Origin of the sequence: Plantibacter sp. T3, from assembly GCF_902506515.1 — a bacterium.
GTDB lineage: Bacteria > Actinomycetota > Actinomycetes > Actinomycetales > Microbacteriaceae > Plantibacter > Plantibacter auratus.
The window spans coordinates 3,006,563-3,064,013 of sequence record NZ_LR733286.1 but is presented as its reverse complement, the minus strand read 5'-3'; the positions used below and the strand labels follow the sequence as shown (position 1 = coordinate 3,064,013).

The following is a 57,451-nucleotide window of genomic DNA, read 5'->3' as shown; positions in this document are numbered from 1 at the left end:
TCTCACCGAGGTCGAGGCCTATCTCGGGGTCGGCGAGGATCCCGGATCCCATGCGCACCGTGGTCCGACCCCGCGCACGAGTCCGATGTTCGGTCCGCCCGGACATCTGTACGCATACTTCAGCTACGGCATGCACGTCTGCATCAACGTCGTGTGCTCACCGGTCGGCACGGCGTCGGCCGTCCTCCTGCGCGCCGGCGAGGTCGTCGCGGGGCTGGAGCTCGCGCGGATGCGACGCGGTGAACGGGTGCCGGATCGCAACCTGGCCAGAGGACCGGCGCGGCTCACCGTGGCGCTCGGGATCGCGCTCGACCAGTCGGGTGACGATCTCGCCGAGCCGCCCTTCGACCTGCTCCTGCCCGAGCGCCCGCTCGCCTCGGCGACCGGTCCGCGGACGGGCGTCAGCGGGGTCGGTGGGGGAGCCGCCTACCCGTGGCGGTTCGTGCTGCCGGGGGAGACGACCGTCTCGCCCTACCGCCGGTCGCCCAGGGCCGTGGACTGACCCGCCGACTCAGCCTCGCGCGAGCAGCAGGATCGACGCCACCCCGGCAGCCCAGAGGAGGCTGGCGAGCGAGCCGATGATGAACCGCTCGCGAGCCTCGGCCGAGTCGAGTTCGGTGAAGCGTCCGACACCCTTCACCGCGACGATGACCGCGATCGCCTCCGGATAGCCGGAGAACAACGCGGCGACGAGGGCGAGCCGTTCCAGGATCCCGATCGCGGTCCCGCCGCGCAGCACTTCGATCGGACGTCCGACGACCTGCGAGGCGCTCGGGTTCCGGTGCTCCACGAGGATGCCGCCGTGGATCCCGGGGGCGACGCTGCCCTTCGTCGCGAGGGCGAGGACGAAGGAGGCGACCGGACCACCGCCGGCGACCGCGACGGCGAGGACGAAGACGCCGAGGAGCACGAGTGCCGGACCGGTCGGCGGAACCGAGGGGACGAGCGCGACCAGGAGGGCCCCGATCACCATGAGGGCAGCCGCCACGACCATGAGACGATCCGCGAGACGCGCGCTCAGCACCCGGGCCAGCAGGAGGAAGACGAGCGCGCTTCCGAGGAGGCCGATGACGGTCGGCCAGGTGATGGGCGTGAGCGTGACGAGGTTCATCGCTCGTCCTTTCGGTCGTCGGGGTGGTGCACGGAGGCGTCCTGGTCGAGCTTCGCGAGGAGGCGGATGAGCGCGGTGGTCGCCGCGGCTTCGGCTCGGACTCCGGCGGCCGCGACCCGGCGACTGACCGAACTCTCGGTGATGCCGAGTCGTGCCGCTGCCTCGGACTGGGTCACGCCGGCCGCGAGCAGGTCGGCGACCTCCCATCCGCCGGCGGTCCGCCGGTCGCGGAGGTGGAGGAGGAGCACGATGAGCGCTTCGACGTCGGCGCCGCCCTGCTGGTCGGCCGCCTCGAGCGCGAACCGGAAGGGCGCGCGCTTGGCCCGCGTGACGGCCTCCCGCGCGGCGTAGAAGGCCTGACCGGTCGCGGCTCGGGTCGAATCGGGGAGCGGACGCCGGACGTCGCCTTGTCCGATGCCCACGCTCCAGCCGCGATCCCGGAGGAGGTGGAGTGCGATGCCGAGTGCGACCTCGGCGTCCTCGGTGGCGAGCTGGAACTCGTCGCCCGCCGTGCGTTCGGCCTGGAGGAGCAGGCGGTCCGGGAACCGGTCGTTGATCGACTCGATGACACCGGCGGCGCGATCAGGGCCGGTCCGGCTCGCGATCTGATCGACGGTCAGCACGTACACGGCTCTCCTCTCGGCGGTGGCTCGGTTCGATCACCCTAGTCGCAACATGCAGGTATTTCCACAACTCTGACGAATGAGAGGAATTCCTGCACGTCGTGGTCGCCGCGATCGCGCCGGTGCCGATGCGCCCGATCCAGCAGCCGATGCCGCGCTGATAGCCTTGCAAGCGTGTCGAACCTCGCTCTTCCTGACCAGCGCAACGATCCGACCTTCGAGGACGTCTGGGACGAACTCGTCTGGCGCGGGCTCGTCCACGTGTCGACGGATCAGCAGGAGCTGAAGCGTCTGCTCGGTGGAGCGCCGATCACCTACTACTGCGGGTTCGACCCGACGGCTGCGAGCCTCCACCTGGGCAACCTGGTCCAGCTGCTCGTCATGCGTCGGCTGCAGCTGGCCGGACACCGCCCGCTCGGGCTCGTCGGCGGTTCGACCGGCCTCATCGGCGACCCACGACCGACCGCCGAGCGCACGCTGAACACGCCGGACACCGTCGCCGAGTGGGTGCAATCGCTCCGCGCGCAGATCGAACGCTTCCTCAGCTTCGACGGCGACAACGCCGCGCGCATGGTCAACAACCTCGACTGGACCGCACCGCTCTCCGCGATCGACTTCCTCCGGGAGATCGGCAAGCACTACCGCGTCGGCACGATGCTGAAGAAGGACGCGGTCAGTGCCCGCCTCAACTCGGAGGCGGGGATCAGCTACACCGAGTTCAGTTACCAGATCCTCCAGGGGATGGACTACCTCGAGCTGTACCGCGAATACGGCTGCGTCCTGCAGACCGGCGGGAGCGACCAGTGGGGCAACCTCACGAGCGGCACCGACCTCATCCACCGGGTCGAGCGGGCCACTGTCCACGCGATCGGGACCCCGCTGATCACGAACTCGGACGGCACGAAGTTCGGGAAGAGCGAAGGCAACGCGGTCTGGCTCGATCCGAGCATGACGAGCCCGTACGCGTTCTACCAGTTCTGGGTCAACACCGACGATGCGGACGTCATCGCCCGGCTGAAGGTGTTCACGTTCCTCGATCGGGTGGAGATCGAGCGATTGGCGGCCGCGACCGAGTCGGAACCGTTCAAGCGTGAGGCGCAGAAGACCCTCGCCTACGCCGTCACCGCGCTCGTCCACGGGGTCGCCGCGACGGATGCGGCCATCGCCGCGTCGGCTGCGCTCTTCGGTCAGGGCGATCTGGACGCACTCGACGCACTCGACGCGGACACGCTGCGGTCGGCCGTCACGGAGCTGCCGAACGCGCGGGTGGCCGCGGAGACGCTCGTCATCCAGGCGCTCGTCGACACGGAGCTGTGCTCGAGCCTCGGTGAGGCTCGACGCGCGGTCGCCCAGGGAGGCGTCTCGGTGAACAACCGCAAGATCGACGACGTCGACGCGACCCTGGACGACCGGTTCCTCACGGGCGGGGTGGCCGTGCTGCGCCGCGGCAAGCGCACCCTCGCCGGGCTGTTCCTCGACGGAGCGCCCGCCTGATCCGCCGACGACGGCATCGTCGTCGTCATCGAACCTGAAGGGGATGCTCCGAGTGCAGCTCTGCGAGGCGTGCGGGACCGAGATCGTCGACCGTCGCGACGGTGTGTGCCCGAGTTGTGGGGCCATGCTGCCGCTGCGCACGGGCGAGCTGTCGACGGTGGAGACCCTGGCCGAGGCCGAGGCCGAGGCGGCAGAGCCGGAGCCGGTGGACGAATCGGCGGACGAGCCCGAGTCGGAGTCGACGGACGACCGGCCCACGCCGGCCGACGACGGCGACCTCGTCGAGACCGATGCACCCCACGTCGAGACCGGTGCCCCCGCGGGTGAAGCCGATCGACTGCCGTCGCCGGACGTGGACACCACTGAGCCCACGCCCGCCAATACCGCGACGTCGATCCCGGCGATCGCCGTGCCGACACCGGTTCCAGATGCTGAGTCCACCAACCCGGCCCCGGCGTCGGCTCTGCATGCGGCGACAGCCGTTGCGGCCGGGCCGGCTTCGGCAAGCGCCGCGGGGGAGGCACCGGGGGAACAGACCGCGACCGCGACCGCGCCCCGCGCCCTCTGGCACCCTGATTCGTTGCCCACCACGGCCAAGCGGACCCCCTCGCGCCGACGATGGTTCCTCCTCGGCGGACTCGCACTCGCCGTGGTCGCTGCGATCGTCGCGGTCGTGCTCATCGTGGTCGCGGCCGTTCCCCACCGCGTCGAGGGGCTCGCGCTCCTCCGCGACCTCCCGACGAAGCCGACCGTCGGAACATGGGAACTCGCGCATCCGCTGGACGACGAGGTGGCCGCGGGCGACGAGCTCTACCTCAACGGGTACACCGCGAGCCCCAACACTGCGCTGCTCGTGTGGTCGACCGACCGGCCACTGGATCAGACGGCCCTCGACGACGCTCCGGGCGAGACGGTGGTCTCCCTGGTGAACACGGCGAACGGCCACACGCTCTGGGACCGTCGCGTCACCGAGCTCTCTCCGGAGTTCGACCGCTTCGACGCACCGGTGGTCGTCTCCCCACCGGATGCGGCCGCGATCGTGCTGAGCCAGGGTGACCTCATGGTCGCCGTGAGCCGTCGCGACGGGCACGTGGTCTCCACCTCGCAAGAGCACTCGAGTGTCGAGGGGATCGGCTTCGCCGACTTCGCCGCGCCGGCGGCGTTCGTCCCGGGGCTCGAGGGTGACTTGCTCATCTCGTCGACCACGGCCGACGGCACCGGGACGGTCGGCCGCTACCGGTCGACGGACCTGACCGACCCGGTCTGGGAGGTCAGCGGTGACGCCGGCGAGCGGGCGACCACCGCGGGCGACAAGCTCTTCTACGACGGTGCGGTCTACTCGCTCGACGACGGATCGACCATCGACTGGCAGGGCGACCTCTCCTGGTACTACCAGCAGGTGGGCGGCGATCTCGTCGCGATCGACTACTCCGGCAACGACACCACGATCCGCGGGGTGGACGACCGCACCGGCGCCGAGCGCTGGAAGGCGACCGGGGCGCTGCCGGTGGTGCTCGACGCGAGCGGGCTGTTGGTCGTCGCCGACCAGTCGGGGGAGCGGGTCCGCCGCCTCGACCCGCGATCCGGCGAGGTCGAGTGGCGCAGCGGACTGACGAGCACCTGGGACGGCGCCTACACCGTGGGCGACACGATCATGCTCGGTGACGGCGAAGGCGAATACACCGGGGTCGGCGCTCGCGACGGTGAGATCCGATACGAGGAGCAGGACGCCGAGGGCAGCCTCGTCGGATACAGCGATCGGACCCTCCTGCTCACGCTCGACGGCACGCTGGTCGGGATCGACGCGACCACGGGCGAGCGCAGTTGGTCGGTCGACTCCGCCGGAGACGAGTACTCGTTCACCGCCTGGGGCGGAAGCCCACTCGCCGTCGCGACGGTCGTCGCGGCCGGTTCCGGCTCAGCGGCCGTCCTCGGCATCGGTGACACCGATCGCGACTGAAGCGCGTGGATCCGGGCGACACGCCCGGGATGCAGCGATGATTTGCCAGCCCCTGGCGGTCTGCGTAGAGTAATCACTCGTCACCCCAAAGGTGCGGGAAGCGGAAGAGCTTCCCGGCCTCAAGTGGGACTGATACCCAGCCAAAAGCCGAGCATCTCCACGTGAGTCAAACTCACACTTGAGATCGTCTCACTTCAAGACTAGGTTGGAACTTCCCAGCTCTCGGGTCATCGAAGCGGTGAGGATCAGACGGACTCCTGTCCACTCAGATCAGCTCCTGGTTCGACTTGACAAGAACCGAAGAAGTGGTAAGTTAGAGAAGTTGCCCTGCAGGGCGGTCGTGATGGCCAAAGGCAGGAGCATCCGATCCTTGAGAACTCAACAGCGTGCACAATGTCAAATGCCAAAAACCTCGTGCAATTGATGCCTTCCTTTTCGGTTGGTTGATGTTGTAAGAGATTCCTTTGGAAAACATTTAAACAAAACAAAGCAAGTCAGTAATGATTTGTTCTGTCAGTTTCAAACTTGCATCGTGTTCACCTATTCCGGTGGCATGGTGCGCGAAATGATGCTTTGTCGAAAGACGTGTGGGTTCGAGTCCCACCACCGGTACCGCGAACGAGTGGGAAAGCCCTCCGGGCGCACTCAACATGCTTTGTCGAAAGACGTGTGGGTTCGAGTCCCACCACCGGTACCGCGAACGAGTGGGAAAGCCCTCCGGGCGCACTCAACATGCTTTGTCGAAAGACGTGTGGGTTCGAGTCCCACCACCGGTACNTGAGTGGTTCTCGATGTACGGTCGAGAACCCGCAAACAACACCACTGTGTTCGCACAGCGTGTTGGTTTGCTTGTTCACTTTGATACATCAATAGTGTTTCGGCGGCCATAGCGAGAGGGAAACGCCCGGTCACATTCCGAACCCGGAAGCTAAGACTCTTTGCGCCGATGGTACTGCAGGGGGGACCCTGTGGGAGAGTAGGACACCGCCGGACTTCTTCGTTGAAATGGCCACCCAAGGTTCTTGGGTGGCCATTTTGCGTTAACACGCTTTGTGCGTGGAGTCGTCGTTTCACGGGTACCGTGGGACAAGAATTCAACAGTAGGTTGACGCCGGGTGACGGCGTCCGAGCACCGTGGAGATCATCGTGAGTGACCAGTCAGCAGACCAGCCCGACAAGGGTGAGCGACGTCCTCCGAGATCTTCCGGTGACAACCGTGGGAACGGTGGTGCTCCACGGCGCGATGATCGTGCTCGCGGCACCGACCGCCCGCAGCGATCCGATGCGCCCAGGAGCGATCGTCCACGCACGGATCGTCCGCAGCGATCCGACCGTCCATCACGCAGTGGTGACCGTCCGTCATCGGGGGATCGTCCGCAGCGTTCGGATCGTCCTGCCTGGCAGAAGGACCGCCCGGCGTCCGGCGACCGACCGCAGCGCTCGGACCGTCCCGCCTGGCAGCAGGATCGTCCGTCGTCGGGGGATCGTCCGCAGCGGTCCGACCGTCCCGCACGCAGTGGTGACCGTCCGTCCTCCGGAGATCGTCAGGACCGCGGAAACCGGACCGACCGTGGACACTCCTCTGAGCGTGGTGGCCGTCCCGACCGCGGGCGCGACAGCGGTGGACGCGAGCTGTGGACGCGCGATGGCGCTCCGGCCCGCGGCGACCGCGACGCGTTCCGACGCGAGCGCGAGCTGACCGAGGAAGAGCGCATCGCGTTCGAGCTCAAGTCGATCCGTCCGCGTCACGACGACCCGGAGATCCCTGACGACGTCACGCCGCAGGACCTCGACAAGGGTGCGCGGAACGAGCTGAAGACCCTGAGCAAGGAGAACGCCGACGGCGTCGCGCAGCACTTGGCGATGGCGGCGCGACTGATCGACAGCGATCCTGCGTTGGCCCACCTCCACGCGATGTCCGCCGCCCGTCGGGCCGGCCGGATCGCGATGGTCCGCGAGACCCTCGCCATCACCGCGTACGAGACCGGCGACTACGCCCTCGCGCTTCGCGAGCTGCGGACCTATCGCCGTATCTCCGGCAAGGACGACCAGCTGCCGCTCATGGTGGACAGTGAACGCGGCGTCGGCCGTCCGGAGCGTGCCTTGGAACTCGGACGGTCCGTCGATCGCTCGACCCTCGACGTGCCGGTCCGCGTCGCCCTCGCGATCGCGATGTCGGGTGCCCGGCTCGACCTCGGGCAGACCGAGGACGCGCTGCTCGAGCTCCAGATCCCACAGCTCGACCCGAAGCGTGCGTTCTCCTACAGCCCGGCGCTGTTCAACGCGTACGCCGAGACCCTCGAGGTGCTCGGTCGCGAGGAGGAGGCGGCCGTCTGGCACGACCGGGCGATGATCGCTTCCGAAGCGCTTGAGCAGTCCGCTGCGGACGACGAGGGCGAGACGATGGTGGTCGTGGAGGAGTTCCTCGAGTTCGACGACGAACCCGAGTCACCCACAGCTGTCGCCCCCGAATCCGACGATCAGCCTGGGGAGGAGCCGTCCGGTGAGTCCGCTGCTGACGAGAAGGCCTAAGCCCGTGACCCCGCTCGACGGCGTCGACGTGGTCCTCGCGGATCTGGACGGCGTGGTGTACGCCGGCCCGAACCCGATCCCGCACGCGGTGGAGTCGCTGAACCTGGCGGCAGAGCACGTTCGCGTCGGATACATCACGAATAACGCCTCCCGGACGGACGCCTCCGTCGCGCAGCACCTGACCGACCTCGGTCTCAGTGTCGCGCCGGCAGAGGTCGTCACGAGCCCACAGGCCGCGGTCCGACTGCTGGCGGGCCTGGTGCCCGCCGGGTCGACGATCCTGGTCGTCGGTGGCGCCGGGCTCGTCGACGAGGTCGAGAAGGGCGGCTTCGTCGTCACCCGCTCGGCTGAGGACTCGCCGGCTGCGGTGATCCAGGGCTTCGCTCCCGAGGTCGGCTGGTCGCAGCTGGCCGAAGCGGCGTTCGCGCTGCAGACGCCGACCGCCGACGGTTCCGAGCTGCCGTGGGTCGCGACGAACACGGACTGGACCATCCCGCAAGCTCGTGGGATCGCTCCGGGAAACGGAACGCTGGTGTCGGCCGTCCACACGGCGGTCGGCCGTCTGGCGACCGTCGCCGGAAAGCCGGAGGTACCGATCTTCGACGAGGCGAAGGCGCGTTTCGGCGCATCGAAGCCGCTCTTCATCGGCGACCGACTCGACACCGACATCCTCGGCGCGAACCGCGCCGGGATCGCGTCAGCTCTCGTCCTGACCGGCATCGATCGAGCCAAGCACGTCCTCGCGGCCGACCAGCACTCCCGGCCGACCTTCATCCTCGAGGACCTGCGGCAGCTGCACGAGCCGTATCCGGCCACCACCATGTCGCGCGACGGCAAGGCGGCGACGGTCGGTGCGGCCACGGTGCGGATCCGTGGGAACGACGTCGTGGTGGAGTCCGACGGCCCGTCCCGGATCGACCTGTTGCGTGCCGCGTGCGCCGCGATCTGGGCGTCCGGCCGTGCCATCTACGGGCTCAACGTCCCGGAGCGCCTGTACGCGGAGTGATGCCCACCCCTCGGGAGGCGCGGTTCACCGCGGGTGTTCGCCCACAGCGGTTCCCGGGGGCGGCGACGGCGGCGGCCGGTAGGGTTGCCCTGTGACGAACGAACCGGAGCACCCGACCGACGGCCTCGTGTCCCGCGTCCACCTCATCGACGAGCAGCCGCTCGAGGAGCGGGCCGCCGCATACAGCCAGCTCGTCGACGAACTGCGGGCGACGCTCGAGGGGAGCGACTCGCCGAAGACCTCGGCGTAGCGCATGGAGAACACACCCGAACCGCCGGCTGCAGCCGATTCGCCGGACGCCGCCGCGCAGCCCGCCCGCCTCGACGCCGCCCTCGCCGCGCGAGGACTCGCCCGCTCCAGGACCCATGCGGCCCAGCTCATCGCCGACGGGCTCGTGAGCGTCGACGACCGCACGATCGTGAAGGCCTCCCACCGGGTCCACCCGGATGCTCGGGTCGTCGTCGCCGGCGCCGACCACTACGTCAGTCGAGCCGCCCACAAGTTGCTCGCCGCCCTGGACGCCTTCCCGGTCGTCGTCGACGACGCACTCGTCCTCGACGCAGGCGCCTCCACCGGCGGATTCACCCAGGTCCTGCTCGAGCGTGGGGCGCGTCGGGTGATCGCCCTCGACGTCGGGCACGACCAGCTCGTGCCGCAGCTCCGAGCAGACGAGCGGGTGCGGGTCGTCGAGGGGTGCAACGTCCGCTTCCTGACGCCGGAGCAGCTCAGCGAGCTCACCGGCCTGGACGAGCGTCCGTCGCTCGTGGTCGGCGACCTCTCGTTCATCTCCCTCACGCAGGTGCTCCCGGCACTCGTCTCGGTCGTCGAGTCACCGGCGGAACTCGTCCTGCTCGTCAAACCGCAGTTCGAGGTCGGTCGTGGTGGCGTCCGTGAGGGCGTCGTCACCGATCCCGCGCTCCGTGCCGACGCCGTCGCAGGCGTCCTCTGGGCGGCCTGGGACCTCGGGCTCGGGACGGCCGGGCTCATCCCGTCGCCGATCGTCGGCACCCACGGCAACCGCGAGTACGTGGTGTGGATATCGGCGGAGCACGGAACCAATCCGACAGAATGGATGCAGCAGATCACCTCGATGGCTGGAGCGTAACCCGATGGCACATTCCACCGATCCTGCGGTCGCGGCGAGGAACATCCTGGTCGTCGCGCACACCGGCCGCGACGACTCGCGCGATGCCGCCGTGCTCGTGTCCAGACTGCTCCTGGAGGCGGGCGTCCGCCCGGTCCTCAGCGCGCTGGAGCGTGCCGACCTCATCGCCGTCGACCCGGATCTCGACGTCGTCTCCATCCTCGACGAGGAGGTCTCCCTCGGCGACATCGAACTGGCGATCGTCCTCGGCGGCGACGGCACGATCCTGCGAGCGGCCGAGGTCACGCGAGGATCGGCGGCGCCGTTGCTCGGGGTGAACCTCGGTCACATCGGCTTCCTCGCCGAGAGCGAGCGCGACGACCTCGCCGAGACGGTCGAACGCGTCGTGCGTCGCGACTACTTCGTGGAGGAGCGCATGACGCTCTCCGTCCGGGTCAAGGTCGGCGCGGAGGTCGTCTACGAGACGTGGGCGCTCAACGAGGCCACGGTCGAGAAGGCGAGCCGCGAGCGCATGCTCGAGGTCGTGATCGAGGTCGATCAGCGTCCGCTCTCCTCCTTCGGGTGTGACGGGGTGGTCATCTCGACGCCGACCGGCTCCACCGCCTACAACTTCTCGGCGGGCGGCCCGGTCGTGTGGCCGTCGGTGGAGGCCATCACCCTCGTCCCGCTCAGCGCGCACGCCCTGTTCGCGAAGCCGCTCGTGGTCGGCCCCGAGTCGTCCCTCGCCGTCGAGGTGCTGGAACGCACCGACGGCCTCGGCGTGCTCTGGTGCGACGGCCGCCGGGCCAAGGACCTCCAGCCGGGCGCCCGGGTGGTCGTCAGACGCTCCTCGGTGCCGGTCCGCCTCGCACGCCTCCACGAGAGCACCTTCACCGATCGACTCGTCAACAAGTTCCGGCTACCGGTCACCGGTTGGCGTGGCCCCATCGGACGCGAGGAGCCGATGACCGGCACGATCCACCTCCCGGCCTCCACGGCCACCCGACACCACAGCGATCAGGAGGGCACCGCATGATCGAGGAGATCGAGATCCGCGACCTCGGCGTGATCGCGTCCGGGACACTCCCGCTCGGTCCCGGCTTCACCGCCGTAACGGGCGAGACCGGCGCAGGCAAGACGATGGTCGTCACCGCCCTCGGGCTGCTCCTCGGACAGCGGTCGGACAGCGGCGTCGTGCGAGCGGGCCAGAAGCAGACGAGTGTCCAAGGACGCTGGTTGGTGCCGGGCGACGGCGCGGTCGCCGAGCGCGTCCGCGAGGCCGGGGGAGACCTCGATCCCGCGGGTGATGCCGCAGAGCTGCTGCTCGGTCGGATCGTGACCGCCGAGGGCCGCGGCCGCGCGATCGTCGGTGGCCGCACGGCCCCCATCGGGATCCTCTCCGAACTCGGCGAGCAGCTCGTCGTCGTGCATGGGCAGTCCGATCAGATCCGACTGCGGGCCGCGCCGGCCCAGCGGGACGCCCTGGACCGCTTCGCCGGCGAACCGCTCCAGCGTGCTCTCGGCGACTACCAGCGGTGCTACACGGAGCTCCTGGAGCTGCGGACGGAACTCGAGACCCTGACGAACGAGCGCGACACGCGACTCCTCGAGGCCGAGCAGCTGCGCGTCGCGCTCGCCGAGATCGAGCAGGCCGACCCACAGCCCGGCGAGGACGCCGAGCTCGCCGAGCGCGCAGATCGACTGACGAACCTCGAAGAGCTCCGCCTCTCGGCGGCCGGCGCCCGAGAGCTCGTCTCGGCCGAGGCCGGCGAGGAGAGCGACGTCGTCGGACTGCTCGAAGGCGCGCGGCGGCAGCTCGACCGGGCCTCGGTGCACGATCCCGCCCTCGGCGCGATCGCCGCGAGTGTCGCCAACGCGAGCTACCTGGCCGCGGAGATCGCCGCCGAGCTCTCGAGCTACCTCGCCGGACTCGACGAGGACGGCGCTCGCGAACTCGAGGTCGTCCAGGAGCGCCGGGCCACCCTCGCGACGCTCGCCAGGAAGTATGGCCCGGCGCCCGAGGATGTCCTGCACCTGCTCGAGACGGGCAGCACCCGCCTGATGGAGCTCGACGGCGACTCCGACCGCATCACCCAGCTCGAGGGCGACGTCGAACGACTCTCCGGGGAGGTCGACGCCGCTGCCGCGACGTTGAGCGCCGTCCGGGTCGAAGCCGCCGCTCGACTCGGCGCAGCCGCGAGCGCGGAACTGCGCTCGCTCGCGATGGCCGAGGCTGAGCTCGTCGTCGAGGTGTCCGATCGCGACGACCTCACCCTGCACGGCAAGGACGTGATCGCCTTCCTCCTCCGACCGCACGCCGGTGCCGAGCCCCGACCGCTGGGCAAGGGCGCCTCGGGTGGAGAGCTGTCCCGCGTGATGCTCGCCCTTGAGGTCGTCATCGCCGGCGCGGACCCCGTGCCCACCTTCGTGTTCGACGAGGTCGACGCCGGTGTCGGCGGAGCCGCGGCGATAGAGATCGGCCGTCGCCTCGCGGCTCTCGCCGAGCGCTCGCAGGTGATCGTCGTCACCCACCTCGCGCAGGTCGCGGCCTTCGCCAACAACCACCTGAGCGTGGTCAAGGGCGGCGACGGTTCGGTGACCGCGTCGAGCGTGCGCCAGCTCGTCGGCGCCGAGCGGGAGGCGGAGATGGCGCGGCTGCTCTCCGGGCTCGCGGAGTCCGACAGCGGCCTCGCCCACGCCCGCGAACTGCTCGCCCTCGCAGCCTCCTGACGACGCGACCGCGAAGGAAGCGACACATGAACCCGAACTGGATGGTAGGATAAAAGCCCGTGGTGAATACTTCTGAAGCGGGCAACCTGAACTCTCCGATCGACGGCATCGTCTCGGGCTCCAACGGCACGACCAAGCACATCTTCGTGACTGGTGGTGTCGTTTCTTCGTTGGGCAAGGGGCTCACCGCAGCCAGCCTCGGCAACCTGCTGACGGCGCGCGGGCTCCGGGTGGTCATGCAGAAGCTCGACCCCTACCTCAACGTCGACCCGGGCACGATGAACCCGTTCCAGCACGGCGAGGTCTTCGTGACCGACGACGGCGCCGAGACCGACCTCGACATCGGCCACTACGAGCGGTTCCTCGACATCGAGCTGAGCCAGGCCGCGAACGTGACGACGGGTCAGATCTACTCGACCGTGATCGCCAAGGAGCGTCGCGGCGAGTACCTCGGCGACACCGTGCAGGTGATCCCGCACATCACGGACGAGATCAAGCGCCGCATGCGCCTGCAGGCTTCCGAGACGCCCCAGCCCGACGTGATCATCACCGAGATCGGTGGCACGGTCGGCGACATCGAGTCGCAGCCGTTCATCGAGTCGGCTCGTCAGATCCGCCACGAGCTCGGCCGGAACAACGTGTTCTTCGTCCACGTCTCGCTCGTGCCGTACATGGGCGCCTCGGGTGAGCAGAAGACGAAGCCGACGCAGCACTCGGTCGCGGCCCTCCGGTCCATCGGCATCCAGCCCGACGCACTCGTGCTCCGCAGCGACCGTCCGGTGACCGAGAGCAACAAGCGCAAGATCGCGCTCATGTGCGACGTCGACGAGGACGCGGTCGTGAACGCGGTCGACGTCCCGAGCATCTACGACATCCCCACCATGCTGAACGACCAGGGCCTCGACGCGTACATCGCCGACCGCCTGGGTCTCGTCACCAACGAGGTCGACTGGAGCGGCTGGGCCGACCTCCTCGAGGCCGTCCACCACCCGAAGCACGCCGTCACCATCGGCCTCGTCGGCAAGTACATCGATCTGCCCGACGCCTACCTGTCGGTGACCGAGGCGCTCAAGGCCGGCGGCTTCGCCCACGACACCAAGGTCAGCATCCGGTGGATCCCGTCCGACGACTGCGAGACCGTCGAGGGAGCGATCAAGGCGCTCGCCGACGTCGACGGCATCTGCGTCCCCGGTGGCTTCGGCATCCGCGGCATCGAGGGCAAGCTCGGTGCCCTGAAGTTCGCCCGCGAGAACGGCATTCCGGTGCTCGGTCTCTGCCTCGGCCTGCAGTGCATGGTCATCGAGTACGCCAGGAACGTCGTCGGGCTCGAGGGCGCCAGCTCCTCCGAGTTCGACCCCGACACGCAGTTCCCCGTCATCGCGACGATGGCCGAGCAGGTCGAGATCATCGCCGGCGGCGACCTCGGTGGCACGATGCGCCTCGGTCTGTACGCGGCGAAGCTCGACGAGGGCTCGATCGTCGCCGAGCTGTACGGTGCGGACGAGGTGTCCGAGCGCCACCGTCACCGCTACGAGGTGAACAACGGCTACCGCCAGCAGATCGCGGACGCCGGCCTTCAGTTCTCCGGGCTTTCGCCCGACGGCACGCTGGTCGAGTACGTCGAACTGCCGCGCGAGGTGCACCCGTTCTACGTCGCGACGCAGGCGCACCCCGAGCTGCGGTCGCGCCCGAACCACGCGCACCCGCTGTTCGCCGGCCTCGTCGGTGCTTCGCTCGAGCGCCAGCAGGCGAGCCGCCTGTTCGACGTCGCCAATGGTTGAGTCGATCGCCGACGCCGCGTCGTTGCGCGACGAGTCGCACCCCGTCGAGGTGGTGTCCTCCGAGCGCGCGTTCGCGGGCAAGGTCTGGGACATCCGTCGGGAGACGTTCCGCTACGGCGACGGCGAGGTCGTGCGCGAGTTCGTCGACCACACCGGTGCGGTCGCGGTGTTGGCGCTCGACGCCGACGAGCGCGTCCTGCTCATCCAGCAGTATCGCCACCCGATCGGCGAGCGCGACTGGGAGCTGCCGGCCGGCCTGCTCGACATCGCGGGGGAGGACCCGGCTGTTGCCGCGGGTCGCGAGCTGGAGGAGGAGGCCGACCTCGTCGCCGGTTCGCTCCAGCTGCTGACGGAGTTCTACACGACGCCCGGTGGCAGCAACGAGTCGATCCGCATCTATCTCGCGCGCGACCTCACCGCGACAGCCGAGGCCTTCGCCCGTGCTGAGGAGGAGGCGGACATCCTCGTGGAGTGGGTGCCTCTCGACGACGCCGTGGCCGCGGTGCTCGACGGCCGACTCCACAACTCGATCCTGATGCTCGGCGTCCTCACGGCCGCCGCGGCTCGCGATCGCGGGTGGTCGACGCTGCGTGACAGCGGCGACTCCACGATCGGGCCGGGCGGAGCCTGAGGCGTGGCGCTCGATCGCGCGGTCGCCGACTACCTGCGGCACATCGCGATCGAGCGCGGCCTGTCGGCCAACACCCAGGCCGCCTACCGGCGGGATCTCGAGGGCTACCTCGCCTGGCTCGGCGCGCACGGCGTCGTCGAGGCACCGGCCGTCACCGCCGCGCATGTGTCGGAGTACACGGCGTCGCTCCGGACACCGGAGGGGCAGCCGGTGCGCGCGTCCTCGCTCGCCAGGGTGCTGTCGTCGATCCGTGGTCTTCATCGGTTCTTGCTCGACGAACAGCTCGTCGAGGTCGACGTCGCGCGCGAGGTCCGCCCGCCGAAGCTCCCGGGACGGCTCCCGAAGGCGATCACGATCGACCAGGTCCGCGCGCTGCTCGAGACGACCGACGGCGACGACCTGCTCGCCGTCCGCGACAAGGCGCTCCTCGAACTGCTCTACGCGACAGGTGCCCGCGTCTCCGAGGCCGTCGGCCTGAACGTCGACGACGTCATCGACACCGACATCGTCCGGCTCCTCGGCAAGGGCGGCAAGCAGCGGATCGTGCCGCTCGGCAGCTTCGCCCGTGACGCCGTCGACCGCTACCTCGTGCGCGTCCGGCCGGTCTTCTCCGGCCTCGGCCGGTCCACGCCGGCGCTCTTCCTCGGGCAGCGCGGTGCGCGGCTGTCCCGGCAGAGCGCGTGGCTCGTCCTCCAACGCGCCGCCGAGCGCGCAGGACTCGAATCGCACGTCTCGCCGCACACCCTCCGACACTCCTTCGCGACGCACCTGCTGCAGGGCGGAGCCGACGTCCGGGTCGTGCAGGAACTCCTCGGTCACTCCTCGGTGGCGACGACGCAGCTGTACACGCTGGTGACGGTCGACAACCTCCGCGACGTGTACACGCAGTCCCATCCCCGGGCCAGATGGACCACGGGCGGAGCGGCACCGCAGGCCTGACCCGTGGCCCGGTAGACTCGTCACTCGAACGACAGCAAGCGGGAGCGAGGCAACACCGGTGGCCGGTACGAAGCACACGAGCGCAGTGCAGGATTCTGCGCGCAAGACCGCCGCCGAACTGAACCCGAACGGCCCGACCGGCCGCCCGCGTCGTGAGTTCGCGGTGCCGCCCACACTGGCGCAGCACGGTCCGGCACGCATCATCTCGCTCTGCAACCAGAAGGGTGGCGTCGGCAAGACGACGACCACCATCAGTCTGTCCGCCGCGCTGGCCGAATACGGCCGCCGGGTGCTCGTCGTCGACTTCGACCCTCAGGGTGCGCTGTCCGCCGGTCTCGGCATCTCCACCCACGACTCCAACACCGTGTACGACCTGCTGCTCGGCACCGTGAAGGACCCGGCCGAGGTCATCCAGCACACCGCCATCGAGGGTCTCGACGTGCTCCCGGCCAACATCGACCTCTCGGCCGCCGAGGTCCACCTCGTCAACGAGGTCGCGCGCGAGACGATCCTGGCCCGGGTGCTCCGTAAGGTGTCCGACGACTACGACGTCATCCTGATCGACTGCCAGCCCTCGCTCGGCCTGCTCACGGTCAACGCCCTCACCGCCAGCCACGGGGTCCTCATCCCGCTCGAGTGCGAGTTCTTCGCGCTCCGCGGTGTCGCGCTGCTCATCGAGACCATCGACAAGGTGCGCGACCGCCTCAACCCGGCGATCGAGCTCGACGGCATCCTCGCCACCATGTACGACTCCCGGACCCTACACTCGCGTGAGGTCCTCGAGCGCGTCGTCGACGCGTTCGGCGAGAAGGTCCTCGAGACGGTCATCGGCCGGACCGTGAAGTTCCCCGACGCGAGCGTCGCCGGAACCCCGATCACCGAGTTCGCACCGGAGCACGCCGCCGCGAAGGCCTACCGTCAGCTCGCGAGAGAGCTCATCTCCCGTGGCGCGATCGCCTGATCCCGCGCGGACGCCCGTGGCCGTCCTCCCTCCGGCCGGCGACACCGGCTCGCGCTCCGCTGAGGCGACGCCCGTCGACCCCGCACCGGCACCGTCGTTCCGGGTGTCGTTCGAGGGCTTCGAAGGGCCCTTCGACCTCCTGCTGACCCTCATCGGCAAGCACGAACTCGACATCACCGAGGTCTCGCTCAGCCGCGTGACCGACGAGTTCATCGCCTACCTGCGCACGCTCGAGGCCGACGACGAACTCGACCAGGCGAGCGAGTTCCTCGTCGTCGCGGCCACCCTGCTCGACCTCAAGATCGCGGGGCTGCTGCCGCAGGGTGAGCTCGTGGACGCGGAGGACGTCGCCCTGCTGGAGGCGCGGGACCTGCTGTTCGCCCGCCTGCTGCAGTACCGCGCGTTCAAGCAGGCGTCAGCGTGGTTCGCGGAGCGCCTCGACCTGGAGGCGGCGCGCCACTTCCGGGCGGTCCGTCTGGAGGAGCAGTACCGTCAGCAGACCCCGGAACTCGTCTGGACGCTGACCGCGCAGGACTTCGGCGCACTCGCGACGCTCGCGTTCACGCCGCGCGAGGTGCCGACCGTGGGCCTCGACCACCTGCACGCACCGCTTGTGAGCATCCGGGAACAGGCGGCGCACGTCGTCGCCATCCTGCGCCGCGGCGGGTCCCACACCTTCCGCGAGCTCGTGGCCGGTGCGGGGCTGAAGGGCGTGGTCATCGCGCGCTTCATCGCCGTGCTCGAACTGTACCGACACGCCGCGCTGTCCTTCGAGCAGATCGAACCGCTCGGCGAGCTCACGCTCCGCTGGACCGCCGAGACCTGGAACGACGACAGCCTCGCCAACCTGGGAGCCGATTACGATGCCTGACGCGACACCCGAGTCGATCGAGCGGCCGATGGACGCCGCCCAGGGCCTGCCGGCCGAGCCCGCGCCGGTGCCCGCACCGGACGTCCCGCGTGCGCTCGAGGCGATCCTCATGGTCGCCGACGAACCGCAGAGCCTCGTGAACCTCGCCGCCGCCGTGCACGTCCCGGTCGGCGCCGTCCGACGGGCCATCGCCGAACTCGTCGCCGACTACGACGGCGAACGCGGTGGCGTCCGACGCGGGTTCGAGCTCCGCGAGGTCGGCGGCGGCTGGCGGATCTACGTCCGAGCCGACTACGACGCGCTCGTCACCGACTACGTCGTGACCCAGAACCCGACGAAGCTGTCGCAGGCGGCACTCGAGACCCTGGCCGTGATCGCCTACAAGCAGCCGATCAGCCGCGGCGCGATCGCCTCGATCCGCGCCGTCAACGTCGACTCCGTCGTCCGCACCCTCCTCGGGCGCGGACTCATCACGGAGATGTTCACCGACAGTGAGACGGGTGCCATCAACTACGGCACCACCGATCTCCTGCTCACCCAACTTGGTATCAACGCCATCGAGGAGCTGCCGCGGATCTCGCCGTTGCTCGACGATGGCCGGGAAGGATTCGACAGTGACCAGCACTGAATCAGAGGGCATCCGCTTGCAGAAGGTGCTGGCGAACGCCGGCGTCGCCTCGAGGCGCGTGTCGGAGCAACTCATCGAGGACGGCCGCGTGGAGGTGAACGGCGTCGTCGTCACCGAACTCGGCTCGCGGATCGATCCGGAGCATGACCTCGTGTCGGTCGACGGCAGCGCCATCCAGCTCGACGCCTCGAAGCGCTACCTCATGCTCAACAAGCCGGTGGGCATCTACAGCTCGCTGAAGGACGACCGCGGTCGCCCCGACCTGCGCCGCTTCACCGAGCAGTACGAGGAACGGCTCTTCAACGTGGGCCGCCTCGACGCCGAGACGAGCGGGCTGCTCATCCTCACCAACGACGGCGACCTCGCGCACGTGCTCGCCCACCCGTCGTTCGGCGTGCAGAAGACGTACATCGCGAAGGTCACCGGCAAGGTCACTGCGCAGGTCCTCGCGAAGCTGACCGCCGGCATCGAGCTCGAGGACGGACCGATCTCCGCCGACAAGGCCCGCCTGCTCGGCACCGAGGACGGCTTCAGCCTCGTGGAGCTCACGCTGCACTCCGGGCGGAACCGCATCGTCCGTCGCATGCTCGACGCGGTCGGCCACCCGGTCGTCGACCTCGTGCGCCGTCAGTTCGGCCCCCTGCACCTCGGGACCCTCGGATCCGGCCAGCTGCGCGAGCTGAGCAAGGACGAACTCGGCGCCATCCTGACCATCGCCCGCGCACACGGTCCTGAAGCCCGCGCGGCCGACGGTACGGCAGCGGAGGCGTCGGAGCCGACGGCATGAGCGACCTGAGCTCCGCGCCCGCGCGCGTGCAGGGGTCGGTCCGCATCGTCGGAGCCGGCCTCCTCGGCGCGAGCATCGGACTCGCACTGCGTGCCAAGGGCGTCGACATCATCCTCGACGACGCGTCGCCCAGCCAGTTGCGCCTCGCCATCGACTACGGCGCGGGCCGAGCTGCGGAACCCACCGATGACCCGTCCGTCGTCGTCATCTGCGTCCCACCGGACGTCACCGCCCGCGTCATCGAGGCCGAACTCGCCGCGTTCCCGCGCGCCGTCGTGACCGACGTCGCGAGCGTGAAGCTCGAACCGTACCGGGCACTGCTCGAGCGCGGTGTCGACCTCACCCGGTACATCGGTTCCCACCCGCTCGCCGGCCGTGAACGCGGGGGAGCGATCTCCGCCAGGGCCGACCTCTTCCTCGGCCGCCCCTGGGTGATCTGCCGCGACGCCGAGACACCCGCCTGGGCGCTGTCGCAGGTGGAGGGCCTCGCGCTCGACCTCGGCACCATCCCGATGGAGATGACGCCGGACGAACACGACCGCTTCGTCGCGCTCGTCTCGCACACGCCGCAACTCGTCGCGAGCCTCCTGGCCGCCCAGCTGCAGGACGCCGAGGAGGGCGCCATCCAGCTCGCCGGACAGGGCCTGCGCGACACCGTCCGCATCGCCTCGAGTGCGCCGGAGCTCTGGGTCCAGATCCTCAGCGCCAACCACGCAGAGGTCCTCCCGGTGCTGGAGCAGCTGTCCACCGACCTCGCGTCGGTCATCTCGGCGCTCCGGGACCCGGAGGTGCCTGGCGCTCGCCGCACGATCGCGGACACGATCGCCGCCGGCAACACCGGCGTCGCACGGCTCCCCGGCAAGCACGGCCAGAACCGCCGGTTCGCCAGCATCGTCGTCCTCCTCGACGACCGCCCCGGCCAGCTGGGCGCCCTGTTCACGGAGCTCGGCGAGATCGGCGTCAACATCGAAGACCTGCGTCTGGAGCACTCGCCCGGCGCGAACATCGGTCTCGCGGAGGTCCAGGTCCTCCCCGAGGTCAAGCAGCGCACCGTCGACGACCTCGAGTCGCGCGGTTGGCGCATCGCGGAAGTATAGGAAGAGACATGACCGAACAGCACTCCACCAGCACCGACGCGTCGACGACGCCGGACGCACCCGTCGTGGTCGCGATCGACGGACCGGCCGGCAGCGGCAAGTCCAGCGTGAGCAAGGCCGTCGCCCGCCGGCTCGGCTACCGCTACCTCGACACGGGCGCCTGGTACCGCGCGCTCGCGCTCCACACGCTCGATGCGGACGTCGACCCCGAGGACTCGGCGGCGGTGATCGGCTCGCTCGACGCGTTCGGTGGTGCCTTCACCGTCTCCCTCGACCCGGACGTGACCGCGTTCACGCTCGGGGCTCGCGACGTCACCGACGAGATCCGCGGCCCTCGCGTGACGGCCGTCGTCTCCGCGGTCGCCCGTGTCCCGGAGGTGCGTGCGTGGATCAACGAGACCTTCCGATCGCTCATCGCCGACGTCGACCGCCCGGGCATCGTCGTCGAGGGACGCGACATCACCACGGTGGTCGCACCGGATGCTCAGGCTCGGATCCTGCTCACGGCATCCGAAGCGGCTAGAATGGCCAGGCGTTCAGCGGAATTCGAGAGCCACCCTGCCGGCGACGTCGCGGAACAACTGCAGCGGCGTGATCGGGCGGACTCCAGGGTCGTCGACTTCATGAACGCGGCGGACGGAGTGACCACGGTCGACTCCACGCACATCGACTTCGACGAGACGGTCGACGCGGTCGTCCGCGTCACCGAATCCCTCACAGCAAGGAACTCCCATGGCTCACGATGACGAGCAGTTCGACGGAGGCCCCGACGACCTCGCGGACCGCCTCCAGGACATGGACGAGGAGCTCGCGACCCAGCGGGCCGCGTCCCTCCGCTCCGGCCTGGCCGACTACGACCTCGAGGGCGACGACCTCGACATCCTCGACGGCGCGACGGAGGACCCGGACGAGATCCGCTTCCTGCCGGCGCTGCCCGTCGTGGCGATCGTCGGTCGCCCGAACGTGGGCAAGTCCGCGCTGGTGAACCGCATTCTCGGCCGTCGTGAGGCCGTCGTGGAGGACACCCCCGGTGTCACCCGCGACCGCGTGAACTACAAGGCCGAGTGGAACGACCGTCGCTTCACGGTCGTCGACACCGGTGGGTGGGAGCCCGACGCCAAGGGGATCGACGCGTCCGTCGCGGCCCAGGCCGAGATCGCCATCGACCTCTCCGACGTCGTGATCTTCGTGGTCGACGCCATGGTCGGTGCCACGGCGACCGACGAGCAGGTCGTCAAGCTGCTCCGCAAGACCGGACGCCCCGTCTTCCTCGTCGCCAACAAGGTCGACGACGCCCGTCAGGAGCCGGAGGCCGCGGCGCTCTGGAACCTCGGCCTCGGCGAGCCCCACCCGGTCTCCGCGATCCACGGCCGTGGTGTCGCCGACCTCCTCGACAAGATCCTCAAGGTCCTCCCGCAGGTCTCGGCCGTCGCGAAGGACGAGTTCGGCGGCCCCCGCCGCGTCGCGATCCTCGGACGCCCGAACGTCGGCAAGTCCAGCCTGCTCAACAAGACCGCAGGCGAGGAGCGCGTCGTCGTCAACGATCTCGCCGGGACCACCCGCGACCCGGTCGACGAGCAGATCGAGCTCGGCGGCAAGATCTGGCGCTTCGTCGACACCGCGGGTATCCGTCGTCGCGTGCACCTGTCGCAGGGTGCCGATTTCTACGCGTCGCTCCGCACGAGCACGGCGCTCGAGAAGGCCGAGGTGGCCGTCGTCCTCATCGACGTCACCGAGGTGATCAGCGAGCAGGACGTGCGGATCATCGACCTCGTCCTCGAGAGCGGTCGCGCCCTCGTGCTCGCCTTCAACAAGTGGGACCAGCTCGACGACGAACGCCGGAAGTACCTGGAGCGCGAGATCGAGCAGGACCTCTCGCACGTGTCGTGGGCGCCGCGCGTCAACATCTCCGCGCGGACGGGCCGCCACCTCGAGCGTCTCGTCCCGGCCCTCGAGGTCGCACTCGAGTCGTGGGACATGCGTATCCCCACGGGCAAGTTCAACGCCTTCCTCGCCGAGCTCACAGCGGCACACCCGCACCCGCTGCGCGGTGGCAAGCAGCCCCGCATCCTGTTCGGCACGCAGGCCGCGAGCCGCCCGCCGACCTTCGTGCTCTTCACGACCGGCTTCCTCGACCCCGGTTACCGTCGCTACGTGATCCGTCGCCTGCGCGAGATCTGGGGCTTCGAGGGCACACCGATCAACGTCAACATGCGCGTCCGCGAGAAGCGCCAGCGCTGATCCACCGCGTCCGTGCCTCGGGCGGCGACGACGAAGGCCCGGGACCATTCCATGGAGTGGTCCCGGGCCTTCGTCGTCCTGGTCGAGACGTGATCAGGAGCGAGCGAGGGCGGATTCGTCGGCGGGCGCCAGGGCGGGCCCGTGTTCGGTCTCGAACGGCCACCAGCTCGGGAGCAGTTCGCGGATGACCTCGAGGAACGACTCGACGTCGCGTGGTGCTGGGGTGTCGAGCCAGACGCGGAAGCTCGCGACGGAGCCCGCGGCGACGAAGTGCGCTGCCGATCGCATGAACAACTCGCGCTGCTCCTCGCTCAGGCATTCGGCGTGGGGCAGGGTGATCGCCCCGCGCTCGAAGATGTCGAGCACCGTCGAGGTGAAGACCCGGTTGAGCATGGGCTGCAGACTCGCGCCGATGAGGTCGTCGCCGAGACCGACGCGGTAGATGTCGGCGCGCTCGTCGATGTGGCGGAGCGCGGCGACCGTGGCCCGGGTGATCGCCGCCGGGGCGTCGTCCGCGGAGACGGTCGCCAGGTGCGTCATGCTCAGCTCGGTGAGCTCCTCGGCGAGGACCGATTCGAGCAGCTCGCACGGCGCCGCCGCGTGCTGGTAGAAGGTCGATCGGTTGATGCCGGCGCGTGCGGCGATCTCCGAGACGGAGATCTCGGAGGTGGGGCGTTCTGCGGCGAGTTGCAGGATCGTGCGCGCGAGCCGTGCCCGCGTCCGGCGTTGACGTGCATCCATGAGGGTCCTTCACGTGGGTTCGGTGCGGCGGGCGCGAGCGCGGCCGATGCAATACTGGAGTTCAATATATAACATATTCCGCACGTGCGGTGGAGATGACCCTGACCAAGGGGGTGGCGCACAGCGTTTCGTGCCAGGCTGGTCCAATGACTGATGCGCATCCTCCCGGCGGCCCCGTCCGGGACGCCGGGGATGCCTGGGTCGAATCCGGAGACGGCCGGAAGTACTGGGGGCGGTTCGGTGCAGCCGGACTCCTGGTGCACGATCGAGAGCGCGGCGTGCTGCTGCAGCATCGGGCCGGTTGGAGCCACTTCGGCGGCACCTGGGGCATCCCGGGCGGTGCGCGTCACCAGTTCGAGAGTGCCGTCGACGGCGCGGTCCGCGAGTCCCACGAGGAGGCGGGAGTCCCCGCCGAGTCGATCGAGCTGCGGTTCGACTCCGTGCTCGATCTCGGGTTCTGGTCGTACACGACGGTGATCGTCGAGGCGGTCGAGCCGTTCGAACCCGTGGTCTCCGACCCGGAGAGCATCGCCCTCGCCTGGGTGCCGCTCGCCGAGGTCGAGACGTTGCCGTTGCACCCCGGCTTCGCCGATTCGTGGCCGGGCCTGCGGTCGCAGCTCGAGCGCCGCGTCACGGTCGTCGTCGACGTCGCGAATGTCGTCGGCTCGCGACCGGACGGGTGGTGGAAGGATCGTGCCGGAGCCGCGCAGCGGTTCGTCGCGCGACTCGGCCGTCTCGCACACGAGGGCCTCGACGCCCAGGCGCTCGACCTCGACTTCAACCGCTGGTGGCCGGCCTGCGTCGCCGTCGTCGAAGGACAGGCCCGCGGTGCCCACACCGATGATGACGTGCGAGAGCCCGGGCATGAGCTGCGAGCGGGCGTCTCGGTCGTCGACGCGGCGGGGAGTGGCGACGACGCGATCGTGGACGTCGTCCGTGGGCTCGACGGCGCGGTCGTCGTGGTCACCTCGGACCGTGAGCTGCGGGAACGCGTCGAGGGGCTGGGCGCGACGACGCGCGGTGCCGGCTGGCTGACGGACCTGCTCGACGCAACGGTCTGAGGGCAGCGGCAGTCGCTCCACAGGAGCCCGCAGCCCGTCGCCGCCATCACGGGAGACCGCTTTCCTGCACGTCGCCTGGGCGTTCAGTAGGGTTGGTGCCATGACCCTGTTCATCATCGTCGGCGCCGTCGGTCTCGTGATCGTCCTCATCTCCCTGGTCTTCGGTGAGATCTTCGACTTCCTGGACGGGGCCGTCTCGGCCACCGCGCTCGGGAGCGCGTTCACCGTCTTCGGTGCGGTCGGCGCGATCGTGCTCGCGAACGGGCTACCTCCCTGGTCCGCGTATGTCATCTCGGCCGTCATCGGTGTCCTCGTGCTCGTCGGCGTGCAGCTGATGATCCGGAGTTTCAAGCGCTCGGAGGACGGCGCGCCGAGTTCACCGCTCGGCCTCTACGGCGTCGCCCGGTCGACCATCTCGGCTTCCTTCGGCGAAGTCAGCCTCGACGGTCCGCACGAGATCGAGACGCGCCTCGCCTTCTCCGACACCCGGATCGAGACCGGCAGTCGGATCCGCGTGGTCGAGCTCCAGGGTTCCCGCGTGAAGGTCGAACCCGCGTCGAGCGGAGCAGCTGCCGGCACGCAGCCCTGATTCCATCCATCCACCAGCACGCCCTCGAGGGGAAGGCACCTGCCCTATGGACTTCATCACCACCAACATCACGGTGATCGCCGTGATCGCACTCGTCGTGGTGGCGCTCGCGATCGTCGCGTTCGTCGCCGGACGGATCAAGCGCGTACCGCCGAACCAGGCGCTCGTCATCGTCGGTCGGGGGGCCGGCGCCAAGACGGGTGAGCCCGATGGCGGTCAGCGCGTCGTCATCGGTGGGCGGGTGTTCATCTGGCCGATCCTGCAGCAGGGCTTCCCGATCTCGCTCGAGCAGCGCCAGATCGGCATCGTCGTGGAGGGCGTCGACACCAACTTCATCAAGGTCGCCATCCAGGCGAGCGTGAACTTCAAGGTCTCCGGCACGCCGGAGGGTGTGCGCCGTGCCGCGCAGCGCTTCCTCTCGCAGCAGGGGTCGCTGACGCAGATCATCCAGCAGTCCCTCGAAGGCTCGCTGCGTTCCATCATCGGGAACATGCCGATCAAGGAGATCATCTCCAACCGCAACGCCCTGTCCGAAGCGGTGGTCGAGGCGACCAAGACGGATCTCGCCGAGCAGGGCCTCCAGGTCGACCTGCTGAACATCTCCGACATCTCGACGCCGGGCACCAACTACCTCGCCGACCTCGGTCGAGCGGAGAACGCGCTCGCCCGGCAGAACGCGGAGATCAAGGAGGCCGAGACCGCTCGTGCGTCCGAGTTCGCGCGGATCGAAGCGGCGGAGCAGGTCGCGGAGCGCCAGAAGGCCTTGAGCCTCAAGCAGGCGACCATCAAGGCGGAGACCGACCGCGCGAACGCCGAGGCCGAGGCCTCCGGTCAGCTCGCCACGGCACAGCAGGACCGCCTGGTCGCGGAGCAGGAGCGTGAGGCGCTCGCCGAGAAGGCGAAGGTGGAGCAGGAGCGCCTCGACATCGAGGTACGCAAGCCGGCCGAAGCCGACGCGTACGCGACGGTCCAGCGCGCGCAGGCGGCCCGAGATGCGGCCAATGCCGCAACGGAAGCCGACGCGTTCAAGCGCAAGACCATCGCCGAGGCGAACAAGGTCGCGGCGGTGCAGGACGCCCAGGCGGCTGCGGAGTCCGTGCGTCTCGCCGGTACCGCTGAGCGCGACAAGCAGATCGCGCTGGCCGAGGGTATCCGCGCGCAGGGTGACGCGAAGGCGTCGGCTGTGGCCGCGGAGGGTCTGGCCGAGGCCGAGGCGATCGACGCGAAGGCCGAGGCACTGAAGAAGTACGGTGAGGCCGGGCTCGCGTCCGAGATCATCGCCCGTCTGCCCGAGATCACGCGAGCCGTGTCCGAGCCGCTCGGCAACATCTCGAATCTCACGGTCATCTCGACCGAGGGTGCGTCGGCCGTCACGAAGACGGTCGGCCAGGTGGTCAGCGAGGTTCCGAAGGTCGTCAAGGACATCACCGGGCTCGACCTGTCCGCCCTCCTGGGCGGGGTCGCCGGTGGCGCGCTGGGGGAGAACCTCCAGCAGGCGATGTCCGACAACGCGGCTGCGGCCGCGAAGCGTCAGCCGAAGACGCCCGCGTCACCCGACGCCGTCTGAGTCGCTGGACCATCGGGAGCCGGTCGCCTTCGGGTGGCCGGCTTCTGGCGTTGTTCCACGACTCCTCGGGCGATTCACCGGTGTCGCTTTGGAGCTTGTCAAGCGGTCCGGTCGCATCCCCGGTCGGGCATACGCGCCCGCCTAGGGTGGAGGCATGCGTGCGGTGCGCACGGGTGTCATCTGGAGGATCGTCGTGGACCATCGAGGAAACACAGCCGAGCAGCGCGAGGGCGAGCAGTCGTCGGAGCCGACCGAGGCTGGCGAGGCACAGCGTCAGCGTCTGGCCGAGCGGCCGTGGCTGTCGTCCTACGCCAGTGGCGTGCCCGCCGACATCGACGAGGTCACCGAGACGCTCGTCGACCTGCTCGACACCTCGGTGAAGCGCTTCGGTGATCGCATCGCTCTGGAATTCTTCGGTGCCGAGACGAGCTACAGCGAGCTCGGCGAACAGGTCGCGCGAGCGGCCGAGGGGCTCCGCAAGCTCGGCGTGAAGCCGGGTGACCGCGTGGCGCTCGTGCTGCCGAACTGCCCGCAGCACGTCGTCGCGTTCTACGCGGCGCTCCGGCTCGGCGCGACGGTCATCGAGCACAACCCGCTCTACACGGCTCGCGAGCTGCGGCATCAGTTCGAGGACCACGGCGCGCACGTCGCGATCGTGTGGGACAAGGTCTACGACCTCGTGGCCGACCTCCCGGCCGACGTGATGCGCGGCCGGATCGTGTCCGTCGACATCACTCAGGCTCTGCCGTTGTCGAAGCGTCTGGCGCTCCGGTTGCCGGTGAAGCGTGCGCGCGAGTCGCGTGCGGCGATGACCGCGACCCCGTCGGCGAAGCACGTGCTTCCGTGGGAACGTCTGATCGGCGGTCGGAAGCTGTCGAAGCGGGTCGTGCGTCCGACGCTCGACGACACCGCGCTCCTGCAGTACACGAGTGGGACGACCGGGGCACCGAAGGGTGCCATCCTGACGCACCGCAACCTGCGGGCGAACGCCGAGCAGGGACGCGCCTGGGTGCCTGGCCTGAGCGAGGGCGGCGAGGTCTTCTACGGGGTGCTGCCGCTGTTCCACGCCTATGGCATGACGCTGTGCCTGACGTTCGCCATGAGCATCGGGGCGCGGCTCGTGCTGTTCCCGAAGTTCGACCTGGAGCTGGTGCTCACGGCGGCGAAGAAGTCCCCGCCGACGTTCCTGCCGGCGGTGCCACCCATCTACGACGCGCTGTCGCGTGCTTCGAGCCGCAAGGGCGTCGACCTCACGAGTGTCCGCTTCGCGATCTCCGGGGCGATGAGCCTCCCGGTGTCGACGGTCACGCGGTGGGAGGAGGCGACCGGCGGTCTCCTCGTCGAGGGCTACGGGATGACGGAATCGTCGCCGGTTGCGCTCGGCAACCCGATCGGTCCGTCGCGTCGGCCGGGCACCGTGGGTGTGCCGTTCCCGAGCACCGAGATCCGCGTCGTCGATCCCGAGAACCCGACGGTGGATCGTGCGGCGGGGGAGTCGGGCGAGCTGCTGCTTCGTGGCCCGCAGGTCTTCCAGGGGTACTGGGGTCGTCCGGACGAGTCGCGCGAGGCGTTGCTCGAGGGTGGCTGGTTGCGGACCGGCGACATCGTGACGGTGTCGGCGGACGGCTTCGTGACGGTCATCGACCGGGTGAAGGAGCTCATCATCACCGGCGGGTTCAACGTGAGCCCGTCCGAGGTGGAGGAGACGCTCCTGTCGCACCCGGACGTCGAGTCGGCCGCCGTGGTCGGCCTGCCGCGCGATTCCGGTGGCGAGGATGTGACGGCCGCGGTGGTCATGCGTGCCGGAACGGTGTTCGACGCCGGCTCGTTGCGCGACTACTGCCGGACCCGCCTCACGGCGTACAAGGTGCCGAAGCGGGTCGTGCAGCTCGACGAGCTGCCGACGTCACTCATCGGCAAGGTGCTGCGTCGCAAGGTGCGCGACCAGCTCGTCGCGGATCGCAAGGCTGAGTAGCGCCTGTCCGGGCACCTGCCCGGACCTCTCGGCACATCGTGGGACGCGTCCTGGAGGCGTCTGATTGTGCCGCGGTGGTCAGCCGCGGGACTCGGGGTGCAGCCAGTGACGCACGACGGGGATGAGCAGTGACAGGGCGACGAAGGTGATGGCGCCGCCGATGATGGCGTCGTCGATCGGGGTGTTGCGGCTGACCTGCACGAAGCCGGAGACGATCGCGACGGGCAGGGCGGTGAGGGCCGCGACGCGGACCTCTTTCCAGTAGTGGCTGTAGCGCATGGTGGTCCTTCGTCGGGTGACCGGGTCGGTCGGTTCGTCCTGTCACGCGGGCGCGGACGAGTCACGGTAGCGTGCCCCGTGCGGGGGCGGGCAGGGGAGACCTCCCACCCGACGAGTGCGGCATGTCTGAGCCGGGCCGTGGTCGCCAGCGCCGTGTCACGGAGCGCTCTCGGAATCCGCTAGACTGTTCGAGTTGTCTTCTCCGCCCGCGGAGATGGCATCGGGCTGTGGCGCAGCTTGGTAGCGCACTTGACTGGGGGTCAAGGGGTCGCAGGTTCAAATCCTGTCAGCCCGACAGAAAAGCCCTGGTGTGGATGGACTTCCCACCAGGGCTTCGTCGTTTTCGTAGCTTTCTTCGGAGGGGTCAAACGAAGCATTCGCGGGCTGTTGACGGGACCCTGCCCGACGCTACAACGATGGCGTTGTGAAGAGCCGGAACTTGGACGAGTCCTGGTGCGCGAGGCTCCAGCACCATTGAAATGGAATGAGCTGGCGAGAGCGGAGCTGAAAGCGACGGAGATGTGCTCAGTTGAAGGCTTGCATCTTGCGGTAGATCGGGCGGGATGTCATCGGTGTCCATCGGCGGTGCCTCCAGTAGGCGCAGAAGACGGGTCTTCACCATGGCAGAGCGGCAGGGCGGCGGCGACCAGCGGTCGAAAATGCGGCTGGTAGCCGCGCGCTGGACTGATCTGTTGAGGGCTCCGGCGCCGGTCACCGCAGCGGAAGCAGCCGACGATTGTGAGTCGACTATGCTTCGCGCTGAGTGGCAGCAGTCACCAATGAACCTGATAAGACAGTTTTGCTCGTCGCGGCGACCATGCTCCCCTCAATCGCAAGCTCCACGGGGTCGGCTGCACGTCGAACGCATGCCGCGTGGCCGCGCGGGCGGCCGTTATAGGGGCGTTGTCTTTCCACCACGGTTCCACTTGTTTGAGTGGAAGCCGCTCATCAACTCGTTCGTCAAGTTCGTTACGCGTCCGGCGCTCAATGCGCTGTCGCCTTCGTATCAGCAGGGCTCGCGGCTCAAGGACGTGATGAAGGAACCCGCCGGTGGCTTCAAGCGCGAGCTGGCGGTCGACGGTGAGTCGGTCGCCGCGCTCGACCGCCTGTCGGCAGAAGATGCCGTCCGGATCTTGACTGTGCACAAATGCAAGGGCATGGAGTTCGAGAAGGTCATCGTTTTCGACGTTGAGCCCCAGTTCTTCTGGGGCAAAAAGGAAGCCGACGTGAAGGCCGAGTTCTTCGTGGCTATCTCACGGGCGAAGGATGAGCTCGTCCTGACGACAGCGCGCCACCGAACAAAGCCGGAAGGCGCGAACGCCCACTGCCGCGAGGATTCGCCATCACATGAGGAGTCGCTTGGGTATGCCGATGAACCCTGCGCTGTCGTCCCGCACAGCCCGTTCGATCCGGAAAGGCTCGAAGCTTCACGTCGTTGATGTCGAGAAGCTCAAGCGAGCCTCGGACGAGGAGCCCCTTGTTCGTGAAGGCTTCGAGCTACTAAAGGAGGCATCGATGCTCCTTGTTGGAAAAAAGTCGAGCCGATCGCGATATCAGTCCTCGCGGGCGGGTATGCGCTGCCATCCCGGTGAAACGGTGCGCAGGTCCTGTCCCGGGGTCCACGCCCTGACCTGGGAACGAACGAGCGCTCCCGGATAGGACTTGCGCCAACCCATCTCCCGGTACACGTCCTTTCCCGTGTTCTCGACCCAGATCAGCGACTTCCGCTCCGCGGTGAGCCAGTCCTGCAGGAAGTGGGCGTCCATCAGGAGCTCGTTCTGGCCTACGTTGACAGAGTGCCGCAGAACAGCGATGAGTTGGCCGCTCGCGTCGGTCCACCCGTTACGGCCGTTCCAGTGGAGGATGCCCGGTGCGGGTCCAAAGAACTCAGGAGCGGGGGCATCGAACGAGATTGTTTCGAGGTTTCCTGGCGCGTACTCGTTCTCGCCGAGCAGCTCCCACACTGCGGGTCGCGTCGGAACGGTGAGTGGGTCCGTCCACTCGTGCTTCACGACACTCAGCGTCTCGCCGTGGTGGTGCCCGAATGGGTACTCGCCGACGTACCCGTTGTAGCTCGCGGGGAGCCGAGACATCCCAAGGCCGTTGATCAAGTCCCGTCCTTCGAGTTCGCCAAGGGCGACGGGAAGATCGTCGGTGCTCACCACGTGGGTGTAGAGGTTGGCCCAGACCTGGTGGGTGCGCTTCGTGGTGTCGCCGGTGAGGTCCCAGCTGTATGAGCCCGACACAACGATGAAGGGGCGTCCGTCTCGTTCGGCGGAGGTGACATCGACAGTGGGCAGGTCGGAGTCATCAGCCACCCATTGGGCGTCAGTTCTCCCAATCTTCGCGTCCCAGTTGTAGGCCGGCACCCAGGGGCGGGCCGCATCGCTCGCGGGTTCAAACTCGGTCACTGTGGGGTCGACCTGCCGGACGATGGAGGATTCGGGTCCAGGAACTGCCGGCGGAGGGGCTTCCCAGGAGTTTCGTGTCTTCGGTGCGTGGTCGGATAGATGCCCGACAAGCCGGTTGAGTGCGATCCACTGGTACTTCTTGCCGATCCGTTCGATCCACTTTGGCTTCCCGCGTCCCGGCCCGTACTTCCCCAGCACGTAGCCGTCGAAATTCGAATGCAGGTGGGGTTGGTATCCGAACCGGATGACCTCTGCGACCACCCATCGCGCGCCGGCTGCGACGTCAACACCTGGCCGATCAAGGAGCTCGTGCTTGAGTTGGTAAATGAAGAAGTCGTCGGCCGTGGTGGAGCGCACGAGCTTCGGGTAGTCGGTGTTGTCGTAAGGGGCAATGTCGTCTTCCGTTGGCCACGTCAGCGGCCAAGTGCTGCTGTAAGGGGGTCGGAAACGGTTGGGCGTGACGTCTGCGGGGAGCGCTCCGCGATCGTGTGCCGCTTCGAGGATGCAGCGTGCGGCGTCGCGAACGGCAGCGTTGGGGGTCAGGTCTGCGGAGGGTGCGAAGAATGCGGCCCAGACGACGCTGGCCGCTGCAGTCCAGTCCGCGCCGCTGCCGCTGGACAGCAGCGCCGAGTAGGAGACCTGAAGCGCGCGTTCGACGACCCACTCGTCGTCGACGATGCAGAATCGTTCGAGCAGGGCGGCGGATTGGTGAGGATGGCGCGCGAGCAGGCGGGCTGCGGCGATGGTGGCTGGCTCGCGAACGCGACGATCCGTCGCGCTAGTTGCCCACAGCAGTGCGGTGACCCACAAGCGTGTGGTTTCCGCGCCGACCTGGTCGAGCGGTTTCTCACCTCCCCAGCGGATGAGACGGTCGACCGCTCCGCTGGTGCCGTGACTTGTGTGCAGCCACCCGGCCAGAAATTGATCACGGGCCGCCATGGTGAGTCCGCTGAGGAACTCGTGGAGGAAGTCGGCGTTGAGTGGGTGGCCAGGGCGAGCTGCGAGCCTGAATAGCATCGTGAGGCCCGCGTCGAAGGTCTCACGGCGGCGCAAAGCGTTGGTGATGATGCTGCCCGTTTCGGGAGTGATGGAGGACACAGCTCGCCAGGCCGTGCCGGCGATAACGGCAGCGTCGCGGGCGGCGGTGTCGGGGATCTCGACAGTGAAGGCGGTTAGCTCGAGCCCGAAGCGTTCGGCGACGACCACCGAGACCGCTTCGAGGAGTCCGACGTCGATGGTCGTATCGAGTCCGATGAGCTCTCCGAGGCGACCGGACAGCTGAGTGCGGACGCCATCCGCGTCGTTCACGTGCGCGAGAGCGTCGGAGACGATCAAGTGGTGGCCGATGCGCTCGAAGGTGATGGTGATGATGTCGGTGCCGTAAGGGCTGCTGTCCGGGATAACGTCTTCCTCGACAAGACCTTGCGCGATGAGTCCATCGAGCAGGGACTTCTCCACACTGTTATCGGACCAGATCGGGTTCAGCACCGCCTGCGCGGCGAGGCGGGTGAGCGGGGCGCCGTCCTGGTCTGCGATAGCGCCGGCCAGGTCGTGCATCGCGCGGTGAACGATCTGGTCGGACACTGATGCGTCGATGCGGTTGCTGACGGCCTCGTTCGCGTGGTCGAGGACCATTTTGGTGAGCTCGCCCAGCCCCATGTTGGCCTGGTCGAGCGAGAGGCGGCCATCGGATTGCAGCGCTTCGCAGACTAACCGGAGGTAGAGCGGGTTATCGAACTCGCCGTGGATCGGTGGTGACGTCGGAGGCTCGAGGCCGTAGAACGCGGCGTATTCGCTGACCGCCTCGAACTCGACGCCTTCGAATCCCGTGTGTTCGAATCGGGGAATGGACATGCCGGGCGGGAGGACCTGGTTGACGTAGTGGGTGCGTGCGGTCAGCAGCAACCGAACGTGCGGGTATCTGCTGACGATGGAGATGAGGCGGTCGAGGTTGTCCCGCCAAACCGACCGGGGGCGGGTGTCGTTGAGCGCGTCGATGACGAGCAGGGCGGGTGCTCCTGCGGCGCGCGCGCTTTGGTCCAGGAGAGCGATGGTCTCCTCGCTGGTCAGGTCGGCTGGCATCTGGAGAAAGTCGCGGAGGTGGGTGAGTGGGTCGTGGTCATTGAACCAGCGACCGTGCATCACGATGCTGGGTCGACCTTTCTGAAGGCGCCGGGTCGCGGCATCGAGGGCGAGGTAGGTCTTGCCGATGCCAGCGGGTCCGGTCATCAGCGCAACTTGCGAGCTGGCGAGCGTTCCGAGGGGGCTGATGAGGAGCTCGGTCGCAGTTGCGAGTTTCCCGCCCACGTCACGGAGAGCATCGACGGCTTCGGCCGGGAACTGGACCATGTATTCGCTCTGGTACTGCCTCCAACCCGCGGTGTCCCAGTTTTCGTGTGTGGCGTTCATCCGATCGACCTCGAGGGCTTCCTGATCCCTGACCACAGTGGCGGCGGTATGTAGTGTCTGCTCGAGCGCGCGGAACTCAGCGTCGGTCGGGGTGCGCTCCCATGTCTTAAGGGCGTCGATGACGGCCGTAGCGGCACGGTGGGCGGCGTCCAGATCGGCGGCGGTTGCACCGTCTCCGGCGTGCTGCAGTCGTCGTGTCGACTCCGCGAGTTCGTCGACCTGGCGGAGGATGATCTGCCACCACTCATCGTCAGAACAGAGCGCGGCGATGCTTCGAGCGGCGGGAACGTCCACGTTCAGCTCTGGGGTGTACCGAGGCCTGGCAGCGTCGGTCGCTTCCTGAAGTCGGTCGATCCACCACTGTTGGGAGAGAACGTCGGCGTCGAACCAGTACCGTCGCTGGGCGCCGGAGGCGTCCAAGCGGGTTAGACGTGCGGCGGTGTTCGTTGCCCATTCGAACTCGAAGGTGACGGTCATGCCGCGGTCGGCCGCCATCGTCTGCCAGCCGTCGAGCCAGCCACCGGGGTCGTTTATCTTCTCCAGCAGCGATTTCCCATTGCCGCTCGTGCGGCCGGTCGGATCGGCGGGGATGGTGATGGTGTACCTGGTGAGATTCGGGTGGTTGGTGAGGGCGGCTTTGACGGAGGTGTCAAGCTGCGACTTGTCGACGGCAGTGTGGCTGGTCCAGTACTTCGCTTGCCAGCCTTGCTCGGTGCCGTCGGGAAGGGTCCAGTAGCACTCGACGCCCCCATCGCCTCCGGCTCCGTGAAGAGATACGAACTTCGCGTCGGCGTCCGGGGGCCCTTGCGCGACCAGCTCGCAGATCAATTGCTCGTATCCGTCGCGCTGGCCTCCGGCGCCCAGCGACCGTACGCGCGCGAAGTCGAGATCCGGAATGTTCATACGGTCCCTTCGCTGTGCTGGACAAGCTGGCGAGCTCGCTTCTCAGCTCCTCTATTGTCGTCCAGCGGATCCGCGCACGGACTTGTCCGGATCATTGCCGATATCTCCTTCATTTGCAGTGAGTCGAGTGGTACCAAAACCATTCGCTAGCCCTCAACCACGACCCCGCTCACCTTGCTGCCGTAGTCCACGTCCATCGGGATGAAGCTGCCTTGGAAGAACAGACCGGACTTGCGAGGTGCGGTCGTGCCATCGGGTGGCAGAGTCACGGCCTCCCGATACCCGAGCGGCCGTCCGCCAATCACATGCTCGGGGAGCCGTCCGATGACAAGCGTGGGATAGGGGGCCACTCCTTCGGGCAGGTCGTCGCCAAAGTGGCGCCGTGCCCGAGCATGGAACATCGCGGCATAGACGTTCGCAATCATCCACGCTTCGGCGAGCACAACCGGCACATCGACCCTCAGCGAGATGGCCTCCAGGCCCTGCTTGGGGTTTGTGTGTGGGCGGCTGAGGTACGTCAGCATCGGGCGGTCGAAGATCGGCACAGACTTCCCTTCGCCGAACGCGCTGAGCGGGATCTGGCCGAGGTCATTGGGCGGCGTGGTGATGAACTCGATGCGGACGTCGCCGCGCGTGCTCACCGCAAGGCCATGCTTCACCTTGTTGTGCGCCGCGTTGACCGACAACTCGTCGCCGGTCAAGAGGGAGCTCGCGTGGTTCACCCACGCCACGGCGGTGTCTGCCGCGGCGGCCACCTTCTCGTCGACGCGGGTACCAGGCGTGAAGAGGCATCGCAGGAACAGCTCCTCATCGCTGTTTACAGCGGCCATGGTCTTCTGGACGACATCGATGAGGGCGTTGGGGCTATCCGCAACGAGAAGCCATGTGCTGGGCGAGTCGCCTTCTTTCGGCTTCGCGGCTGTCACGGCGTACATGAACCGGAGCAGCGCTTCAGCCGCCTGGTGGCGCAGGCTGAGCGCCTCGACCGCTAGTTGAAGCCGACGATCCTGTTCGTCGAACGCGAGCAACGAGTCGGTCTTCGACAGCCCGAGCGCTGCAAAGAACTCCGGTTCGTCGCCAGGCGTCGGCACCGCCGCACTGTGCTCTGTGGCAAGCAGCGATGAAATCCGCGAGGCAAAGTACGCGGCTGGGTGAGAGAGGAAGAACTCGTCATCGAGCGCCTTAGCGTGGCTCTTGCTCAGATGGATGCTGTCTGCGCGTAGGTGGAGGTGCATCGGGCTCCCTTCGACATCTGCTCACTATTCTGGCCAGTGTGAAAGACATCCACGAAAAGCGAGGGATGCCTGTCGGGGAGGGACTTGTGGGTCACCAGGGCGTCGCCTTCCTCGGTCCAGTCCATCTGTTGGTCGCTCACCCACTCATAGTGACATGGGCCTCCGACACGGAGGAGGGAAGTCTCGGGGAGCTGTTCAACGACTTCAGCGCGATGAGATAGGCGTGTTTAGGGCGCTGGAGCTTCCTTGAGTGCCGTTCGGACACTGTAGGCGGGGTCGGCGGCCAGTATGTCCCTGGCGTCGGCATGGGTGTCGTCGGGCTCTTGAGCGAGCGCTCGGGCGAGAGCTCGCCTAACGCGGACATCGGGGTCTCGCGCAAGCCTCGGGCCTAAATGCTCTGGCTCGCCATGTTCAGCCCACCGCAATGCGACCAGACTGCGGATCGCCCAACCCTGCACGGCGAGGAACGTCAGATCATCCTTCACGGTGTCACCGAGTCTTTGGAGCGCGATCGTTGGCCAGTAATCCGCGTTCTCGCCCAACAGCGAGTAAACGACGCGCCTCACCTCTTCGTGCTCAGCATCAGTCGAAGCGAGCGTGGCAGCCAGCGCCAGTGCCTGTCCGCGGCTGCCCTGAGGCATGCCATTCATTCGGAGGCCGCCGAGCTTATGGGTGAACTGCTGATTCATCTCATCGTGCTCTGAGGGCACGGGGGAGACAGCGAGACGCATTGCGGTCGTGAAATGCCCGATCCGCTGCGCCTCATCGAGGTGGGCCGCGAGGTTGCTCGCGGCCACCAGATAGTCGCCGCGGTCGCTGGAACTGAGATGCGGATGATCCCCTCGGACGAGCAGCTCCGTGATGGCCGCGTTAAGTGTCTCTGCATCGAGGTGGCGGACGAGAAGGGAGTCTCCCACCGCGCCCGTGCCGACACTGTAGACGCCCTTCACATGGGTGAGCGGCGTGGTGAGCCGCGCGAGTGCATCGGCGGCAACAGTCGGGTCAACGTCCTTCGGACCGCCCAGCGCGAGAGTCTCCTGGGCCCAGTCGTTGCCCGCCTCGGCGAGTCCGGCAAGTGTGTCGTGCGCGAGTGCCGCGTGTGTGGCGATCGCTTTCTGAGCGGTGTCGCTCCGGGCTCCCTGCGCACGTCCCAGGAGGGGAACGAGGTGCGCGATCGCACGCGGCGCCAAGCTCGGATGGCTGAGCGCGATCCTCGCCACGGTGAGCGCCTCATCTTCATCGTGATACCGGTAGCGGTTCTCCTCGACAGCGGGCTGTGCCTCGAAATGCGTGAGCGCGGCGTCCGCGGCCGTGAGGTCAAGGCGTCCAGCGATTCCAGCAAGTGCCTTGATCGCATTGTTGTATCGCGACGTGGCAAACGAGCGCAGGTCAGGGTGAGTCCCCTTCTCCGCGGCATGGAGTTCGGCCGTGATGTGCGTGGCGATGTGGTCGACCAGGTTGTCCGGCACCAGGTCTGCCTGCGCCCCCAGGAGTCGGTAGGTCGCGCCAACTGTCCAATAGTTCGGAGCGTCGAGGTCGGGTGTGATGTCGAGAAACTCAAGAGTAAGCGACTTGCCGAGTGTCTCGATCTGCTTCGTGGCCCCAATTTGTGCCAGGTGGTGGGCGGCGAGCGCGGGCTCGTCCGACTCGATGAGGATCGACGCGAGCACTCGCCGGGCGCGGTCCTCGCCCACCCAGTCGCTTGTGGTGATGGCGTCGCGTAGCGCGCGCTGAGCGGAGATGGACGCAGACCGCAGGTTTCCCTCACTCAGGGCGGTGAGTGCATCCATGTAGGCGCCGTCCGATATTGGAAGGAGCGGCCTGGAACTACCCATCTCCCGCACTGCCGTCTGCAGAGGGAGCAACTCGTTGCTGGTGAATGGGTTCCAGCGTGAGCGGAAGGCGCGTCGGCTGAAGATCCAGGTCGACGCCTCACCCCACTGGGAGGCCAACGAGGCGAAACCGGAGGCCTCATCCCACGCAAGATCCGCCTCGAGGAACTTCTGGTGCAAGGCGAGACTCCGCGCGTGCCGCGCAGTGACGACGCCGGAGAGGCCATACCCCAATTTCAGCTGTTGTGCGTCAGTGAGGAGCTCAGTCCAATCATCGGTTGACTCAGCGACGAGGATGCGGAGTCGCACGCGTCGTGACTCATCAATCGCGGGAAGCCGCGAGTATTCCGAGAACGCCGGCACGGCCTTCGTCAGCCACTCTGACTGATCGCCGGCGAGTGCGGTCTCTCCCGCCAACAGAATGAGACGTGCCTGGTCGGAGGGATCTCCCAACCGCAGGCTCGCAACTTCTGGAACGTAGCCGAGCGGGTTTTGGTACAGATTGACTGCAGTCTCGATAACCAGGCGATAGAGGGCGACAGTCTCGTTGTCGGTCGCCAGAATCGACAGTTCGTCGAGTCGAGATTGCGTCATCTGGGCGGTCACGGAGAGACCCTGGTCCAGTGCCGCCCAGAAGTCGTCGAGAATCTGACGCGCCGCCTCATCAGCCCGTCCCGCAGCCGCCAGGAGACTGACGCGCTCCTTATCGTGCGCGGAGGCGTGGGGACCGAAGCCCGCCGTTCGGAGAGTTGACTGGCCCTCCTCGATGAGGGTGAGCGCGTCAGCGGCATCGGTAGTGGCGGCGGCCTTGTCGAAGAAGACCTGCGCCCCGGTTGATACCTCAGGCGTGCGAGCGATCGCCTCGCGGACAGCAGACGCGTCCGCGGACGGCACGTGTGCGATGTCGATCTTGAACGGCAGGCAGAATGCCTCGGCAGTGGGCATACCGAAGTACTCGATAACGATCTCGGGACGATCACGCAGTAACGTTGAGAGCTCCTGGGAGTCCCATAGATCGAGGACGATCGGGTAAAGGGCTTTACGCTGGACTGCCAGTTCCTCGACTGCGCCGGTGCTCTTGACCGCGCACGCGACGCCAAGGATTAGGCGCTTGACCTCGAAGGGACGCTTCGTGTCACGGAACTTCTTGATCGCGGCCGTGAGATTCGACTTGTAGAAGCGCTTGTAGTCTTTGCACTGGAGTGCGACGCCGTCTCCGTCCGGTGCCAGGGCGACGATGTCGAGCCCGAGCTGGGCCTGACCGCGATCGCCATAGAGCTGGGCGTCTCGCAGTCCCTCGACATCTCTCATCATCCGAAGTTGGAGTCGCTCGAAGTTCTCCCAAGTCAGGGATGTAAAGGGCAGCTCGTCGAGCTTCCCAATCACCGGCGCTGGTGTTGTGAAGGACGGCGGGGAATAGAGCGGCGACGCGAGGGACAGAGGTTTCCAGTCAGCCATGGTTCTCCCCACCCGCCCATTGTCGATCGCGCCCTCTGAGGGCTGGATCCGTCTGGCCTCATCCTAGAAGCGATGGCTCTCCTTGTGGCGCGTCAGACGACCGCGCGTTGACTTGCTGAGGCTCCTCGTCCCCCGCCGTGGTCGAGGAGATCAGACGTCCCTGGGCTGCGGCCGATCTCGAAGGTCGGAGTCAGAGATCCAGCAACTAGTGTTTTGCCTCTGGAGCGCGCGGCCGCCATCGGACGCCGCCCGTGCCGCGGGGTGTCACGGGAACCGCCGTGCATCCTCGTGGCAGCGTCGCCCGCAGAAGAATCAGTGACATGCGTCGCGAATAGCTCTTCGCGAATGTGATTCACTGAGCACCTTGCAGGATGCTCGTATCTCCTGGCTCCGCTCTGCTGTGCAAACGGCGATGGACGTAGAGTTCTCCACGAGTCGTCGCGCCCTTTCTCACTGCCATCAACTCGTTTCGAAAGACCTCGCGCGCTTCGGGAGGACCATGTCCACGATCGGTGCGTCATCAGGGTGATGGACGATCCATCGTTCGGCCTGGGAGGCGACGGCGCGATTTACAAACGCAACCAACTCATCGTGAGTTTCACCGACTCGGAGGTCGGGCAGCCCGTGTGCTGCCATATCGAAGGTTGGATCGCGAAACTGGACGATCAACCGAGGCGACAGCGGCAGCCATACGACTCGCGCCGTCGCGTACCCGACAGGGACGTCCTCCGGAGACCACCAGCACACTGGCTCATCGCTGGTTAGGACTGTGGCGTTCTTCGGGACGATTACCTCGATCTTCTTCCCCACCAGATGCTGCGCAAGCCCGCAGTCATCGGTCTCAGTATCGCCAAATGCCATCTTGAGACTCTCCTGGACGAGTACAGCCTGCGGCGGGACAATGCGCGGAAATCTCGAGGACGCGAGGTCCTCAACGAACGCTGCCGCATCCGCGGCCGTGCTGGGTTTGCCCTGGCGCTCGAGCGAAGCACAAGCCTTCTCTTCGTCTAGGTCGTCGAGAACTCGTGTGCGCACCGATTGGGTGATCAACGCGATGACGTCGTTACGCGAGCGATGTCCGCGGACTGTCTGAAGAGCGGTGAACTGGATCAGCCGATACCAGTCGTTTTTGTCGACGGCAGCGAAGCGTCCCTCGACGAGCTTGTGAATGGTCGGTGACATCGCGGACTCAAGCTTGCTCAGCGCGGTCTCGACGTCTTCGGGATCGAATCCAATCTTGTCTTCCTCGCCGGCGAGAGCCTCGGTCTCGATTCGATAAAAACCTACCTCCGCGATGGCCCTGTTGATCGCACTCCGGTGAGCTAGGGATAGCTCGTCGCGGCTGACGAGCACCACCTGTTCAGAGGTATCTGCGAAGTTCCGCAAGTACAGCTGCGGCACGGTGTGGTGACGAGGAGACACAACCACATTCTCTCGTCATCACCTGGCATCTCAGCAGGGACTCTCCGCGCCTGCCGGACCGGCTAAATGCTTCTATCCGCGGACGTGCTGAACTGGACTTGTCGCCGCGGTAACTTCGCCTATCGGACACTGCCGAAGGTGACACACCTATCACTTGCGAGGGCCCGAAATATCGAGGCGTCGAGGATCTGGTCGACGTCAACGTAAAGCCGACAAGAACCCTCGGTGGGTGCCCTGTGGCTATCAAGCGCCGGGACCTGGCCGGGACCTGATGCATGCAGACCATGCAATCCATGACGTGAAATACGGCCGTTTGAGGGGCAGAGGAGCCCGGAAAATCAAGGATCTGGGCTGAACCGTCTACCTGGGGGTCAAGGGGTCGCAGGTTCAAATCCTGTCAGCCCGACCAGTGAGTCCCGGAAACCTTCGGTTTCCGGGACTCATTTTTCTAGCGCCGCACCAGTCCCTGTGCATTACCGTTGACACAAATCGGGAGAGCCTTCTACAACTGTGCGTAGATCTCGCCCAGGTGGCGATCATCTGGGGAGTAGTCGGGTGGGTTTGTGTCGAAGCGTCGATCAGTCACGACCAGGGACTCGATCCTCGCGACGGAGAAGAGGTCCCACAATGGGACCGAGCGCGTTGCACTTGTTCCGCCTGTCTGATAGCCACGAAGCAACTCTTTACCCGTGCTTACGTGCGTGCCATGGGCGGCAGGCTGAACCACACGCGGAAATCCGTCGTACGTAAATTCGATTTCAACTCGATCATTGATCGCGTCATCGATGGTTGCCATGGTAAGCCTTCACTTTCAGTCGTCGTTGAACTGCAACCCCCAGCGCCCTGTCTCGCGAGAGCGGTCACGCTTCACCACCGGGCTGGCGGGCTATGCTGCGCAGGCCTTCAGCACACTATAGGGTGTCCGTGGAGTTCAGGTAAGGTCGTCGCCTGTCTACGGAAGCGGAAACCGGCGAGTGGCGATGTCGAGAGCGCACAAACCGAGCGGTCCAAAGGATGAGCGGACGCGAGGTTGATGGCAGCTTGCGGCCCTACTCTAAGTCGGCCAAGGAGATCGACCACTGGTCACTCGAACTCGTTCTCAATGATTTGGCAAGGATTTTCGCGCAGTATGTGAGTATGCGTAAAGCAGGGGCATGGTCCTTGCGCCGAAACGGCGACAGTGTGGCTTATGTGCCTCGACGGCGTGGTCGGTGAATCGATGCTGGCGCTCGCTCAACTCTTTCCAGCCAAAAGTGCAAAGGTCTCGAAGAAAAATCAGGCCCGGGCATGACCGGGTGATGAGTGACGGAGCAGGTGTGAAAAACCAGGGATCCACTATGAAGAACTCATGCATTCCCTGTCGTGCTCCGCGTCATCCGTGTTCTGACATCGCCCAGAAGCTGGTAGGAAGAAGTGTGGCTTGGCCCCTGGCGGATGACGGCGCCGGAGGCTGTTTGCTCCGAGGTCTCTCCTCGGCGCTGGGTTGCTGTCCTCAGGGGGCTTGGTAAGCGCAAACCGGTTCCTTCCAGGAACTGAGTGGAGCCGATATAGTTCTGGTCACCGATCTCGGTCGGCCTGATCGAGGGAGTTCTGATGATCGAGAAGTGTGCGTTGGCGGTGATTACGGATCGCGGCCGGAATGTAATTCCTGCGACCTGGAGTGATCTGGACGAGGACGAGGAAGACTTCCTGGTCCGACACGTTGAACGCCTACGGAAGACGACTAACGCGTCGGAGACACGTGGGCGGTTTAGGCCAGATTCGACGTTGGAGCAGGATTTCACCGAGGCCCTGACTGCGGACAGGAGCGCTTTCGTTGCGGTTGCTGGCAGGCTAGTGCAGCAACTTGCTGACGCGATGCAGGGAGTCAACTCCGCATCGTGTGTAGTTGCGTTTGTTGTGGAGGCGCAACAAGGGGGCGTCAATCGCACGGTCAGTCTTCTCAAACTCGATGCAGAGGTCGAAGCAGCTCAACTTGACCGCACCGGTGATGGAGTGCGGCTGAGGGTGTTCAAGGACCTACTGCCTCGTCCCGGCGATATACAGAAAGGCCTGTCTTGGCCCGACCCGCGCGCACCCCACTCAACCCTCGTAGTGCTGGACGCCATCGTGGAGGGCACAGCAAAATACTTCCAGAATGCGTACCGAATCGATGCCTCCCCAAACGCCCGGATTACTGAGCGAGCGCTGATCGAGGAGCTATCTGAGTTGCCGCCTGCGCGGATCGCCGCAGCCGTTGCAGCTGTCGGCCATGGCGGTGACGCTGAAACGGTGATCGAGCGGATTCGCGGTCAAGTGCCGCGCTTCGTTGTCACCGCGCCGGAACTTGGCGCAGGTGGTGCGATGCCGGGAATGATCCGTCCACAGTTCGCCACCGTTGTGAAGAAGACCTATGAGGCTGATGAGATCGAACTGAAATTGCCACTCGCCCGGATGAGCCAGGTTCAGACCCACCAGGTCGGTACCGGATACGAGACAGTGATTCTGACAAGCACACCTCTGACCCCTGTCGAGCAGGACGATGTCAGCGGAACCCCATAACGTCGTCTCGTGACTAACCTCCAGGATGCTCTCCACCAGACCATTGAGGCGTCGGCAGCCGTAAGCCGACTCCGATCTCAAGGCTGGTCTGCCATTCGCACCTTGAGCGTTGTCACGCTCTCTCGTTCCGGCGGGAGCCCTACAGATTTGCTTTTCGAGTTGGACAGCGTGCCAACGCCATTTGACTCGATCGCAGCCGTCGGGGCTTTTGGAGATGCATCGCTGGCGGTGGTGACCGGCAAGGAAGGACATCGCACGGTCACTCAGCAGAGCGTTATCGACATTCCGCGGACCTTCAACCGCGACACCGTCGACGCAGCTTCCGATGCCTGGGCCGGCGATGTGGATGCTGCGCTATCACTCCCGGGCGTGTGGACGGTCACAATGAAGTACGACTTCTCTGCAATTCTCGCCACTGCGGAACCATCCCTAGGTTGGCAAGTGCTTCCAGGGGTGTCGGATGTCGAGTCGATGATCTCAAGCACTCCGGTGTGGGCTCTCGGTCCCACTTGGGATGCAGAAAAACCGGTCATCTTCGTGCTCGAGGATCTCAATGCCCAGCAGATGCTGCGGCTCGGACGCTCCGCTATAGTTCCTTTGTCGTCAGAGGTAACGGTCGCGGAAGTAGCACATGCACTCTGCCAGCTGACGCCGACCGTGTGGCGCATTGCTGAGCTTCCCGAGGCTGCTAGCCCCGCTGCGCTGGCTCCATCATTGAGGTACGGAACCGAATTGGCAGCGCTCGAACACGCCATGTGGTTACGGTGCGCGACTATGGCGTGGGTTGGACTCTCCACGAGTGTTAAATTCGAGCGGTCCGCAGCCTCAGTGCTCCTTGAGGTCTTTGGGCTCCAACGGGTTGCCCATCGAGTTGGTTCGGACGGTATCTCGATCAGCGAGGCCCAGGCTCGGCGCGCATATGAGCTCTTCGTGTGGGCAAGCGGCTCGGACGCGGTGGATCAACGTCTGGCGGTCCAGCAGGTCGCCAGCCTCTATCGAGACGTCCCACCGTGGGGGAAGAGCGGCGACGTGTTTGACGCTGCTGTCGCAGTCTTTGCCACATTGCGGCGCGACGCAGTCAGCGAGGTTCTGCTCGCCCGTCGGGCCGCACGAACATTCGCCGTCGACGTCGCGCACCGAGCCACTGAACAGACGGCTGCTACCGCACGTTCCACGGTCGAGCGTTGTGTGGCCACCCTGCTTGCGATCGGCGGCGTGATTATCGCGCGGACTACGAAAGCGATCACGGAAGGTCAGGCCCATGACCTCCGTACACTCCTCGCGCTCTTTCTCCTTGGGCTGATCGTGTGGAATATCACCATAGAAGGGCCGCCCGTGAGCTCGCCGTTGAAGAGTCTGCGCCAGGACCTCGACACAGTTGCAGATCTTCTTACCGAAAGTGAGCGTGACGATATCCTCCGTCTCAGCGCTGTGCGCGCCGCCAGTCGTCGAGCAACAGTCATCAGGATTGCGGTGCCGGCGGTCTATCTCGCCGCGGCAATTGCGGCGTGGACGGTGAGCTGAGCGCCCAGACCACGTCGCGCCAGAACGTAGCGATCGCGAAATCCTGTCAGCCCGACAATGAAGTCCCGGAGACCATCTGATTTCCGGGACTTTTTCGTTGTTCGCAGCGTGGCGCGGCGGTCAGAACCGCTCGTCGTATGCCGTTCGACTCGCTTCGATCACGGGGACGTGCTCTCCGGCCCACTCGGCGAGTGCCACCGCGTGGGGGATGAGCGACTGCGCGAGGTCCGTCAGCTCGTACTCGACCCGCGGCGGCACTTCGGCGAAGCTGGTGCGGGTGACGAGCCCGTCGCGTTCCAGGTTCCTGAGAGTGAGGGTGAGCATGCGTCGGGAGATGCCCGGGATGCGCTGCTCGAGCTCGGTGAACCGGAACGGGCCGTCGTGGAGCGTCGCGATGAGGAGGAGCGCCCACTTGTCGGCGATGCGGTCGAGGAGTGAGCGGATGGCCTTGCCCTGGTCGCCCCGGACGGAACACAGCCTCTGGTAGCGGAACACGGCACCCCTCGCGGCTCGGTCACACGCGTGTGCCTTTTGTACGCCGGTCCGATCCGGTCCACACTTGCGTCGGTTACCCATCGTAACCATCAACGCACACACGCACTCGGAGGTTGCACATGGTCATCGCCTATTGGATCGTCGCAGGACTGCTCGCGGTCCTGTACCTGTACTCGGGCGGCATGAAGCTCGTCCGCTCGGCGGAGCAGCTCCGCCCGATGATGGCGTGGGTCGACTCCATGCCGCTCTCGGCCGTTCGCGTGGTCGGCGCCCTCGAAATCCTGGGCGTGGTCGGCCTGATCCTGCCACCGCTCGTGGGCGTCCTCACCTGGCTGACCATCGCGGCCGCGGTCGGCCTCGTCCTCGTGCAGGTCGGTGGCATCACCCTGCACGTGCGTCGCGGCGAGATCCGGGTCCTCGGGCTGAACGTCGCCCTGCTGGCGCTCGCCGCCGTCGAGGTCTGGCTGGCGACGATCTGGCTGTAGCGATGGCGGATCGGTGCCTGCCTCGTCAGCCGACTCAGGGGACGAGCACGATGCGCCCGAACACGTCCCCGGCGTCCATGAGACGGTGCGCCTCGGCTGCGTCGCTCAGCGGCAGGGTGTCGTGGACCACAGGCGACAGCGCTCCTCGGGCGGCGTCATCGAACACTTCGGCTCGCACCCGGGCGAGTTCCTCGCGTGGCACGGTGTCGAGGCTCAGGGTTCCGAAGGTGATCGATCGGCGGAAGCCGGCCAGGAGAGCCGTGCCGAAGTCGGCGGGCGGGAACCCGCCCACCACGCCCACGGCGATCAGGCGGCCGTTCGGCGAAAGCCGCTCGATGAACCGGGGGAGATCGGGACCGCCGACGATGTCGAGGATGACGTCGAACTCCGCCGGGCCGTCCGCATCGCCTGCACCGGAGCGGTCGAGCACGTGGGTTGCACCGAAAGCCCGCAGACGTTCGCCGCGTTCGGAGGACGAGGTGGTGACGGCGATGACGCCGGCGCCGGCACGAGCGGCCAGCTCGACGCCGGCCAGGCCGATACTGCCGGCGGCCCCGCGCACGAGGACGGATTCGCCCTCGGCCAGGCGAGCGCGTTCGAGCGCGAAGTGCGCGACCGGGAACGCGCTGCCCAGCGTCACCGCCTGGACGGATGTCAGGTCGGACGGCAACTCGACGATCTCGTCTGCTCGCGCGATCACGTACTCGGCGTAGGCGCCCGAGGTCCCCGTGAACGCCCAGACCCGTCGACCGACCCACGCGGGGTCGACGTCGGGCCCGGTCGCGGTGATGACGCCGGCTGCTTCACTCCCCGGGATCATCCCCGAGTCCCGGGCGGCTTCGGCGATCCCGCCGCGACGGATCACGACGTCGACGCCGCCGACGCCGACGGCCTCCGTTCGAACGAGGACTTCACCGGCCCCGGGCGTGGGGACGGGCAGGTCCGTCACCTCCATCCCACTCGGGTCGCCGAAGGTCCGGATGATCACTGCGCGCATGGGTGCACTCCGTTTCGCGGCGGGGGATCTGACCCGCCTCCCGCAACGTAACGGACGCACCCGTCCACTTGAGTAATGTGAGACACATGCCCGCGACATTGCCTCAGAACCTGCGTTCCGACGCGCAGGAGAACCGCGACCGCGTCCTCGCGGCAGCCCGCGAACTGTTCGGGACCGACGGCCTCCACGTGACGATGCGAGAGATCGCCCGACGAGCCGGTGTCGGGCCGGCCACCCTCTACCGACGGTTCCCGACCAAAGCCGATCTCGTCAGGGCTGCCTTCGTGAACGAGCTCGACGCCTGCCGCTCGATCGTGGTCGACGCCCTCGCGGACGTCGACCCCTGGCGTGGATTCCGCAGCATCATCGAGGAGGTCCTAGTCCTCAACGCTCGGAACCAGGGGTTCACGGACGCGTTCCTCGCCGCCTACCCCGATGCCGTCGACTTCCGGACCCAGCGTGAACAGGCCGTGCGTGCGATCACCGCCGTCGCTCGTCGTGCCATCGACGCCGGCGCGCTGCGCGCGGACTTCGTCCTCGACGACTTCCTCGTGGTCCTGCTCGCTGCTCGCGGACTCTCGAGTACGACGGAGACGGAGCGCGTCCGAGCCGCGCGACGCTACGCCGCACTCGTGATCGACGGACTGCGGGCGTCCGACCGGCACGGACCGCTGCCTCCAGCGCCGCGACTCATCCCGAGCGTCATCCCGGCGTAGGCCGTGTCCCCGTGTCCGCGGTGACCCGGATGACGACTTCCCGGCACCGAGTCGTGGGCGTGTCCGGCGGTAGGTCAGCGCTGCTGCGACGCGACCAGAGCCTCCAGGGCGGCCAAGCGGTCTGACGGATCGCCGGTGATCTCGGCGACCGTGACGTGGTCGCCGATGAAATCGGGGTCATCGACGAGATCGAGCAGGACGGCGTTCATGGCCGTCCGCAGCTCCAGATCTTCGTCCGCGCCGACGTGGATCCCGTCGTTCGGCGTCAACGGCAGGACCACCAGCACATCCACCGTCTGGAGCGCCGCGGCGGTGCGCGTGTTCGCCTGCTCGAGGAAGGCGACGTCGAGGTCGGCGTCGGCGAGTTCCGCTCTCGCGACGAGATAGGCGAGGAAGTCGAGTGGCCCGCGTTCCGCGATGACGTGTCCGTCATCCGACTCGTCCAGCAGTCGGTCCGCCGAGAGGCGTAGCTGGGCGGCGAACAAGGCGCTGCTCGGGACGTCCCCGGCGTCCTCCACGAGGTCGAACAGCTCCCCGAGGACCGTGAACTCCGGGTGGCGGAGCGCGAAGTCCGCGATGAGCGTGCTCTTCCCGCTGGCGTGGGTGCCCGACACGACGATCTTCACGGGACCGAGGATAGACCGTGTTCCGCTCGCCGGCTCCGGCCGCGTCAGCTGATGAGCTGCTCGGACTCCTCCCACAGCCGGCGAGCGTGTCATCCCGGCGTAGGCCGTGGGCGCACGTCACGAGTCGGCGCGTTCACCCTGCGTCAACGGTGATCGGGGTGAAGACGTTGACGAGGTTGCCGTCGGGGTCGCGGAACAGCAACGACCGGTTGCCCCACGGCATGTCCGTCGGCTCGTTCACGAACGTCGCCACGACGCCCTGGAGCGCCGCATAGACCGCGTCGACGTCCTCGACGAGCAGATCGAGGATGACGGACCGGTTGGCACGCGGTGCGGCGGCGTCCTCGCCCAACAGTGGGATGGTCGCCGAACTGGCGATGGCGAGCGTGCCGGTGTCGGTGCGCACCTCGGCGAACAACGGGTGCAATCGTGCCGCGGTCGCACCGGTGACCCGTTCGTAGAACGCGACCAGGGTGTCGACGTCGTCGGTGATGATCCGGGTGGCTGCGAGTTGCATGCGTGTCTCCTTGGCTGGTGATCTTCCCCCACAGGTGCGGGGCGGTGACGACGATAGAGCCAATACCGGGCCGTTTTCGCCCGGTATTCTCATGTGATGGGATATGCCGGCTCGCCGACTGCTCGAGCGCTGCAGTTGCTCGAGCTGCTGCAGTCCGCGGAGATCCGCAGCGTGCCAGAGCTCGCCGAGCGGTTGGGCGTGGACGAACGGACTGTGCGCCGCTCGGTGCAGCGTCTCGTGGACATGGATGTCCCGATCGAATCGGTGCGCGGTCGCTACGGTGGGTACCGCCTCGGCGTCGGCCGACGGGTGTCGCCGATCATGCTCACTGATGAGGAAGCGGTCGCCGTGTTCCTCGGCTTGAGTGAGGCTCAATCGTCCTCGGCCTCCCCGGACGTCGCAGCGCAGATCGCCCTCACGAAGGTCCGGCGTTCCCTCTCGGCCGCATCCGCGGAACGCGTCGAGGCGGTCCTGCACGCCGCAGCGCTGAGCCCGTCCCGCCTCGACGTGCCCGACGCCGGCGTCCTGCTCACCGTGTCGGATGCGCTCCGAGCGAGACGTCCCTTGGAGCTGCGCTACCGCGACGCGGAGGCCGCGCCCTCGCGCCGCACGGTGCATCCGTTCGACCTGCTCGTCCATGCCGGTCGTTGGTACCTGGACGCGTTCGACGTCGAGCGAGCGGAGGAGCGCACCTTCCGGGTCGACCGCATCCGATCGGCGCGGACGTTGCCCGGCGTCTTCTCGGACCCGGTCACTCGAGCGAAGCGCCCTCCACTCGTCGAGCGCTTCGCGTGGGCGGACTACCGATGGCACGTCCGGTTGCGCATCCAGGCGAGCGTCCCGCAGATACGCGCCCGCTTCCCGGAGAGCGTGGCCGTCGTGGAGTCGATCGAGGACGCACCTGGCTGGCATCGGGTCTCGATCCGAGCCAAACGCCTCGACTGGCTTCCAGCGGTGATCGCCGGGCTGGGAGATCACGCGGTCATCATCGACGAGCCTGAGGATCTCCGTGAACTCGCGCGCGCGACGGCTACGCGGATGTTCCGCATCGCTGGCGGTGCTGAACAGCGGCCCGTCGCCGAGTAGCGCGCGACAATGCGGATCGTCTCGACGCGGGCGACCGGTGGCCTGGTCGACGCGATCGCCGCGGGCGCGGCGCGTATCGGGGCACTCGAACAACTGGCCGGCGGGGCAGACGCGGGCGCACCCACCGATGAGCCGCTCGGACTCGTTCCAGAGCCTCTGGGCGTCATCCAGGTTCCGCATCGGCGGACACAGGGCCGGGAGGAGCGCGGGGCGGCCACCGATGGTCCAGACCTGGCCGTAGAACTCGTCGCTTCGTGCGGTCGAAGCCGTTGCGGCCATGAGCGCAGGCTGCGCGTCACTCGACACCGTGCCTGCGGCGCTGAGGCGTGAGAGCAGGGTGACCACGCGACGGGCTCCGGTGTCTCGCTGGCGACCCATGCCCGGTTGGGCGGCCAATAGATTGGTGGGGGAGAAGCAGGGGTGGGACAGGTTGCTGGAGACACCCCACCGGCTCGACGACGTGTTCGCCCCTCGTGGTCGAGCGCACAGGCTGGAGGACCGCAGCGCCAGCCCGGGCGAGGTCGGTGGCGATGCTTCGACCGACGCCGAGGATCCTGGTCGGCGTGAGGACCGCTCAGCTCGCCAGCCCCCCGCCTTGGGGGTTGTCGATGCCATGGCGTGATAGGAGCATCAGCTGCATCGGAACCAATGGAGGTTCGAATGCGGAATCCAGAGGTATGGCTTACCCTCGTCGCCTTGCTCGGGGGTGTCGTCATTACCGGGGCCCTCTTCGCGCCGATCGCAGCGATCATCGCCGGGGTCGGATTTCAACTCAAGCGGAAGGAACGGGGCATCGCTCCGGGGTTGTTGCTTTTCAGCCTTGCTGCGATCGTCTTGGCGATCTTCATCTACCCGGCCCACTTCCGTGCCGTCGCCACGTGTGATGCGATCGCCGCAGGGGCTTCGAACTCGCCGCTGGAGCGACTACTCGATACACCCATGGAGCGGCGGATGGACGCACTGGAGGCAGGCTGCAACGATCTGCCGTTCTACGAGATGCGCGAGTACTGACCCCCGGTCTCGACAGCGTGCCGTTCAGCTCGTTGCAGGGAACGGGCGCAGCTCCAGGCGACCGTTGCGGGCCATCGGGTGGCGGGCCGCGATGTCGATCGCCTCGTCGAGGTCGGTGCACTCGAGGATGTCGAAGCCCCAGAGGGTGTCGGTCGCACCCGGGATCGGGCCGTTGGTGACCAGGCGTTCGCCGGCGCGGACACGGACGCCGCGCGCCTCGCTCGGATCGAGCACGTCGCCGAGGAGTCGCCGCCCGGTCGTGTCCAGCTCCTGGACCCAGAGGTCGACGTCGGAGTCGTCGGCTGGTTCGTCGGGCACCGGGTCCGTGAGGACGAACATCATGAATTGCATACGTTTCCTCTCATTCGACGCTCTCGAGAGCGCACTCGTGGTCGTTATCTGAGCTGGTTGACGACTGGTACTGCGCTCTCGTCGAGCCAGAGGGTGTCGATCGGGATCGACTGGCCGAGGACGCGCTCCGCCGCCCGATGGCCGGAGTGGAATGCCGCCGTCACCGTCGCGGGGTCGTCGGTCCAGGTCGCCTCGCCCGCGAGGTGCAGGACGCCACCGACCGGGGTCGCGAGGGCGTCGTGGTCATCGGTCGTCGAGCCGACGGTCATGTAGGCGTAGGAGCCGCGGGAGAGCGGGTCGTCCTGCCACCGGGTGACGTGCACCTCCGTCGGCTCCTCGACACGGACGCCGTACAGGCGACGCAGTTGCTCCAGGTTCGACTCGACGACGCGCGACTCGTCCCAGTCCCGGATCTCCACGGCCGTCGGGCCGGCGGCGAACGTCAGCAACGTCGGTGATCCGTGCGCCGTCGTGAGGTCGTACCAGGAGTGCCAGCGTCGACTCTCCGGGCCTTGCTGTCGAATCGCGTAGACGTCCTCGTCCCAGAATCGCCGTTCGAACCGGAGGAACACCTTCTCGAACGCGTTCATCCGCAACCGCGAGAGTGCGCCGGCGACCGGCTCCGGCAGCGGGGGATCGATCCTGAACTCCTCCGACTGCAGCACCCCGACCGGCACCGTCACCACAACCGAGCCCGCATGCAGCACCACCTCGCCAGTCGGCCCCTGGGCGGTGACCTCGACGCCCTGTGCAGACCACCGCACATTCGTCACCACGTGCTCGAGGTGCACGTCGAGCCCCTCGGCCAGTTTCCGGGGGAGCACGTCGTACCCGTCGGGGAACACGACCTCGTCACCGTCGATCGCGTCGTCGTCGAGCCCGTGGGCCGCGAGGTCCTCGATCCATGCGCCGTACTGCTCCTCCGAACGATGCTCCAGGTACTCGCGGACCCGCTGCACCCGCTCGGCGTCCCAGCCCTGCAACGCGAGCGCTGCCTCGGTCACGTCACGGTACGACGCGTCCGGCGCGGACTCGGCGACGACACCGAGGAGCGTCGCGTCGAGGGCGTGGACGTCCTCGGCGAAGCCGCGAGCCTCGGCGTCCGACAGGCGCTCGCCGCCGGGCCCGTAGTACGCGATCGGCCGGCTGTCCGGCTGGTAGCCGCCGACGGTGAACTCGACTGTCCGCATCCCGAACGCGTCGGCCGCCGCAGCGACCGCACTGTCGTTCACCCCGTGCACCCACGATGCGCCGAGATCGGTCACCTGACCGTCGCGACGCTCGGTCGACACCCGCCCGCCGACCCGGTCACGGGCCTCGACGACGGCCACTGTTCGTCCGGCGGCCGCGAGGAGTCGTGCGGCGACGAGCCCGGCGACGCCGGCACCGACGACGACCGTGTCGAAGCGGGTGTCGGCGTCGGGCGTCTGCGTCGACGCCTCGTCCGACGCGCTCATCGCGGGTCGCCCATGTCGCCGGTGGCCGGCGTTCCGCCGATCCGTTCGTACTTGAGGTGGACGGTCCCTGCAGGGGAGGTGGTCGCCGGGCCGAGCAGGCGCAGCGAGGACGGCACGGTGCCGGTGGCGAAGACCCGCTTCCCGGCGCCGAGCGTGATCGGGTACACCCAGAGGTTCAGCTGATCGAAGAGTGCGTCGGCGAGCAGGGTCTGCACAAGGTCGAGGCTGCCGATGACGTGGATCTGCGAGTGACGCTCGCGCAGTGCTCCAACGGCCTCCGGGAGGTCCGGTCCGAGTTGCGTCGAGTTCGCCCACCCCAGCTCCCGCGGCTCGCGTGACGCGACGTACTTCGGCAGTCGGTTGAAGAGCCTGGCGATGCCGTCGTCCTGGCCGCCCTCCTGGTGCGGCCAGTATCCGGCGAAGATGTCGTAGGTCCGGCGCCCGAGCAGGAGGGCGTCCATGCCCACCATGCCGGCGTCGATCTGCTCACCGTCGACCTCGTCGATGAGCGGTGCCTGCCAGCCGCCGAACGCGAACCCGTCACTGGGGTCCTCCTCCGGCCCGCCGGGCGCCTGCGCGACGCCGTCGAGGGTCATGAAGAGGTCGATGTGGATGCGTCCCATGTCCTGCTCCGATCTGCTGCACTCACGATCCACCGGCGGGCAGGCGGTGTCAACGGCTGTCGGCTGAGAACGCACTGACGAAAGGGCGTCGGCCGTGTCCTGGGCGAGTAGCGTTCGGAGTGGATCCGCTTGCGCACACCAGTGCACGGGCAGGACGTCGTTCGACAGATGAGAGGCATCACACCATGACCGATCTGGACACCATCCCCGTCACCACCCTCGACGGCCGGGACACGACCCTCGCGGAGTGGGACGGGAAGGCCAAACTCGTGGTCAACGTCGCGAGCCGCTGCGGCCTCGCACCGCAGTACGAGAAGCTCGAGGCACTCCAGAAGGAGTACGCCGACCGCGGCTTCACGGTGATCGGGTTCCCGAGCAACCAGTTCCTGCAGGAGCTCAGCGACAACGAGAAGATCGCCGAGTACTGCTCAGCCACCTGGGGCGTCACCTTCCCGATGATGGACAAGGTGAAGGTCAACGGACGGAACCGGCACCCGCTCTACCAGGAGCTCGTGAAGACCGCCGACGCTAACGGCAAGGCGGGCAACGTCAAGTGGAACTTCGAGAAGTTCCTCATCGCGCCCGACGGCACCGTGCACCGCTTCCGTCCGACCACCGAGCCGGATGCCCCCGAGGTCATCGCCGCGATCGAGGAGAGCCTTCCCGCGTGACGCCGGGACGGCCGGGCGCGCTTACCGGTAGGTGACTCCGGTGAGCGCTTCGGCCGTCGTCCAGAGTTCGGCGGCGACGTGCTCGTCGCGGGCCGCCGAGGTTCGGCCGACGGGCTTCGGGCCGCCGCGCATCTCGCCGAAGCCGCTCGGACCGTAGTAGCCGCCGGGCTCGACGTCAGGCGAGGTCGCCGCGTACAGCGTCGGAAGCGCACCCATCTCAGCGCTCTGACCCAGGAGCCGGGTTCCCCACGCGAGGAGCGGACCCTGCGCGGACTCGGTGTGGGACTGGAGCTCGGTCGACGCGAAGCCGGGGTGCGCGGCCACGGACAGCACCGAGGAACCCTCCGCCGTGAGGCGTCGCTGCAGTTCGGCCGAGAACATGAGGTCGGCGAGCTTCGACTGGCCGTAGGCGGACCAGCGCCGATACGTCCGGTTGCGCCAGTTGAGATCGGCCAGGTCGATCTTGCCGGCACGGTGCGCGGCACTCGACAGCGTCACGACCCGCGTGGTGATGCGGTTGATCAGCAAGCCGGTGAGGGCGAAGGGCCCGAGGAAGTTCGTGCCGATCTGCATCTCGAAGCCGTCGGCCGTGCGTCGTTCGGGAACCGCCATGACGCCGGCGTTGTTCACCAGCACGTCGACCCGCTCGACACCATCGGTGAATCGACGGACGGACGCGAGGTCGGCGAGATCGAGGTGCCGCACCTCGACGTCGCCGGTCATCGACGCCGCGGCCCGCGCGCCCTTCTCCGTGTCGCGGCAGGCGAGGATCACGGTCGCACCGTGGGCGGCGAGCTCGCGGGCCGTGACCGCGCCGATCCCACTGTTCGCGCCGGTCACGATCGCGACGCGGCCGTGCTGATCGGGGATGTCTGCTGCGGTCCAGGGGCACATGAGGGCGACGTTACGCCATCACGATCTTCCGATCACACATATCGTTCACAGCTTCACCGATATATCGTTGAGCATCGTTCACGTACGACGAAGGAGAGCAATCATGGGTGGATTCCCAAGCGGTGGCGCAGGATTCGGTGGCGCAGGGTTCGGTAACGGCGGAGGCTTCGGCAATGGAGCCGGCTTCGGTACCGACGGCATGTGGCAGATGATGGAACAGCTGCGTTCGAAGTTCGAGAAGAGCGCCGGATCGCGCGTCGGCCGCGGCGACGTCCGCTCCGCCGTGCTGGCCCTCCTGGCCGAGCAGCCGATGCACGGCTACCAGATCATCCGCGAGATCGAAGAGCGCAGCGGCGGCTCCTGGAAGCCCAGCGCAGGCTCGGTCTACCCGACGCTGCAGCTCCTGTCCGACGAGGGCATCATCACGGCCGAGGAGTCGGGTGGCCGCAAGACCTACGCACTGACCGAGGCCGGTCGCGACGAGGTCGCCGAGTCCGGCGCATCCGCTCCGTGGCAGAACGCCGAGTCGTCCGAGCACCCCGGCTTCACCGCTCTGCCGAAGGCCGGCGTCGAGCTGGCCCAGGCTGCAGCCCAGGTCGGCCGCACCGGAACGCCCGAGCAGGTCCAGCAGGCCGTCGCCATCCTCGACGACGCTCGCAAGCGCCTCTACGCGATCCTCGCCCAGGACTGACCGAGTGTCGTCGACCGGCGGGACGCCCAGCGACTCGGCGTCCCGTTTCGGCGAGCTCCCCATGAGCGGGCGGACCGGCGTTCCTGCCGGTCCGCCCGCTCACGGGCGCGCCCGGTACCGTCGCATCCTCCGCTTCGCGAGCTGGCACCTGGCCGCCGCCTGGTGGTTCGAGATCGTCCTGCCGCGGTTCGGGCTCATCAAGCTGACGGAGCGGACCCGCACGCGCCGCATGCAGAAGTTCGCACGACGGTTCCACGTGCTCGCCGTCGACCTCGGCGGCCTTATGATCAAGGTCGGCCAGTTCATGTCGTCGCGCCTCGACGTCCTCCCGCCGGAGATCACGAAGGAGCTCGAAGGCCTGCAGGACGAGGTCCCGCCCGTCGCCTTCCCACGCATCCGCGCGCTCGCCGAGTCGGAACTCCGCGTTCCGCTCTCGCAGGTCTTCGCCGGCATCGATGAACGCCCCGTCGCAGCGGCCTCGCTCGGCCAGGCGCACCGCGCCCTGCTCGCTCCGGCGCTCGCCGCAGACACCGGGCTCGACGCCGTCGTGCTCAAGGTCCAGCGGCCGGGCATCGACGAGATCGTCACCGTCGACCTCGCCGCCCTGCGCAAGGTGGGCGGCTGGTTGCGCCGCGTCCGGCTCGTCTCCGACCGCGTCGACATGCCCGCACTCGTCGAGGAGTTCGCCGCGACGAGCCTCGAGGAGATCGACTACCTCCATGAGGCTGCGAGTTCTGAGCGGTTCGCCGCCGACTTCGCCGGCGACGACCGCGTCTCCGTACCCGCGGTGGTGTGGGAGCGCACGACCCAGCGCGTCCTGACGCTCGAAGACGTCACCGCCATCAAGATCACCGACGCGGACGCCCTGCGCGCCGCCGGCATCGACCCGGTCGACGTGGCGCCCGTGTTCGCGGCCGTCATGTTCGACCAGCTCTTCACCAACGGGTTCTTCCACGCCGACCCACATCCCGGCAACATCTTCGTGACGCCCGTCGAGGCTGCCCCGGGCGAGCGACCCTGGAAGCTGACCTTCATCGACTTCGGGATGATGGGCGAGGTCCCGCCGACCACGAGGCGCGGCCTCCGGAAGCTGCTCATCGCCGCCGCATCGCGCGACGGCAAGGGCCTGGTCGACGCGATCCGCGACCTCGGCGTCCTCCTGCCCTCGGCCGACACGACCGAGCTCGAGCGGGCCATGACCGCGCTGTTCGGACGCTTCGGCGGCATGGGGTTCGCGGAACTGCGCGACGTCGACCCGAAGGAGTTCCGCGACTTCGGCAACCAGTTCAGCGAGGTCATAAGGACGCTGCCGTTCCAGCTGCCCGAGAACTTCCTGCTCATCATCCGCGCGATCTCGCTCACCTCCGGTGTCTGCAGCGCCCTCGACCCCGAGTTCAACCTCTGGGACTCCGTCGAGCCCTACGCCGCGCAGCTGCTCCGTGACGAACGCGGCAACGTCGTCCAGGACCTCGGTCGCGAGGCACTCGACATCGCCACGGTCGCCGTCCGCCTGCCGAAGCGCCTCGACGCGGTCATCACGCGGGTCGAAGCCGGCACCGTCGCGACCACCAACCCGAGACTGGAACAGCGGATCGCGCGGCTCGACCGCACGACGGGCCGAGTCGTCTCGGCCGTGCTGTTCGCCGCGCTGCTCGTCGCGGGTGCCGTCCTCCGTGCCGACGACGCGGTGCTCGGCACCGTCTTCATGGTGGTCTCCGTCGTGCCGCTCCTCCATGCACTGTTCTCGGGGCGACGCGGGCGCTGAGTGACCTGCATGTGTCGCGGCCGTCCCTGAGGCCGCGGATGTGGTCCGGACGGACATGTCCGCGCCGTCGATCGCGGTGACAGGATCGCCACGCACGATCGGGACCGTTCCGAAGTGCAGAGCGGAGCGACATGCGCAGGCGGCCGGATCACACTACTTCGACGACGGGTGGCAACCGATGATCGATGAGGACCTGCGTGTCCGCCTCGCCGATCTCGGCGGGTTCGACACCGCACGCGGCTCGCTCGCGGGCGTGGTGGTCGTCGACGTCACCAGAGTCGTCGCCGGCCCGTACTGTTCGATGGTCCTCGCCGACCTCGGGGCCACCGTGATCAAGGTCGAGCACCCGGACGAGCCCGACTACACGCGAACCTTCCCGCCGTTGCTCGAGGCGGAGGACGACTCCGACGGCCCGGTGGGCGAGGACCGACTGAGCGGCTTCTTCGCGCAGTACAACCGCAACAAGCTCGGCGTCACCGCCAACCTCCGGCATTCCTCGGGTGCTGCGCTGCTCGAGCATCTGGTGGCCCGCGCCGACGTGCTCGTCGAGAACTTCCGTCCGGGCACGATGGACCGCCTCGGCCTGGGCTACGAGCACCTGCGGACGATCAACCCGCGCCTCGTGTACGCCGCCCTCAGTGGC

At 67.4% G+C, this 57,451-nt stretch carries 51 protein-coding genes, 1 tRNA gene and 1 rRNA gene (2 of these 53 cut by a window edge); 36 read left to right on the top strand and 17 right to left on the bottom strand.

Annotated elements, in window-relative coordinates; all coding sequences use genetic code 11:
• Window positions 1-502 carry the 3' portion of a DNA-3-methyladenine glycosylase gene (locus tag GV015_RS14555; RefSeq protein WP_159879020.1) on the top strand. The gene continues 116 nt to the left of window position 1, outside the view, so 502 of the gene's 618 nt are visible here — the last part of the coding sequence; its start codon lies off the left edge, out of view; it ends in the stop codon at window positions 500-502.
• Between the two features lie 9 nt (window positions 503-511).
• On the opposite strand, the gene GV015_RS14550 is transcribed toward GV015_RS14555, so the two are convergent.
• Together GV015_RS14550 and GV015_RS14545 are read right to left on the bottom strand one after the other, a co-directional pair.
• Complete coding sequence (locus GV015_RS14550; RefSeq protein WP_159879019.1) at window positions 512-1,111, bottom strand: hypothetical protein; 600 nt, start codon at window positions 1,109-1,111, stop codon at window positions 512-514.
• Window positions 1,108-1,740: a DNA-binding protein gene (locus tag GV015_RS14545; protein ID WP_159879018.1), complete on the bottom strand. Its 633-nt coding sequence runs from the start codon at window positions 1,738-1,740 to the stop codon at window positions 1,108-1,110. The genes GV015_RS14550 and GV015_RS14545 overlap by 4 nt, the downstream gene beginning before the upstream one ends.
• 168 nt (window positions 1,741-1,908) lie before the next feature.
• Here GV015_RS14545 and tyrS point away from each other — a divergent pair, with 168 nt between their 5' ends.
• The 19 genes from tyrS (at window position 1,909) to der (ending at window position 22,476) form a co-directional block, all read left to right on the top strand.
• Window positions 1,909-3,228, top strand: a complete 1,320-nt coding sequence (gene tyrS / locus GV015_RS14540) for a tyrosine--tRNA ligase (protein WP_159879017.1) — start codon at window positions 1,909-1,911, stop codon at window positions 3,226-3,228.
• 43 nt (window positions 3,229-3,271) lie between these two features.
• Window positions 3,272-5,188 (top strand): PQQ-binding-like beta-propeller repeat protein, encoded by a 1,917-nt coding sequence (locus GV015_RS14535; RefSeq protein ID WP_159879016.1) that lies wholly within the window; start codon window positions 3,272-3,274, stop codon window positions 5,186-5,188.
• Between the two features lie 876 nt (window positions 5,189-6,064).
• Window positions 6,065-6,181: ribosomal RNA gene (rrf, locus tag GV015_RS14530) — 5S ribosomal RNA — on the top strand.
• Window positions 6,182-6,334: 153 nt separating this feature from the next.
• Window positions 6,335-7,720, top strand: a complete 1,386-nt coding sequence (locus GV015_RS19195) for a primosomal protein (RefSeq protein ID WP_236555480.1) — start codon at window positions 6,335-6,337, stop codon at window positions 7,718-7,720.
• A gap of 4 nt (window positions 7,721-7,724) precedes the next feature.
• Complete coding sequence (locus GV015_RS14520; RefSeq protein WP_236555479.1) at window positions 7,725-8,726, top strand: HAD-IIA family hydrolase; 1,002 nt, start codon at window positions 7,725-7,727, stop codon at window positions 8,724-8,726.
• Window positions 8,727-8,817: 91 nt separating this feature from the next.
• Window positions 8,818-8,976: a hypothetical protein gene (locus GV015_RS19055; RefSeq protein WP_162852287.1), complete on the top strand. Its 159-nt coding sequence runs from the start codon at window positions 8,818-8,820 to the stop codon at window positions 8,974-8,976.
• A 3-nt stretch (window positions 8,977-8,979) separates the two neighbouring features.
• Complete coding sequence (locus GV015_RS14515) at window positions 8,980-9,831, top strand: TlyA family RNA methyltransferase (protein ID WP_159879014.1); 852 nt, start codon at window positions 8,980-8,982, stop codon at window positions 9,829-9,831.
• Window positions 9,832-9,835: 4 nt separating this feature from the next.
• Complete coding sequence (locus GV015_RS14510) at window positions 9,836-10,846, top strand: NAD kinase (protein WP_159879012.1); 1,011 nt, start codon at window positions 9,836-9,838, stop codon at window positions 10,844-10,846.
• The gene (gene recN / locus GV015_RS14505; RefSeq protein ID WP_159879010.1) at window positions 10,843-12,540 is read left to right on the top strand and encodes a DNA repair protein RecN; all 1,698 of its coding nucleotides are present in this window, start codon (window positions 10,843-10,845) and stop codon (window positions 12,538-12,540) included. Before GV015_RS14510 ends, recN begins: the two co-directional genes overlap by 4 nt.
• Window positions 12,541-12,626: 86 nt before the next feature.
• Window positions 12,627-14,321 (top strand): CTP synthase, encoded by a 1,695-nt coding sequence (locus GV015_RS14500; protein WP_194718987.1) that lies wholly within the window; start codon window positions 12,627-12,629, stop codon window positions 14,319-14,321.
• Window positions 14,314-14,952 carry an NUDIX hydrolase gene (locus GV015_RS14495; protein WP_159879008.1) on the top strand — a complete coding sequence of 213 codons (639 nt, stop codon included), beginning with the start codon at window positions 14,314-14,316 and terminating at the stop codon, window positions 14,950-14,952. The genes GV015_RS14500 and GV015_RS14495 overlap by 8 nt, the downstream gene beginning before the upstream one ends.
• 3 nt (window positions 14,953-14,955) lie before the next feature.
• Entirely contained in the window at window positions 14,956-15,891 is a 936-nt protein-coding gene (xerD, locus tag GV015_RS14490; protein WP_086475418.1) for a site-specific tyrosine recombinase XerD, read from the top strand.
• Window positions 15,892-15,976: 85 nt separating this feature from the next.
• On the top strand, window positions 15,977-16,852 hold the full coding sequence (locus GV015_RS14485) for a ParA family protein (RefSeq protein ID WP_071260744.1): 876 nt from the start codon (window positions 15,977-15,979) through the stop codon (window positions 16,850-16,852).
• A 16-nt stretch (window positions 16,853-16,868) separates the two neighbouring features.
• Window positions 16,869-17,723 (top strand): ScpA family protein, encoded by an 855-nt coding sequence (locus tag GV015_RS14480; RefSeq protein ID WP_159879006.1) that lies wholly within the window; start codon window positions 16,869-16,871, stop codon window positions 17,721-17,723.
• A 28-nt stretch (window positions 17,724-17,751) separates the two neighbouring features.
• Entirely contained in the window at window positions 17,752-18,351 is a 600-nt protein-coding gene (scpB, locus tag GV015_RS14475) for an SMC-Scp complex subunit ScpB (RefSeq protein WP_159880311.1), read from the top strand.
• On the top strand, window positions 18,317-19,138 hold the full coding sequence (locus tag GV015_RS14470; protein ID WP_086475416.1) for a pseudouridine synthase: 822 nt from the start codon (window positions 18,317-18,319) through the stop codon (window positions 19,136-19,138). The genes scpB and GV015_RS14470 overlap by 35 nt, the downstream gene beginning before the upstream one ends.
• A complete protein-coding gene (locus GV015_RS14465; protein WP_159879004.1) occupies window positions 19,135-20,235 on the top strand; it encodes a prephenate dehydrogenase in 1,101 nt (366 codons plus the stop codon). The genes GV015_RS14470 and GV015_RS14465 overlap by 4 nt, the downstream gene beginning before the upstream one ends.
• Window positions 20,236-20,243: 8 nt before the next feature.
• Window positions 20,244-20,981: a (d)CMP kinase gene (gene cmk, locus GV015_RS14460; RefSeq protein ID WP_159879002.1), complete on the top strand. Its 738-nt coding sequence runs from the start codon at window positions 20,244-20,246 to the stop codon at window positions 20,979-20,981.
• Window positions 20,968-22,476, top strand: a complete 1,509-nt coding sequence (der, locus tag GV015_RS14455) for a ribosome biogenesis GTPase Der (RefSeq protein ID WP_085514417.1) — start codon at window positions 20,968-20,970, stop codon at window positions 22,474-22,476. Before cmk ends, der begins: the two co-directional genes overlap by 14 nt.
• A 93-nt stretch (window positions 22,477-22,569) precedes the next feature.
• Here der and GV015_RS14450 read toward each other — a convergent pair whose 3' ends face one another.
• Window positions 22,570-23,217 carry a TetR/AcrR family transcriptional regulator gene (locus GV015_RS14450; RefSeq protein ID WP_159879000.1) on the bottom strand — a complete coding sequence of 216 codons (648 nt, stop codon included), beginning with the start codon at window positions 23,215-23,217 and terminating at the stop codon, window positions 22,570-22,572.
• Window positions 23,218-23,363: 146 nt separating this feature from the next.
• On the opposite strand from GV015_RS14450, the gene GV015_RS14445 reads away from it, so the two are divergent.
• The 4 genes from GV015_RS14445 (at window position 23,364) to GV015_RS14430 (ending at window position 28,409) form a co-directional block, all read left to right on the top strand.
• On the top strand, window positions 23,364-24,278 hold the full coding sequence (locus GV015_RS14445) for an NUDIX domain-containing protein (RefSeq protein ID WP_159878997.1): 915 nt from the start codon (window positions 23,364-23,366) through the stop codon (window positions 24,276-24,278).
• 100 nt (window positions 24,279-24,378) lie between these two features.
• The gene (locus GV015_RS14440) at window positions 24,379-24,867 is read left to right on the top strand and encodes an NfeD family protein (RefSeq protein ID WP_159878995.1); all 489 of its coding nucleotides are present in this window, start codon (window positions 24,379-24,381) and stop codon (window positions 24,865-24,867) included.
• Window positions 24,868-24,913: 46 nt separating this feature from the next.
• Window positions 24,914-26,434: a flotillin family protein gene (locus GV015_RS14435; RefSeq protein ID WP_064295482.1), complete on the top strand. Its 1,521-nt coding sequence runs from the start codon at window positions 24,914-24,916 to the stop codon at window positions 26,432-26,434.
• A 154-nt stretch (window positions 26,435-26,588) separates the two neighbouring features.
• Window positions 26,589-28,409 (top strand): long-chain-fatty-acid--CoA ligase, encoded by a 1,821-nt coding sequence (locus GV015_RS14430; RefSeq protein ID WP_124769471.1) that lies wholly within the window; start codon window positions 26,589-26,591, stop codon window positions 28,407-28,409.
• A 78-nt stretch (window positions 28,410-28,487) separates the two neighbouring features.
• Here the strand turns inward: GV015_RS14430 and GV015_RS14425 are convergent, their stop codons facing one another.
• Window positions 28,488-28,688, bottom strand: a complete 201-nt coding sequence (locus GV015_RS14425) for a hypothetical protein (RefSeq protein ID WP_159878993.1) — start codon at window positions 28,686-28,688, stop codon at window positions 28,488-28,490.
• 221 nt (window positions 28,689-28,909) lie between these two features.
• Between GV015_RS14425 and GV015_RS14420 the strand changes: the two genes are divergently transcribed.
• Together GV015_RS14420 and GV015_RS14415 are read left to right on the top strand one after the other, a co-directional pair.
• Window positions 28,910-28,983, top strand: a tRNA-Pro gene (locus GV015_RS14420).
• A 631-nt stretch (window positions 28,984-29,614) separates the two neighbouring features.
• Window positions 29,615-30,127, top strand: coding sequence for a 3'-5' exonuclease (locus GV015_RS14415; protein ID WP_159878991.1), 513 nt, complete (start codon window positions 29,615-29,617; stop codon window positions 30,125-30,127).
• Between the two features lie 114 nt (window positions 30,128-30,241).
• Here GV015_RS14415 and GV015_RS14410 read toward each other — a convergent pair whose 3' ends face one another.
• From GV015_RS14410 to GV015_RS14390, 5 genes are all read right to left on the bottom strand, one after another.
• Entirely contained in the window at window positions 30,242-34,411 is a 4,170-nt protein-coding gene (locus GV015_RS14410) for an NACHT domain-containing NTPase (RefSeq protein ID WP_159878989.1), read from the bottom strand.
• A gap of 146 nt (window positions 34,412-34,557) precedes the next feature.
• Complete coding sequence (locus GV015_RS14405; RefSeq protein ID WP_159878987.1) at window positions 34,558-35,646, bottom strand: hypothetical protein; 1,089 nt, start codon at window positions 35,644-35,646, stop codon at window positions 34,558-34,560.
• Between the two features lie 227 nt (window positions 35,647-35,873).
• The gene (locus GV015_RS14400) at window positions 35,874-38,936 is read right to left on the bottom strand and encodes a hypothetical protein (RefSeq protein WP_159878985.1); all 3,063 of its coding nucleotides are present in this window, start codon (window positions 38,934-38,936) and stop codon (window positions 35,874-35,876) included.
• 459 nt (window positions 38,937-39,395) lie between these two features.
• Window positions 39,396-40,358 (bottom strand): DUF4238 domain-containing protein, encoded by a 963-nt coding sequence (locus GV015_RS14395; RefSeq protein WP_159878983.1) that lies wholly within the window; start codon window positions 40,356-40,358, stop codon window positions 39,396-39,398.
• A gap of 502 nt (window positions 40,359-40,860) precedes the next feature.
• Window positions 40,861-41,154 (bottom strand): hypothetical protein, encoded by a 294-nt coding sequence (locus tag GV015_RS14390; protein ID WP_159878981.1) that lies wholly within the window; start codon window positions 41,152-41,154, stop codon window positions 40,861-40,863.
• A gap of 797 nt (window positions 41,155-41,951) precedes the next feature.
• On the opposite strand from GV015_RS14390, the gene GV015_RS14385 reads away from it, so the two are divergent.
• Together GV015_RS14385 and GV015_RS14380 are read left to right on the top strand one after the other, a co-directional pair.
• Window positions 41,952-42,899, top strand: coding sequence for a nucleoid-associated protein (locus GV015_RS14385; protein WP_159878979.1), 948 nt, complete (start codon window positions 41,952-41,954; stop codon window positions 42,897-42,899).
• 9 nt (window positions 42,900-42,908) lie between these two features.
• Complete coding sequence (locus GV015_RS14380) at window positions 42,909-44,423, top strand: hypothetical protein (RefSeq protein WP_159878977.1); 1,515 nt, start codon at window positions 42,909-42,911, stop codon at window positions 44,421-44,423.
• Between the two features lie 120 nt (window positions 44,424-44,543).
• Here the strand turns inward: GV015_RS14380 and GV015_RS14375 are convergent, their stop codons facing one another.
• Entirely contained in the window at window positions 44,544-44,918 is a 375-nt protein-coding gene (locus GV015_RS14375; protein WP_159878975.1) for a helix-turn-helix domain-containing protein, read from the bottom strand.
• Window positions 44,919-45,037: 119 nt separating this feature from the next.
• On the opposite strand from GV015_RS14375, the gene GV015_RS14370 reads away from it, so the two are divergent.
• A complete protein-coding gene (locus GV015_RS14370; RefSeq protein ID WP_159878973.1) occupies window positions 45,038-45,403 on the top strand; it encodes a DoxX family protein in 366 nt (121 codons plus the stop codon).
• 34 nt (window positions 45,404-45,437) lie between these two features.
• Here GV015_RS14370 and GV015_RS14365 read toward each other — a convergent pair whose 3' ends face one another.
• A complete protein-coding gene (locus GV015_RS14365) occupies window positions 45,438-46,400 on the bottom strand; it encodes a zinc-dependent alcohol dehydrogenase family protein (RefSeq protein ID WP_159878971.1) in 963 nt (320 codons plus the stop codon).
• Between the two features lie 86 nt (window positions 46,401-46,486).
• Between GV015_RS14365 and GV015_RS14360 the strand changes: the two genes are divergently transcribed.
• Window positions 46,487-47,116 carry a TetR/AcrR family transcriptional regulator gene (locus tag GV015_RS14360; protein WP_159878969.1) on the top strand — a complete coding sequence of 210 codons (630 nt, stop codon included), beginning with the start codon at window positions 46,487-46,489 and terminating at the stop codon, window positions 47,114-47,116.
• A gap of 74 nt (window positions 47,117-47,190) precedes the next feature.
• On the opposite strand, the gene GV015_RS14355 is transcribed toward GV015_RS14360, so the two are convergent.
• The gene (locus tag GV015_RS14355; RefSeq protein WP_159878968.1) at window positions 47,191-47,742 is read right to left on the bottom strand and encodes an AAA family ATPase; all 552 of its coding nucleotides are present in this window, start codon (window positions 47,740-47,742) and stop codon (window positions 47,191-47,193) included.
• Between the two features lie 133 nt (window positions 47,743-47,875).
• The gene (locus tag GV015_RS14350; protein ID WP_159878967.1) at window positions 47,876-48,259 is read right to left on the bottom strand and encodes a glyoxalase/bleomycin resistance/extradiol dioxygenase family protein; all 384 of its coding nucleotides are present in this window, start codon (window positions 48,257-48,259) and stop codon (window positions 47,876-47,878) included.
• A 96-nt stretch (window positions 48,260-48,355) separates the two neighbouring features.
• Between GV015_RS14350 and GV015_RS14345 the strand changes: the two genes are divergently transcribed.
• Both GV015_RS14345 and GV015_RS14340 read left to right on the top strand, forming a co-directional pair.
• Window positions 48,356-49,345 (top strand): YafY family protein, encoded by a 990-nt coding sequence (locus tag GV015_RS14345; RefSeq protein ID WP_159878966.1) that lies wholly within the window; start codon window positions 48,356-48,358, stop codon window positions 49,343-49,345.
• Between the two features lie 660 nt (window positions 49,346-50,005).
• Window positions 50,006-50,356, top strand: a complete 351-nt coding sequence (locus GV015_RS14340; protein ID WP_159878965.1) for a hypothetical protein — start codon at window positions 50,006-50,008, stop codon at window positions 50,354-50,356.
• A 24-nt stretch (window positions 50,357-50,380) separates the two neighbouring features.
• Here the strand turns inward: GV015_RS14340 and GV015_RS14335 are convergent, their stop codons facing one another.
• From GV015_RS14335 to GV015_RS14325, 3 genes are read right to left on the bottom strand one after another with little or no spacing between them, the layout of a single operon-like run.
• The gene (locus GV015_RS14335) at window positions 50,381-50,707 is read right to left on the bottom strand and encodes a YciI family protein (RefSeq protein WP_159878964.1); all 327 of its coding nucleotides are present in this window, start codon (window positions 50,705-50,707) and stop codon (window positions 50,381-50,383) included.
• Window positions 50,708-50,751: 44 nt separating this feature from the next.
• Entirely contained in the window at window positions 50,752-52,164 is a 1,413-nt protein-coding gene (locus tag GV015_RS14330) for an NAD(P)/FAD-dependent oxidoreductase (RefSeq protein WP_159878963.1), read from the bottom strand.
• The gene (locus GV015_RS14325) at window positions 52,161-52,787 is read right to left on the bottom strand and encodes a dihydrofolate reductase family protein (RefSeq protein ID WP_159878962.1); all 627 of its coding nucleotides are present in this window, start codon (window positions 52,785-52,787) and stop codon (window positions 52,161-52,163) included. Before GV015_RS14325 ends, GV015_RS14330 begins: the two co-directional genes overlap by 4 nt.
• Before the next feature lie 185 nt (window positions 52,788-52,972).
• On the opposite strand from GV015_RS14325, the gene GV015_RS14320 reads away from it, so the two are divergent.
• Complete coding sequence (locus GV015_RS14320; protein WP_159878961.1) at window positions 52,973-53,458, top strand: glutathione peroxidase; 486 nt, start codon at window positions 52,973-52,975, stop codon at window positions 53,456-53,458.
• Window positions 53,459-53,479: 21 nt separating this feature from the next.
• Here the strand turns inward: GV015_RS14320 and GV015_RS14315 are convergent, their stop codons facing one another.
• The gene (locus GV015_RS14315) at window positions 53,480-54,352 is read right to left on the bottom strand and encodes an oxidoreductase (RefSeq protein WP_159878960.1); all 873 of its coding nucleotides are present in this window, start codon (window positions 54,350-54,352) and stop codon (window positions 53,480-53,482) included.
• Between the two features lie 199 nt (window positions 54,353-54,551).
• Here GV015_RS14315 and GV015_RS14310 point away from each other — a divergent pair, with 199 nt between their 5' ends.
• From GV015_RS14310 to GV015_RS14300, 3 genes are all read left to right on the top strand, one after another.
• On the top strand, window positions 54,552-55,043 hold the full coding sequence (locus tag GV015_RS14310) for a PadR family transcriptional regulator (RefSeq protein ID WP_159880309.1): 492 nt from the start codon (window positions 54,552-54,554) through the stop codon (window positions 55,041-55,043).
• A gap of 61 nt (window positions 55,044-55,104) precedes the next feature.
• Complete coding sequence (locus tag GV015_RS14305; RefSeq protein WP_159878959.1) at window positions 55,105-56,808, top strand: AarF/ABC1/UbiB kinase family protein; 1,704 nt, start codon at window positions 55,105-55,107, stop codon at window positions 56,806-56,808.
• 178 nt (window positions 56,809-56,986) lie between these two features.
• Window positions 56,987-57,451: the beginning of a CaiB/BaiF CoA-transferase family protein gene (locus GV015_RS14300; RefSeq protein ID WP_159878958.1), read on the top strand. The gene runs 822 nt beyond the window's last position; 465 of the gene's 1,287 nt are visible here — the first part of the coding sequence; it begins with the start codon at window positions 56,987-56,989; its stop codon lies off the right edge, out of view.

Coding starts and splice junctions, on each gene's coding strand:
- GV015_RS14535 (WP_159879016.1), top strand. CDS start 3,272: ATGCTCCGAGTGCAGCTCTGCGAGGCGTGCGGGACCGAGATCGTCGAC.
- GV015_RS14445 (WP_159878997.1), top strand. CDS start 23,364: ATGACTGATGCGCATCCTCCCGGCGGCCCCGTCCGGGACGCCGGGGAT.
- GV015_RS14310 (WP_159880309.1), top strand. CDS start 54,552: ATGTGGCAGATGATGGAACAGCTGCGTTCGAAGTTCGAGAAGAGCGCC.
- scpB (WP_159880311.1), top strand. CDS start 17,752: ATGGACGCCGCCCAGGGCCTGCCGGCCGAGCCCGCGCCGGTGCCCGCA.
- GV015_RS14340 (WP_159878965.1), top strand. CDS start 50,006: ATGCGGAATCCAGAGGTATGGCTTACCCTCGTCGCCTTGCTCGGGGGT.
- GV015_RS14400 (WP_159878985.1), bottom strand. CDS start 38,936: ATGGCTGACTGGAAACCTCTGTCCCTCGCGTCGCCGCTCTATTCCCCG.
- GV015_RS14470 (WP_086475416.1), top strand. CDS start 18,317: ATGGCCGGGAAGGATTCGACAGTGACCAGCACTGAATCAGAGGGCATC.
- cmk (WP_159879002.1), top strand. CDS start 20,244: ATGACCGAACAGCACTCCACCAGCACCGACGCGTCGACGACGCCGGAC.
- GV015_RS14360 (WP_159878969.1), top strand. CDS start 46,487: ATGCCCGCGACATTGCCTCAGAACCTGCGTTCCGACGCGCAGGAGAAC.
- recN (WP_159879010.1), top strand. CDS start 10,843: ATGATCGAGGAGATCGAGATCCGCGACCTCGGCGTGATCGCGTCCGGG.
- GV015_RS14350 (WP_159878967.1), bottom strand. CDS start 48,259: ATGCAACTCGCAGCCACCCGGATCATCACCGACGACGTCGACACCCTG.
- GV015_RS14515 (WP_159879014.1), top strand. CDS start 8,980: ATGGAGAACACACCCGAACCGCCGGCTGCAGCCGATTCGCCGGACGCC.
- GV015_RS14335 (WP_159878964.1), bottom strand. CDS start 50,707: ATGCAATTCATGATGTTCGTCCTCACGGACCCGGTGCCCGACGAACCA.
- GV015_RS14390 (WP_159878981.1), bottom strand. CDS start 41,154: ATGGCAACCATCGATGACGCGATCAATGATCGAGTTGAAATCGAATTT.
- GV015_RS14405 (WP_159878987.1), bottom strand. CDS start 35,646: ATGCACCTCCACCTACGCGCAGACAGCATCCATCTGAGCAAGAGCCAC.
- GV015_RS14410 (WP_159878989.1), bottom strand. CDS start 34,411: ATGAACATTCCGGATCTCGACTTCGCGCGCGTACGGTCGCTGGGCGCC.
- GV015_RS14370 (WP_159878973.1), top strand. CDS start 45,038: ATGGTCATCGCCTATTGGATCGTCGCAGGACTGCTCGCGGTCCTGTAC.
- GV015_RS14450 (WP_159879000.1), bottom strand. CDS start 23,217: ATGGATGCACGTCAACGCCGGACGCGGGCACGGCTCGCGCGCACGATC.
- GV015_RS14430 (WP_124769471.1), top strand. CDS start 26,589: ATGCGTGCGGTGCGCACGGGTGTCATCTGGAGGATCGTCGTGGACCAT.
- GV015_RS14305 (WP_159878959.1), top strand. CDS start 55,105: ATGAGCGGGCGGACCGGCGTTCCTGCCGGTCCGCCCGCTCACGGGCGC.
- GV015_RS14345 (WP_159878966.1), top strand. CDS start 48,356: ATGGGATATGCCGGCTCGCCGACTGCTCGAGCGCTGCAGTTGCTCGAG.
- GV015_RS14465 (WP_159879004.1), top strand. CDS start 19,135: ATGAGCGACCTGAGCTCCGCGCCCGCGCGCGTGCAGGGGTCGGTCCGC.
- GV015_RS14315 (WP_159878960.1), bottom strand. CDS start 54,352: ATGTGCCCCTGGACCGCAGCAGACATCCCCGATCAGCACGGCCGCGTC.
- GV015_RS14365 (WP_159878971.1), bottom strand. CDS start 46,400: ATGCGCGCAGTGATCATCCGGACCTTCGGCGACCCGAGTGGGATGGAG.
- GV015_RS14320 (WP_159878961.1), top strand. CDS start 52,973: ATGACCGATCTGGACACCATCCCCGTCACCACCCTCGACGGCCGGGAC.
- GV015_RS14385 (WP_159878979.1), top strand. CDS start 41,952: ATGATCGAGAAGTGTGCGTTGGCGGTGATTACGGATCGCGGCCGGAAT.
- GV015_RS14495 (WP_159879008.1), top strand. CDS start 14,314: ATGGTTGAGTCGATCGCCGACGCCGCGTCGTTGCGCGACGAGTCGCAC.
- GV015_RS14510 (WP_159879012.1), top strand. CDS start 9,836: ATGGCACATTCCACCGATCCTGCGGTCGCGGCGAGGAACATCCTGGTC.
- GV015_RS14425 (WP_159878993.1), bottom strand. CDS start 28,688: ATGCGCTACAGCCACTACTGGAAAGAGGTCCGCGTCGCGGCCCTCACC.
- GV015_RS14550 (WP_159879019.1), bottom strand. CDS start 1,111: ATGAACCTCGTCACGCTCACGCCCATCACCTGGCCGACCGTCATCGGC.
- GV015_RS14325 (WP_159878962.1), bottom strand. CDS start 52,787: ATGGGACGCATCCACATCGACCTCTTCATGACCCTCGACGGCGTCGCG.
- GV015_RS14330 (WP_159878963.1), bottom strand. CDS start 52,164: ATGAGCGCGTCGGACGAGGCGTCGACGCAGACGCCCGACGCCGACACC.
- GV015_RS14440 (WP_159878995.1), top strand. CDS start 24,379: ATGACCCTGTTCATCATCGTCGGCGCCGTCGGTCTCGTGATCGTCCTC.
- der (WP_085514417.1), top strand. CDS start 20,968: ATGGCTCACGATGACGAGCAGTTCGACGGAGGCCCCGACGACCTCGCG.
- GV015_RS14435 (WP_064295482.1), top strand. CDS start 24,914: ATGGACTTCATCACCACCAACATCACGGTGATCGCCGTGATCGCACTC.